Source organism: Micromonospora sp. NPDC004704, from assembly GCF_053601675.1.
Genome location: NZ_JBSGCD010000049.1, coordinates 1 through 44057, shown reverse-complemented (window position 1 = coordinate 44057; position 44057 = coordinate 1). Strand labels below are relative to the sequence as shown.

76 protein-coding genes and 1 tRNA gene are annotated in these 44057 nt (G+C 69.7%); 67 read left to right on the top strand and 10 right to left on the bottom strand.

Features of this window, described 5'->3' with window-relative positions; all coding sequences use genetic code 11:
• Nucleotides 1-27: 27 nt before the first annotated feature.
• The 3 genes from ACWEFB_RS35520 to ACWEFB_RS35510 form a co-directional block, all read right to left on the bottom strand.
• Nucleotides 28-1491, bottom strand: coding sequence for a recombinase family protein (locus tag ACWEFB_RS35520; RefSeq protein WP_452292596.1), 1464 nt, complete (start codon nucleotides 1489-1491; stop codon nucleotides 28-30).
• On the bottom strand, nucleotides 1488-1856 hold the full coding sequence (locus tag ACWEFB_RS35515; RefSeq protein ID WP_452292594.1) for a hypothetical protein: 369 nt from the start codon (nucleotides 1854-1856) through the stop codon (nucleotides 1488-1490). The genes ACWEFB_RS35520 and ACWEFB_RS35515 overlap by 4 nt, the downstream gene beginning before the upstream one ends.
• 149 nt (nucleotides 1857-2005) lie before the next feature.
• Entirely contained in the window at nucleotides 2006-2428 is a 423-nt protein-coding gene (locus tag ACWEFB_RS35510) for a helix-turn-helix domain-containing protein (protein WP_452292592.1), read from the bottom strand.
• Between the two features lie 201 nt (nucleotides 2429-2629).
• Here ACWEFB_RS35510 and ACWEFB_RS35505 point away from each other — a divergent pair, with 201 nt between their 5' ends.
• The 50 genes from ACWEFB_RS35505 (at nucleotide 2630) to ACWEFB_RS35260 (ending at nucleotide 33050) form a co-directional block, all read left to right on the top strand.
• Complete coding sequence (locus ACWEFB_RS35505) at nucleotides 2630-2884, top strand: hypothetical protein (RefSeq protein WP_452292590.1); 255 nt, start codon at nucleotides 2630-2632, stop codon at nucleotides 2882-2884.
• On the top strand, nucleotides 2884-3033 hold the full coding sequence (locus ACWEFB_RS35500; RefSeq protein WP_452292588.1) for a hypothetical protein: 150 nt from the start codon (nucleotides 2884-2886) through the stop codon (nucleotides 3031-3033). Before ACWEFB_RS35505 ends, ACWEFB_RS35500 begins: the two co-directional genes overlap by 1 nt.
• The gene (locus tag ACWEFB_RS35495; RefSeq protein ID WP_452292586.1) at nucleotides 3030-3455 is read left to right on the top strand and encodes an HNH endonuclease signature motif containing protein; all 426 of its coding nucleotides are present in this window, start codon (nucleotides 3030-3032) and stop codon (nucleotides 3453-3455) included. The genes ACWEFB_RS35500 and ACWEFB_RS35495 overlap by 4 nt, the downstream gene beginning before the upstream one ends.
• A gap of 78 nt (nucleotides 3456-3533) precedes the next feature.
• Nucleotides 3534-4124 (top strand): hypothetical protein, encoded by a 591-nt coding sequence (locus ACWEFB_RS35490; protein WP_452292585.1) that lies wholly within the window; start codon nucleotides 3534-3536, stop codon nucleotides 4122-4124.
• On the top strand, nucleotides 4124-4405 hold the full coding sequence (locus ACWEFB_RS35485) for a hypothetical protein (RefSeq protein WP_452292583.1): 282 nt from the start codon (nucleotides 4124-4126) through the stop codon (nucleotides 4403-4405). The genes ACWEFB_RS35490 and ACWEFB_RS35485 overlap by 1 nt, the downstream gene beginning before the upstream one ends.
• A complete protein-coding gene (locus ACWEFB_RS35480) occupies nucleotides 4402-4914 on the top strand; it encodes a hypothetical protein (protein ID WP_452292581.1) in 513 nt (170 codons plus the stop codon). The genes ACWEFB_RS35485 and ACWEFB_RS35480 overlap by 4 nt, the downstream gene beginning before the upstream one ends.
• On the top strand, nucleotides 4911-5432 hold the full coding sequence (locus ACWEFB_RS35475; protein ID WP_452292579.1) for a hypothetical protein: 522 nt from the start codon (nucleotides 4911-4913) through the stop codon (nucleotides 5430-5432). The genes ACWEFB_RS35480 and ACWEFB_RS35475 overlap by 4 nt, the downstream gene beginning before the upstream one ends.
• Nucleotides 5429-5788 carry a hypothetical protein gene (locus ACWEFB_RS35470; protein ID WP_452292577.1) on the top strand — a complete coding sequence of 120 codons (360 nt, stop codon included), beginning with the start codon at nucleotides 5429-5431 and terminating at the stop codon, nucleotides 5786-5788. The genes ACWEFB_RS35475 and ACWEFB_RS35470 overlap by 4 nt, the downstream gene beginning before the upstream one ends.
• Nucleotides 5785-6099 (top strand): DUF4031 domain-containing protein, encoded by a 315-nt coding sequence (locus ACWEFB_RS35465; RefSeq protein WP_452292575.1) that lies wholly within the window; start codon nucleotides 5785-5787, stop codon nucleotides 6097-6099. The genes ACWEFB_RS35470 and ACWEFB_RS35465 overlap by 4 nt, the downstream gene beginning before the upstream one ends.
• On the top strand, nucleotides 6096-6470 hold the full coding sequence (locus ACWEFB_RS35460; RefSeq protein WP_452292573.1) for a hypothetical protein: 375 nt from the start codon (nucleotides 6096-6098) through the stop codon (nucleotides 6468-6470). Before ACWEFB_RS35465 ends, ACWEFB_RS35460 begins: the two co-directional genes overlap by 4 nt.
• Nucleotides 6467-6733, top strand: a complete 267-nt coding sequence (locus ACWEFB_RS35455; protein ID WP_452292571.1) for a WhiB family transcriptional regulator — start codon at nucleotides 6467-6469, stop codon at nucleotides 6731-6733. Before ACWEFB_RS35460 ends, ACWEFB_RS35455 begins: the two co-directional genes overlap by 4 nt.
• A gap of 41 nt (nucleotides 6734-6774) precedes the next feature.
• Nucleotides 6775-7974 (top strand): ATP-binding protein, encoded by a 1200-nt coding sequence (locus ACWEFB_RS35450; RefSeq protein WP_452292569.1) that lies wholly within the window; start codon nucleotides 6775-6777, stop codon nucleotides 7972-7974.
• On the top strand, nucleotides 7971-8378 hold the full coding sequence (locus ACWEFB_RS35445) for a hypothetical protein (protein WP_452292567.1): 408 nt from the start codon (nucleotides 7971-7973) through the stop codon (nucleotides 8376-8378). The genes ACWEFB_RS35450 and ACWEFB_RS35445 overlap by 4 nt, the downstream gene beginning before the upstream one ends.
• Entirely contained in the window at nucleotides 8375-8908 is a 534-nt protein-coding gene (locus ACWEFB_RS35440) for a hypothetical protein (protein ID WP_452292565.1), read from the top strand. The genes ACWEFB_RS35445 and ACWEFB_RS35440 overlap by 4 nt, the downstream gene beginning before the upstream one ends.
• Nucleotides 8905-9300, top strand: a complete 396-nt coding sequence (locus tag ACWEFB_RS35435) for a hypothetical protein (RefSeq protein ID WP_452292563.1) — start codon at nucleotides 8905-8907, stop codon at nucleotides 9298-9300. The genes ACWEFB_RS35440 and ACWEFB_RS35435 overlap by 4 nt, the downstream gene beginning before the upstream one ends.
• Nucleotides 9290-9469, top strand: coding sequence for a hypothetical protein (locus tag ACWEFB_RS35430; protein ID WP_452292561.1), 180 nt, complete (start codon nucleotides 9290-9292; stop codon nucleotides 9467-9469). The genes ACWEFB_RS35435 and ACWEFB_RS35430 overlap by 11 nt, the downstream gene beginning before the upstream one ends.
• Before the next feature lie 44 nt (nucleotides 9470-9513).
• Entirely contained in the window at nucleotides 9514-9699 is a 186-nt protein-coding gene (locus tag ACWEFB_RS35425; RefSeq protein WP_452292559.1) for a hypothetical protein, read from the top strand.
• Nucleotides 9696-10079 carry a helix-turn-helix domain-containing protein gene (locus ACWEFB_RS35420; protein WP_452292557.1) on the top strand — a complete coding sequence of 128 codons (384 nt, stop codon included), beginning with the start codon at nucleotides 9696-9698 and terminating at the stop codon, nucleotides 10077-10079. Before ACWEFB_RS35425 ends, ACWEFB_RS35420 begins: the two co-directional genes overlap by 4 nt.
• A complete protein-coding gene (locus ACWEFB_RS35415) occupies nucleotides 10076-10390 on the top strand; it encodes a hypothetical protein (protein WP_452292555.1) in 315 nt (104 codons plus the stop codon). Before ACWEFB_RS35420 ends, ACWEFB_RS35415 begins: the two co-directional genes overlap by 4 nt.
• 160 nt (nucleotides 10391-10550) lie before the next feature.
• Complete coding sequence (locus ACWEFB_RS35410; RefSeq protein WP_452292553.1) at nucleotides 10551-11390, top strand: hypothetical protein; 840 nt, start codon at nucleotides 10551-10553, stop codon at nucleotides 11388-11390.
• Nucleotides 11387-11569: a hypothetical protein gene (locus tag ACWEFB_RS35405; protein ID WP_452292551.1), complete on the top strand. Its 183-nt coding sequence runs from the start codon at nucleotides 11387-11389 to the stop codon at nucleotides 11567-11569. Before ACWEFB_RS35410 ends, ACWEFB_RS35405 begins: the two co-directional genes overlap by 4 nt.
• On the top strand, nucleotides 11559-12092 hold the full coding sequence (locus ACWEFB_RS35400; protein WP_452292549.1) for a hypothetical protein: 534 nt from the start codon (nucleotides 11559-11561) through the stop codon (nucleotides 12090-12092). Before ACWEFB_RS35405 ends, ACWEFB_RS35400 begins: the two co-directional genes overlap by 11 nt.
• Before the next feature lie 14 nt (nucleotides 12093-12106).
• On the top strand, nucleotides 12107-13252 hold the full coding sequence (locus ACWEFB_RS35395) for a hypothetical protein (protein WP_452292547.1): 1146 nt from the start codon (nucleotides 12107-12109) through the stop codon (nucleotides 13250-13252).
• The gene (locus ACWEFB_RS35390) at nucleotides 13249-13464 is read left to right on the top strand and encodes a hypothetical protein (protein WP_452292545.1); all 216 of its coding nucleotides are present in this window, start codon (nucleotides 13249-13251) and stop codon (nucleotides 13462-13464) included. The genes ACWEFB_RS35395 and ACWEFB_RS35390 overlap by 4 nt, the downstream gene beginning before the upstream one ends.
• On the top strand, nucleotides 13461-13682 hold the full coding sequence (locus tag ACWEFB_RS35385) for a DUF6354 family protein (RefSeq protein ID WP_452292543.1): 222 nt from the start codon (nucleotides 13461-13463) through the stop codon (nucleotides 13680-13682). The genes ACWEFB_RS35390 and ACWEFB_RS35385 overlap by 4 nt, the downstream gene beginning before the upstream one ends.
• An 81-nt stretch (nucleotides 13683-13763) precedes the next feature.
• Entirely contained in the window at nucleotides 13764-14432 is a 669-nt protein-coding gene (locus tag ACWEFB_RS35380; protein WP_452292541.1) for a hypothetical protein, read from the top strand.
• 108 nt (nucleotides 14433-14540) lie between these two features.
• A complete protein-coding gene (locus ACWEFB_RS35375; protein WP_452292539.1) occupies nucleotides 14541-14822 on the top strand; it encodes a hypothetical protein in 282 nt (93 codons plus the stop codon).
• A 114-nt stretch (nucleotides 14823-14936) separates the two neighbouring features.
• Nucleotides 14937-15146: a hypothetical protein gene (locus ACWEFB_RS35370; RefSeq protein WP_452292537.1), complete on the top strand. Its 210-nt coding sequence runs from the start codon at nucleotides 14937-14939 to the stop codon at nucleotides 15144-15146.
• Nucleotides 15147-15271: 125 nt separating this feature from the next.
• Nucleotides 15272-15526: a hypothetical protein gene (locus tag ACWEFB_RS35365; protein WP_452292535.1), complete on the top strand. Its 255-nt coding sequence runs from the start codon at nucleotides 15272-15274 to the stop codon at nucleotides 15524-15526.
• 159 nt (nucleotides 15527-15685) lie between these two features.
• Nucleotides 15686-15758: transfer RNA gene (locus ACWEFB_RS35360), tRNA-Met, on the top strand.
• 51 nt (nucleotides 15759-15809) lie between these two features.
• Nucleotides 15810-16319: a helix-turn-helix domain-containing protein gene (locus ACWEFB_RS35355; protein ID WP_452292533.1), complete on the top strand. Its 510-nt coding sequence runs from the start codon at nucleotides 15810-15812 to the stop codon at nucleotides 16317-16319.
• The gene (locus ACWEFB_RS35350) at nucleotides 16316-17587 is read left to right on the top strand and encodes a PBSX family phage terminase large subunit (protein WP_452292531.1); all 1272 of its coding nucleotides are present in this window, start codon (nucleotides 16316-16318) and stop codon (nucleotides 17585-17587) included. The genes ACWEFB_RS35355 and ACWEFB_RS35350 overlap by 4 nt, the downstream gene beginning before the upstream one ends.
• Before the next feature lie 20 nt (nucleotides 17588-17607).
• Entirely contained in the window at nucleotides 17608-19182 is a 1575-nt protein-coding gene (locus ACWEFB_RS35345; RefSeq protein WP_452292529.1) for a phage capsid protein, read from the top strand.
• A gap of 6 nt (nucleotides 19183-19188) precedes the next feature.
• Complete coding sequence (locus ACWEFB_RS35340) at nucleotides 19189-20334, top strand: phage minor capsid protein (protein WP_452292527.1); 1146 nt, start codon at nucleotides 19189-19191, stop codon at nucleotides 20332-20334.
• A gap of 58 nt (nucleotides 20335-20392) precedes the next feature.
• Nucleotides 20393-21100, top strand: coding sequence for a hypothetical protein (locus tag ACWEFB_RS35335; protein WP_452292525.1), 708 nt, complete (start codon nucleotides 20393-20395; stop codon nucleotides 21098-21100).
• Between the two features lie 47 nt (nucleotides 21101-21147).
• Nucleotides 21148-22167, top strand: coding sequence for a major capsid protein (locus tag ACWEFB_RS35330; RefSeq protein WP_452292523.1), 1020 nt, complete (start codon nucleotides 21148-21150; stop codon nucleotides 22165-22167).
• An 8-nt stretch (nucleotides 22168-22175) separates the two neighbouring features.
• Nucleotides 22176-22559, top strand: coding sequence for a hypothetical protein (locus tag ACWEFB_RS35325; protein WP_452292521.1), 384 nt, complete (start codon nucleotides 22176-22178; stop codon nucleotides 22557-22559).
• Nucleotides 22559-23149: a hypothetical protein gene (locus ACWEFB_RS35320; protein ID WP_452292519.1), complete on the top strand. Its 591-nt coding sequence runs from the start codon at nucleotides 22559-22561 to the stop codon at nucleotides 23147-23149. The genes ACWEFB_RS35325 and ACWEFB_RS35320 overlap by 1 nt, the downstream gene beginning before the upstream one ends.
• 76 nt (nucleotides 23150-23225) lie before the next feature.
• Nucleotides 23226-23660 carry a hypothetical protein gene (locus ACWEFB_RS35315; RefSeq protein ID WP_452292517.1) on the top strand — a complete coding sequence of 145 codons (435 nt, stop codon included), beginning with the start codon at nucleotides 23226-23228 and terminating at the stop codon, nucleotides 23658-23660.
• 11 nt (nucleotides 23661-23671) lie between these two features.
• Complete coding sequence (locus ACWEFB_RS35310; protein ID WP_452292515.1) at nucleotides 23672-23983, top strand: hypothetical protein; 312 nt, start codon at nucleotides 23672-23674, stop codon at nucleotides 23981-23983.
• Between the two features lie 3 nt (nucleotides 23984-23986).
• Entirely contained in the window at nucleotides 23987-24985 is a 999-nt protein-coding gene (locus tag ACWEFB_RS35305) for a hypothetical protein (RefSeq protein WP_452292513.1), read from the top strand.
• The gene (locus tag ACWEFB_RS35300) at nucleotides 24982-25632 is read left to right on the top strand and encodes a hypothetical protein (protein WP_452292511.1); all 651 of its coding nucleotides are present in this window, start codon (nucleotides 24982-24984) and stop codon (nucleotides 25630-25632) included. The genes ACWEFB_RS35305 and ACWEFB_RS35300 overlap by 4 nt, the downstream gene beginning before the upstream one ends.
• A gap of 3 nt (nucleotides 25633-25635) precedes the next feature.
• On the top strand, nucleotides 25636-25977 hold the full coding sequence (locus tag ACWEFB_RS35295; RefSeq protein WP_452292509.1) for a hypothetical protein: 342 nt from the start codon (nucleotides 25636-25638) through the stop codon (nucleotides 25975-25977).
• A gap of 3 nt (nucleotides 25978-25980) precedes the next feature.
• Nucleotides 25981-26337 (top strand): minor capsid protein, encoded by a 357-nt coding sequence (locus ACWEFB_RS35290; RefSeq protein ID WP_452292507.1) that lies wholly within the window; start codon nucleotides 25981-25983, stop codon nucleotides 26335-26337.
• Between the two features lie 2 nt (nucleotides 26338-26339).
• Complete coding sequence (locus tag ACWEFB_RS35285) at nucleotides 26340-26792, top strand: minor capsid protein (RefSeq protein ID WP_452292505.1); 453 nt, start codon at nucleotides 26340-26342, stop codon at nucleotides 26790-26792.
• A 13-nt stretch (nucleotides 26793-26805) separates the two neighbouring features.
• Nucleotides 26806-27570: a phage tail tube protein gene (locus tag ACWEFB_RS35280; RefSeq protein WP_452292503.1), complete on the top strand. Its 765-nt coding sequence runs from the start codon at nucleotides 26806-26808 to the stop codon at nucleotides 27568-27570.
• On the top strand, nucleotides 27570-28121 hold the full coding sequence (locus tag ACWEFB_RS35275; protein WP_452292501.1) for a DUF7426 family protein: 552 nt from the start codon (nucleotides 27570-27572) through the stop codon (nucleotides 28119-28121). Before ACWEFB_RS35280 ends, ACWEFB_RS35275 begins: the two co-directional genes overlap by 1 nt.
• A gap of 191 nt (nucleotides 28122-28312) precedes the next feature.
• Nucleotides 28313-30424, top strand: coding sequence for a phage tail tape measure protein (locus ACWEFB_RS35270; protein ID WP_452292499.1), 2112 nt, complete (start codon nucleotides 28313-28315; stop codon nucleotides 30422-30424).
• Nucleotides 30424-32547: a hypothetical protein gene (locus ACWEFB_RS35265; protein WP_452292497.1), complete on the top strand. Its 2124-nt coding sequence runs from the start codon at nucleotides 30424-30426 to the stop codon at nucleotides 32545-32547. Before ACWEFB_RS35270 ends, ACWEFB_RS35265 begins: the two co-directional genes overlap by 1 nt.
• An 11-nt stretch (nucleotides 32548-32558) precedes the next feature.
• The gene (locus tag ACWEFB_RS35260; protein ID WP_452292495.1) at nucleotides 32559-33050 is read left to right on the top strand and encodes a hypothetical protein; all 492 of its coding nucleotides are present in this window, start codon (nucleotides 32559-32561) and stop codon (nucleotides 33048-33050) included.
• Here the strand turns inward: ACWEFB_RS35260 and ACWEFB_RS35255 are convergent.
• Nucleotides 33047-33535 (bottom strand): hypothetical protein, encoded by a 489-nt coding sequence (locus tag ACWEFB_RS35255; protein ID WP_452292493.1) that lies wholly within the window; start codon nucleotides 33533-33535, stop codon nucleotides 33047-33049. The genes ACWEFB_RS35260 and ACWEFB_RS35255 overlap by 4 nt on opposite strands.
• Before the next feature lie 224 nt (nucleotides 33536-33759).
• On the opposite strand from ACWEFB_RS35255, the gene ACWEFB_RS35250 reads away from it, so the two are divergent.
• From ACWEFB_RS35250 to ACWEFB_RS35240, 3 genes are read left to right on the top strand one after another with little or no spacing between them, the layout of a single operon-like run.
• Nucleotides 33760-34323 carry a hypothetical protein gene (locus tag ACWEFB_RS35250; protein ID WP_452292491.1) on the top strand — a complete coding sequence of 188 codons (564 nt, stop codon included), beginning with the start codon at nucleotides 33760-33762 and terminating at the stop codon, nucleotides 34321-34323.
• Between the two features lies 1 nt (nucleotide 34324).
• Nucleotides 34325-34591 (top strand): hypothetical protein, encoded by a 267-nt coding sequence (locus tag ACWEFB_RS35245; RefSeq protein WP_452292489.1) that lies wholly within the window; start codon nucleotides 34325-34327, stop codon nucleotides 34589-34591.
• 9 nt (nucleotides 34592-34600) lie between these two features.
• The gene (locus tag ACWEFB_RS35240; protein WP_452292487.1) at nucleotides 34601-34864 is read left to right on the top strand and encodes a holin; all 264 of its coding nucleotides are present in this window, start codon (nucleotides 34601-34603) and stop codon (nucleotides 34862-34864) included.
• Nucleotides 34865-34974: 110 nt separating this feature from the next.
• Here the strand turns inward: ACWEFB_RS35240 and ACWEFB_RS35235 are convergent, their stop codons facing one another.
• Both ACWEFB_RS35235 and ACWEFB_RS35230 read right to left on the bottom strand, forming a co-directional pair.
• Nucleotides 34975-35148 carry a hypothetical protein gene (locus ACWEFB_RS35235; protein WP_452292485.1) on the bottom strand — a complete coding sequence of 58 codons (174 nt, stop codon included), beginning with the start codon at nucleotides 35146-35148 and terminating at the stop codon, nucleotides 34975-34977.
• A 129-nt stretch (nucleotides 35149-35277) separates the two neighbouring features.
• Nucleotides 35278-35499 carry a hypothetical protein gene (locus ACWEFB_RS35230; protein ID WP_452292483.1) on the bottom strand — a complete coding sequence of 74 codons (222 nt, stop codon included), beginning with the start codon at nucleotides 35497-35499 and terminating at the stop codon, nucleotides 35278-35280.
• A gap of 154 nt (nucleotides 35500-35653) precedes the next feature.
• Here ACWEFB_RS35230 and ACWEFB_RS35225 point away from each other — a divergent pair, with 154 nt between their 5' ends.
• The 13 genes from ACWEFB_RS35225 (at nucleotide 35654) to ACWEFB_RS35165 (ending at nucleotide 42486) form a co-directional block, all read left to right on the top strand.
• Nucleotides 35654-35869: a hypothetical protein gene (locus ACWEFB_RS35225; protein ID WP_452292481.1), complete on the top strand. Its 216-nt coding sequence runs from the start codon at nucleotides 35654-35656 to the stop codon at nucleotides 35867-35869.
• Nucleotides 35869-36021, top strand: a complete 153-nt coding sequence (locus ACWEFB_RS35220) for a hypothetical protein (RefSeq protein WP_452292479.1) — start codon at nucleotides 35869-35871, stop codon at nucleotides 36019-36021. The genes ACWEFB_RS35225 and ACWEFB_RS35220 overlap by 1 nt, the downstream gene beginning before the upstream one ends.
• Entirely contained in the window at nucleotides 36018-36305 is a 288-nt protein-coding gene (locus ACWEFB_RS35215; RefSeq protein ID WP_452292477.1) for a hypothetical protein, read from the top strand. The genes ACWEFB_RS35220 and ACWEFB_RS35215 overlap by 4 nt, the downstream gene beginning before the upstream one ends.
• Nucleotides 36302-36502 carry a hypothetical protein gene (locus tag ACWEFB_RS35210; protein ID WP_452292475.1) on the top strand — a complete coding sequence of 67 codons (201 nt, stop codon included), beginning with the start codon at nucleotides 36302-36304 and terminating at the stop codon, nucleotides 36500-36502. Before ACWEFB_RS35215 ends, ACWEFB_RS35210 begins: the two co-directional genes overlap by 4 nt.
• On the top strand, nucleotides 36502-36825 hold the full coding sequence (locus tag ACWEFB_RS35205) for a hypothetical protein (RefSeq protein ID WP_452292473.1): 324 nt from the start codon (nucleotides 36502-36504) through the stop codon (nucleotides 36823-36825). The genes ACWEFB_RS35210 and ACWEFB_RS35205 overlap by 1 nt, the downstream gene beginning before the upstream one ends.
• On the top strand, nucleotides 36822-37097 hold the full coding sequence (locus tag ACWEFB_RS35200; RefSeq protein WP_452292471.1) for a hypothetical protein: 276 nt from the start codon (nucleotides 36822-36824) through the stop codon (nucleotides 37095-37097). Before ACWEFB_RS35205 ends, ACWEFB_RS35200 begins: the two co-directional genes overlap by 4 nt.
• On the top strand, nucleotides 37094-38320 hold the full coding sequence (locus ACWEFB_RS35195) for a hypothetical protein (RefSeq protein WP_452292469.1): 1227 nt from the start codon (nucleotides 37094-37096) through the stop codon (nucleotides 38318-38320). The genes ACWEFB_RS35200 and ACWEFB_RS35195 overlap by 4 nt, the downstream gene beginning before the upstream one ends.
• Nucleotides 38320-38763, top strand: a complete 444-nt coding sequence (locus ACWEFB_RS35190; protein WP_452292467.1) for a DUF3307 domain-containing protein — start codon at nucleotides 38320-38322, stop codon at nucleotides 38761-38763. The genes ACWEFB_RS35195 and ACWEFB_RS35190 overlap by 1 nt, the downstream gene beginning before the upstream one ends.
• 2 nt (nucleotides 38764-38765) lie before the next feature.
• Nucleotides 38766-38921 carry a hypothetical protein gene (locus ACWEFB_RS35185; RefSeq protein ID WP_452292465.1) on the top strand — a complete coding sequence of 52 codons (156 nt, stop codon included), beginning with the start codon at nucleotides 38766-38768 and terminating at the stop codon, nucleotides 38919-38921.
• A gap of 87 nt (nucleotides 38922-39008) precedes the next feature.
• Nucleotides 39009-39686, top strand: a complete 678-nt coding sequence (locus tag ACWEFB_RS35180; RefSeq protein ID WP_452292463.1) for an NUDIX hydrolase — start codon at nucleotides 39009-39011, stop codon at nucleotides 39684-39686.
• Between the two features lie 10 nt (nucleotides 39687-39696).
• On the top strand, nucleotides 39697-39921 hold the full coding sequence (locus tag ACWEFB_RS35175) for a hypothetical protein (protein ID WP_452292461.1): 225 nt from the start codon (nucleotides 39697-39699) through the stop codon (nucleotides 39919-39921).
• 81 nt (nucleotides 39922-40002) lie between these two features.
• Entirely contained in the window at nucleotides 40003-42084 is a 2082-nt protein-coding gene (locus ACWEFB_RS35170) for a cell division protein FtsK (protein ID WP_452292459.1), read from the top strand.
• A gap of 126 nt (nucleotides 42085-42210) precedes the next feature.
• Nucleotides 42211-42486 carry a hypothetical protein gene (locus ACWEFB_RS35165; protein ID WP_452292457.1) on the top strand — a complete coding sequence of 92 codons (276 nt, stop codon included), beginning with the start codon at nucleotides 42211-42213 and terminating at the stop codon, nucleotides 42484-42486.
• Nucleotides 42487-42534: 48 nt separating this feature from the next.
• Here ACWEFB_RS35165 and ACWEFB_RS35160 read toward each other — a convergent pair whose 3' ends face one another.
• The 4 genes from ACWEFB_RS35160 to ACWEFB_RS35145 are packed head-to-tail and all read right to left on the bottom strand — an operon-like array spanning nucleotide 42535 to nucleotide 43532.
• A complete protein-coding gene (locus ACWEFB_RS35160) occupies nucleotides 42535-42705 on the bottom strand; it encodes a hypothetical protein (RefSeq protein ID WP_452292455.1) in 171 nt (56 codons plus the stop codon).
• Nucleotides 42705-43088, bottom strand: coding sequence for a ParB/Srx family N-terminal domain-containing protein (locus tag ACWEFB_RS35155; protein ID WP_452292453.1), 384 nt, complete (start codon nucleotides 43086-43088; stop codon nucleotides 42705-42707). Before ACWEFB_RS35155 ends, ACWEFB_RS35160 begins: the two co-directional genes overlap by 1 nt.
• A gap of 44 nt (nucleotides 43089-43132) precedes the next feature.
• On the bottom strand, nucleotides 43133-43378 hold the full coding sequence (locus ACWEFB_RS35150; protein WP_452292451.1) for a hypothetical protein: 246 nt from the start codon (nucleotides 43376-43378) through the stop codon (nucleotides 43133-43135).
• Nucleotides 43371-43532 carry a hypothetical protein gene (locus ACWEFB_RS35145; protein ID WP_452292449.1) on the bottom strand — a complete coding sequence of 54 codons (162 nt, stop codon included), beginning with the start codon at nucleotides 43530-43532 and terminating at the stop codon, nucleotides 43371-43373. Before ACWEFB_RS35145 ends, ACWEFB_RS35150 begins: the two co-directional genes overlap by 8 nt.
• 224 nt (nucleotides 43533-43756) lie before the next feature.
• Here ACWEFB_RS35145 and ACWEFB_RS35140 point away from each other — a divergent pair, with 224 nt between their 5' ends.
• On the top strand, nucleotides 43757-43987 hold the full coding sequence (locus ACWEFB_RS35140) for a GntR family transcriptional regulator (protein ID WP_452292447.1): 231 nt from the start codon (nucleotides 43757-43759) through the stop codon (nucleotides 43985-43987).
• Nucleotides 43988-44057 lie beyond the last annotated feature (70 nt).

Below are 44057 nucleotides of genomic sequence, written 5' to 3'. Positions count from 1 at the left end.
ACGATCGTCAGGTAGGGCTAAGGCGCACTACAGCCACTCGGTGACAGTAACCCGATCGGCTTCCGGCTCCCGCCACCGGTCAGCCCGGCGCACCTCAATCCGCTTGATGACCGCGCGCAGGGCAAGGGATCGGTCGCCCTCATCCATGTCCGGCCACAGCGCCAGCATCGCCTCAGCGGCCGTAGCCGCCTGCTCCGGCGTCTGACGTACCTCGACGTCTCCCAGTTCACTGAGGCGCGCCCTGAGCGTGTCCGCTTCGGTAGCCAACTCCGCCCTGGCCGGTCGGTACTCAGCGTCGGGCACGTCGCCGAGGGCCCACGCCTTGGTCAACTTCGTACCGGCGTCTTGAAGCTGGGTGAGTCTGCGCCGAAGCGTCGCCGCGTCGGCGCGAGCGGTGTGCCGGCGGGCTAGTTGCTCCGATCGGGCGGCATCGTCGGTGCGGAGCAGACGGGTGTAGGCGGCAACCTGGCGAAGCACCTCGGCCTCGACTCGAGCAAGCACCGGGAAGCCAATGCCCCTGCATGGTTCGGCAACACCCCGGTTGGAGCCCGCGCCGCAGCACAGCCGCTGCACCTCCACGCCCTTCGCCGAACGGCCCGGTTGGCGCTGTAGCCGAGAGCCACAGATCGCGCAGTGGATGATGCCGACCAGCGCCCAGGTGACCTCCAATGCCCGCGGCGGGGTGGTGCGGTCCCGTGCCAACCGGAGTTGCACCAGGTCCCAGGTGCGTTGGTCTACGAGCGGGAGGTGGGTGTCCCGTTTGACGATCTCGCCGTTTGACACGGTGTGGCCGAGATACACGGCTCGGCGGAACCACACCTTCAGGTTGGCGGTGGTGATGCTCTTGCCCTGTCCGTCGGCGACGTCCCGCGCAATCCGGGAGATCTTCACTCCGGCTGCATAGTCGAGCCACGCCTTGGTCACCACCGGGCCCAGCAGGGGGTCGGGAACGAGTCGGCCGTCGACGTTCAAGTAGCCGATCCGGCGGCCGTGCTGTTTGCCCTGCCCGGCCCGTCGAGCGATGGTGGCTGCCCAGTTGCGGCCGATCTCGTCGGAGCGGTACTCGGCGATCGCGAGCATGTTGGTCAGCATCAGTCGGCCGGCCGGGGTGGAGGTGTCGACCTGCTCGCAGGCGGACAGGATCGTGACGCCCTGCTCGGCGAGCCACGCCAGGAAGACGAGGGACTCGCGGACGTTGCGACCGAACCGGCTGACGTCGTAGATGGCAACCGCGTCGATCTCGCGGCGCTCGGCCATCCGCCGGATTCGGTCGATGCCGGCACGTTCGAAATCCCGGCCGGTCTCACCAATGTCCTTGATCTCCCCTACCTCGCGGAGGCCGGCGGTGACTCGCCTCATCGCCGAGAGTTGCACGTCGGGACTGTGGAAATCCTCGCCGCCGCGGCCGAAGAGGGCGCTGACGCGGACGTAGAGAACGACGCGGGCCGGGTTGTCGGGGACGGCGGTGAGACGGCGGCGTGCGGTAGTCATCGGCGGTTGGGCATCCGGACGACAACGCCGCCAGTGTCGGCGCGGCGCAGCTCGGCGAGGTGTGCGGCGACTTGCGCCTCATCGTGCACATAGTGACCGATGATGGTGGCTAGATGATCAACCTGTTGGGTGACCTCGTGCACGATCCGCTCCTCTGACTCCACGATCTCCGTGCCCACGTCGGCGGTGACCCGGCTGCCGGCTATGGCGGCGAGCACCGCGACGAAGGTGCTGGCAATGCATGGCAGGACGGCCCAGAGGAGTAGGTGGGACCATGCTCCGGCGAATACGGCGGTGGCGATGATGGCGGCGATGAACAGTTCGATAATGGCGGTGGCTGCGCTGACCTTGACCAATGTGGACACGGCGAATCCCCCGATACGCATGGGCGACAGGACCCTGTGTCGATCGTGGAAGTTCCACGGGACGAGGTACCGACAGTAACGCTGATCACTGTTCTACACACGGAACGGGCAGCCAGAGACACTGGTACGAACGTACGAGTCACGGAGAGTTAGGCCAATCGGCGGCGACGCATGAAGCGGCGGTAAGGATCGATCAGCCTCGTGGTCATATCCACAATGTACTTTCGATCCTCCTCGGAAATTGGTGAGTCGGACGCCAACATCTGGTCCAACTCGACCGCCAGCGCGTGGAACTGAATTGGCGCTTTCGTGCCCGGGGGCGTGCCGAATCCGGCTTGGGCGGACACATCGGCGTATGTCAGCTCAAGCGCCTCGGCGAGTTGCTCGATGGTCGCGTTGTCTGGTTGCACGTCTTCGTAGATGAGTCGGTTGATGGTCGAGTTGCTCAGGGTTGCTCGTCTCGCCAACTCGCGCTGTGACCTGATCCCTGCGGCGTTCATCGCCCGCATCAGATACACCCCGAACTCAGTCGGTCGCTTCTCGTCACCCTGACCCGATGCACTGTTCGCCACGCGGAACGATGTTACGGCACGTAACGGTGGCCGCGTGGGCGCATCGCTGTGCCGTTGACGTGCGGAAACGCGGGAACGATTCACGTCTATGAGTTCCATATGCCGAACGATAGCAGCGATGTTCGGTCTACGGAACTTCACCCGAACGGGTGACCCCGCCGGTGTTGCCCTCGATCGCACGGTCGGCGTACTGTTCGGTCCATGGAACGCACAAGAGCAACAGTGGCCCGTGAACAGAACGGGTACATCCAGCTCAAGGGCGACGAACTCGACTCGATCCTCGAACCGATGGGCCACGAAAGCCTCCGTGAGAAGGCGGCCTTCCTCGGCGTCGGGCTCGCCACCATCCAGAGCGCCTACAAGGGCAACCCGGTCGGCTACGCGCTGATCTACGGCTGCCGCACCAACCTCCCGCAGGTCGCCTACGAGCGCCTCTTCGCTGAGGTGCAGCACTGATGGCCACCACCGAGATCACCCCGCTCGACCCGACCAGCCCCAAGGGCGTCGAGGTCGCCGAACGGCTCACCGAAGTCTTCGCGCAGATCCGGCTCCGGATCGCCGAGCGGAAGCGCCGCGAAGCTCAGCAGTCCGGAGCAGCGGCATGAGCGCCCGGAGCCTGGCCGCCTTCTTCCGGGGCGTCGCGTCGGCACCGTCGATGACCGCCTGCTGGATCTGGGGCGGGCAGGCCGACCGGCATGGCTACGGCCGGTTCGGTAAGGGCGGGAAGCTCGCGCACCGCCGGGCCTACGAGCTGGCGATCGGCCCGATCCCGGCCGGGCTGGTCATCGACCACCTGTGCGAGGTCCGGCTGTGCGTCAACCCCTCGCACCTGAAGGCAACCACGCAGCGGGAGAACATCCTCCGCTCGGTCCGGACCATGCCGAACATCAACGCAGCGAAGACCCGCTGCAAGCGGGGCCACCCGTACGACGAGGTCAACACGTACCGGAAGCCCGGCGGTGGGCGGGATTGCCGCGCCTGCACCCAGATCTACAAGGGTCGCCGCCGGCTGGCTACTGCCGCCTGACACGACTTCGGGTCCCCGCCTGCCAGCAGGGACCCGACGACACCACACCCACCCGACCAGCCTGATCTAGGAGGCACAGTGCCACCGACCAGCATCTCACCCACCCCGCCACCCGGCGAGCCCGGCCCGCACTACCGCGTCACCTTCGACGACACCGGCACGGCCACCGAGTCCCACGGGCCGCTGACCCTGCCGGCGCCGGCCGACCGCGCGGCCCTCCGGGACGCCATCGCGGCACATGTCATCCAGGGTCTGCCGGACGCCCTGGTCGACGAGTACGGCGACACGCTCATGGTCGTGATGGTGGGGGACCCGCCGGTCTCGGCCGACATCACCGCCGCCACTGCGTACCTCGGATCTGCCTCCATCACTCTGGTCGAGCCGGCCCCGGAGTACGTGGCCTTCACCGTCACCGGGTCGGTGCTGCGCACGAAGGCGGACCGGTACCGCCCGGTGGTTGACGCCGTGGCCGCCGCTCTCGGCATCGGGCCGGCGAAGGCGATGCGGGCGGGCAGCCTCTGGTACCACCAGGCGGACGGGCAACAGGGTGCGCTGCACCTGAGTACGTACACCGGGCTCCCCGCGCCGAAGGACACGGAGTTGGAGGTCGCGCGGTTGCGGGCCGAACTCGCCGCCCTCCGCGCCGAGCGCACCGGGTCGGACGCCTGATGGGCGCCGCCGTGTCCCGTCCGACCCGCACCCTCACCGGCCACAACCACGGCCGCACCGTCGACTGCCACACCCGGTGTCCCGGCTTCGGCCGCCCGGCCCCGGCCAGCGGAGGGTGCCCGGAGCCCGCCGCCGTATCTCGTCCCGCCGGCCCGTGCCGCCACTGCGGCGAGCAGGTCTACCGGGCCAGCGTCGGCGACCAGCTCCGTACCGCTGACGGCTCCGGGGTGTGCACCGGCGGGTTCTACCACCAGCTCCCCAAGGGTGGTGGTCAGCGGTGAGCCGGCCGACAACGACCACCCCGCCGACGCAGCCGACCACCACCCCGGCGCCACCACCCCGGCCGACATCCCCGTGGCAGGACCCGCCGGGCACCCCGCCCCGTGGCCCCCGCTACATCCCCACCCAGCGCACCAGCAGCACCGGTGACGCGTTCGCCCTCCCGGCGCCGATCCGGACCACCGCCACCACGGAGCACGCGGTCGGCGTCAGCTCCTGGACCCGCATCACCATCACCGAGTCGCCGGAGCCGGCCGCCGGTGACCGGTGCGCGTACTGCACCCGCCCGACCACCGCCACCGGACTGGTCGTCGAGGCCCGCCTGCCGTACTGCGACCGGGTGTGCCTCGACCTGGCCGTGCACACCTGCGCGGACTGCGGCGACGACACCCGCACCCCGATCACCTCCGGCCCGCTCCCCGGCTGCCACACCGCCGGCACCGGGTGGACCGCGTCGACCGCCCCCCTGGAGCCCGTCCACCTGCGCAGCCACTGGGAGACCGCAGCATGAGCCTCATCCAGCCGTGGCGGCGGTCGAACCGGGCCGACAAGCGTGCCCTGCCGCTCGCCGACCGGCACTACAACCGGCAGAAGCCCGGCTCCCCGCAGTTCGTCCCACCGGGCTCCTGCGTCGTCTTCCTCACCGACCAGGCCGACGCGGTGTGGGTCACCTCGAACCCGATCGCCCAGTACGTCAAGCACGCCTGGGCTGGGGCGTGGATGAACAGCCTGTTCCGCAACGAGGGCGACCACCTGTCGTCCGACCTGATCGTCGCCGCCGTCGCCGCCGTCGCGGCCACCCGGGCGCACTGGCCGGAGGTCCCGGCCCTGGGGATGGTCACGTTCGTTGACGCGGCCAAGACCCGCCGGAAGCGGGACCCGGGGCGCTGTTACCGGCGGGCCGGCTTCCGCCATGTCGGGTTCACGAAGGCGGGCCTGTGGGTGCTGCAAATGCTGCCCGCCGACATGCCTAACCCGGTCCCGGCGCCGCTGCCCACCAACCTCGCACCCGTCCGGAGGGCCGCATGACCCGCCACCTCGCCACCTACGACTGGGGCATGACCGCCGGGCTGAACTCCGAAGCCGGGGTGTACCTGGCCCTGCTCGCCATCCTTGCCGTCGCCCTCATCGGCGCCCTGTACGTCATCGGCCACCTCAACCGGCTCCTCGACGACCAGGCCACCGAGCACACCGCAGTCGCGGAGCAGTTGCAGTGCCAGGCCGCGGTCATCACCGAGCAGCGCGGGCAACTCACCCGCCAGCAGGTCGAGATCCGCCGCCTGACCGCGCAGGCAGCGCTCACCCCGGACGCGGACCCGCTCGACGACCTGTACGACGTGCCGGCCGTAGCCGACAACGCCCGGAACACCCGGAGGACCCGATGACCGTCTACGTCGACAACGCCCGCATCCCCGCCACCGTCGGCAAGATTCGGGCCCGCTGGTCCCACCTCACCGCAGATACCCCCGACGAGATGCACCAGTTCGCCGACCGGATCGGCCTGCGGCGGCAGTGGGCGCAGACCTGCAAGCGCCAGTGCCACAAGACCCTCCCGTGCGTCCACTGGCACTACGACGTCACCGACACCAAGCGGGCCGAGGCCATCGCAGCCGGCGCGCGGTCGATCGACATCCGCGAGATGGGCGCAATCACCGTCGGCCGGAAGACGGCACTGCTCAACGGTGGCCCGCGATGACGTACCTGATCGCCACCGTCCTCGCCGGGGCCGCACTCATCCCCGGCGCCCGGATCCTCGCCGACATCCGCCGCACCAGCGAGCAGACACCCGAGCACACCGGGGCCGACGAGTCCTACGCCGACGTCCTCCACAACCTCGCTGACGTACCCGCCCGCGACATCACCGCCACCGGCCGGCACCGCGCACCCGGTATCGACCTCGGCTACCTGGAGTCGTACCAAACCTGGTCCGACCAGCAACAGGCCGTTGACCCCGACCGGCTCGCCGCCGAGCTGTACGCCGACTGGCGGGCCGCGTGGCGCCGACAGCAAGCCGCCACCACCGACACCGCCCTCATGCCCGCCGTAACCGACGAGGTGACCCGGTGAGCTACCTGTCCCGCCTCATCGACCAACCCGAGTGGCAGCAGGACGCCCTGTGCGCGCAAACCGACCCGGAGGCGTTCTACCCCGACAAGGGCGGCAACCCGTCGCCGGCGAAGCAGGTCTGCGCCGGATGCCAGGTCCGGGGCGAATGCCTGGAGTACGCCCTCACCCGCGGGGAGCGGTTCGGCGTCTGGGGTGGCCTCTCCGAACGGGAACGCCGCGAACTCCAACGCCGCACGAAGACGCCCACGACGGCAGCCGCATGACCGCCGCCAACCCCACCCTGACTCAGCAAGGACCCCACCTGATGACCATGCCCAACTTCTCCTTCGCCAAGGCCACCAAGAAGGAAGCCAAGGCCCGGATCGCCCTCGAAGGCATCTCGGGTAGCGGCAAGACCTACACCGCACTGACCATCGCCTCCGCGCTTGGCCAACGGATCGCCGTCATCGACACCGAACACCGGTCGGCCAGCAAGTACGCCGGCATCTTCAACTTCGACACCCTGCCCCTCGACACCTACGACCCCCGGATCCTGATCGGCGCCCTCGCCGCCGCCGGTGACGCCGCCTACGAGGTGACTGTCATCGACAGCATGTCGCACTTCTGGATGGGGTCCGGCGGCATGTTGGAGGCCGTTGACCACGCCGCGAAGCGGGCCGGCGGGCACGGCATGTCCGGGTGGAAAGAGATGCGGCCGGTCGAACGGCAGATGATCGAAGCCATCCTGGCCTACCCGGGGCACGTCATCGTCACGATGCGGGTCAAGAACGACTGGGTTGAGCAGGAGGTACGCGGCCGGAAGTCCATGGTCAAGGTCGGCACCAAGGCCGAGCAGCGCGAGGGCCTGGAGTACGAGTTCGACATCGTCGGCAGCATGTCCGGCGACAACGAGTTGGTCATCGCCAAGTCGCGGTGCCCGCAGTTGTCCGGTGCCGTCATCTCGAAGCCGGGCCTCGACCTCGGGCACACGATCCGGGATTGGCTGGCCGACGGTGAGGCCGGCGCACCGACGGTGGCCGACTTCCGGGCCCGCGCCCTCGCCTCCGCCGGTGACTTGAACGCGTTGCGGCCGATCCTGGCCGAAGTGCGGACCGCTGGGCTGCTCGCGGCCCCCGTCCTCGATCCCTCCGGTGTGGCGGTTTCCCTCGGTGACCTGATCGTTCAACTCGGCCGGGTGACAACACCGGCTGCTGCCGCTCCGGCTGACCCGCCGCCGGCTCGTCCCGCGCCGGCCGCACGGCCGATCCCCGCTCAGCGGGAGGCGGACCCGTACGAACCGAACCCGGACGAGCAGGTCGGACAGGACCAGCACCGCCACATGCACGCCCTGTGGCGCGAACTGGGCTACTCCGGCGAGGACAACCGGGTCACCCGGCTCCAGATCACGGCCAAAATCCTTGGCCTTCCGGATCTCGACAGCAGCGCCACGCTCACCCGAGGTCAGGCCGACATCGTCATCAACGCACTCCGTGCCCGCAAGAACGAGATGGGGGCGGCGGCATGAGCCCGCGATCGCTGGTCGCCTTCCCCGACCACTACGCCGGCCACCTCAAGGTGTGGCGAGACGCTGTGACCCTGATCCACGTTGCCCACCCGGGGCGGCCGGGCCGCCCGCAGCTGTCCGGGCTGGGTGACCCGGCCGGGCCGCGCCAGTGGTTCGACAACGGCGCGACTGCGTGGCGTCTCTCTCTGGTCAAGTTCCTGCCGGTCGACGGCCGGGAGTTGAACCACGGTGTCGGGGTGGACCTCCCGGCCCGTACCGACGGCGGAGTCCTCATTCGAGCGTGGTCCCACGCCGGGGAGAACATCGAGCACCGAATCACTCGGTGTACCTCGGAGCGTCTGGCCGAACTGCTGGTGCGGTACGCCCAGACCATCGGCCTCCTCCCGACTGGGGCGTCGGCGTGACCCGGGTGGAGCGGGTGCAGGAGATCCTGCGCCTGGAGGGCCTCGCCGACGCGGCCACGAAGCGGGCCAAGGAGGTCCGGGCCGCCCTCGACACCGAGGCCCGCGCCGAACTGGAGGAGCAGGGGACCGCCCCGTCGTGGCGAATGCGCGACATCGGCACCGTCGCCCTCCCGCTGTCTAAGGAGGCGCCGGTCATCTCCGACATCGACGCCCTCCTCGCCTGGTGCAAGGAGCGGTACCCGACGGAGGTGGAGGCCAGGGAGCAGATCCGGGCTGCGTTCCAGACTGCGTTGCTGACCCGGGTGGCGTGCGCCGGCGACGTGGTCGTGGACCCGGAGACGGGGGAGGTGGTCCCCGGCATGGCGGTCCGGGCCGGTGGGATGCCCCGGACCCTGACGATCACCGCCAGCCGCGACGCCAAGGCCGTGTTCGCCGCCGCCGGACAGCAAATGCTCGAGGAACTGCTGGCGCTCGCCGGTGAGGTGCCGGGGCATCTGGACCCGTCCGATGTGCCGGACGGCGACCGGTGACCCGCAAGGATCCGGGTGCCGCGACCGGCACCATCCCTGTCGAGCCGGGCCGGTGCGCGTGCAAGCACCTGGAGGTATTCCACAACCTCGGCCGGCGCGGCCGGACCGGGTGCGACTCACACGGGTGCGGCTGCCTGGCGTACGACGAGATGCCGACCAGCAACGTTGTTCCGTTCCCGGGGGCCAGCCGCGAGTTAGCCCTCGGGCCCCCGGTAGTCGTGGACCTCGACGGTGTCGGGGACCGGTACACGGAGCTGTGCGAGGCGCGCGCCGCCGGTAACACCACCAAGGCAGCGCTGCTCGCCGCCGCATGCGCCGACGACATCCCCGCACTCCAAGCCCTGATCAGCCGACTTCAGCGGGCGCTGCGGGGTGAGTCCGATGGGTCTTAGGCCACCGTCCCGGCTCGGTGCCCGCGGCAACCTGACCGACGCGATCCGCACCCGGTGCAAGGTCTGCCGGGCGTCGATCCTCCACACCGACGACACCGCGGTGTGGTCCCGGCGCCCGCTGGGCCTGGTCCACGGGGCGTGCGCCTCGGCGCCGGTCGGGGCCCGGTGATGGGCCGCCCACGGCCGCGCCCGCGTCGCCGCGGCAAGCAGCCGGTGAAGTCGAGGCTGGCGGCGTGCACGTACACCGCGGATCCGACGCTGCCGGACCCGCGTGACCCGGACCGGCCGCTGTGCCGGTGCGGGGTCGCCGCCACCCACCCCCGGCACACCCCGGCCGAACTGCCGGAGGTGCCGGAGCAGGCGGAGCACCGGCGCCGGTACGACGGAGGCGACGCATGATCCTCTCCGTCTGCCACGCCCCCCGCCACGGGGCCCGGTACGCCTACGGCATCAGCCGATGCGACTGCCTCGACGCCGTTGAGGTTCGCCGGGAGCGGCAGCGCCGGCAGTCCGCCCGCCGCCCTCGGGTACGCGGCCGGGCCGCCAACCGTCGCGGTGGGTGGCGCGGGCTCGACGAAATCGCCGTCGAGCGGGCTGTTGGCGGGGACCGGTCCCTGGTCCTCACCGCCGAGGAGCGCCGGGCCGCGATCGACGCTCTCGACGCCCTGGGCCTGAACGCCACCGAGGTTGCGATCCGCCTCGGGATCACCACTCGCACTGTCACCCGGCAGCGGGCACGTCGCCGCGCCAACCAGCCAGCAGAAGGAGCAGCAGCATGACCATGACCACGTTCGGACGCATCGACACCAAGACCGGCTCCGGGGCGTACCCGGTCATCACCGACGGGCCGCTGAAGGACGGGGCGGTCGCGCACCGGCCCGAAAACGCGATCAGCAAGGTCCCCGCCGGACACACCCTGCTCGACGGCACCCAGGTGATGCGGGACGTCCACATCACCCGACCGCGCTGCTACGCCGACGACCAGGGCGAGCAGGTCGACGCCCGGGCGCCCCGGTACTCGGCCGTGTCCGCCGCGTGGGCCGACTTGCAGGGCGCGGTGGCCTGCCTCACCTGCTTCCCCGAGGCGTAGCCGCCGTGGAGCACGCCGCTGCGGTCCGGGCCGCGAAGGGCTGGCCGATGTGCGCCGCCCGGTGCGGGTGGCCCTTGGACCCGGCCGCAGCGGCAGGCGGCCACACCCGCCACCCGATGTGCAACACCACCACGACCAGCACAACCCGCAGGGAGCACCGGTGAGCTACCAAGCCGTGCAGTGGGCCCTCGACGAGGCGCCCATGCTCCGGATGCCCAAGACCGGGCTTCCGGACACCACCGCACGCGGTGTCCTGGTAGCCCGCGCTGAACGCGCCGACGAGTTCGGCCGCGACACCCACGCCGCGATCACAGACGTCATCTGGCGCACCGGCTACGACGCACGCACCATCCAACGCGCCCAGGAACGCCTCGAAGCCGCCGGCCTACTGATTCCGGACGGCACCACCAAGTGGGGCACCCCCCGCTGGAACCTCAACATGACCAAGCGGCGAGACGAAGCAGAACGGGCTCAGCTTGAGGCCGGGATCGAGTCGAAGAAGGCGTCCGAGGCGACCCGGGTGCGGGAGTACCGACGCAAGCAGAAGCAGGAGCGTACGGACGCAGAGTACGTACGTACGGATCCTCCGTACGTACGTACCGACACACAGTCCGTACGTACGGATCCTGACGACGTACGTACGGACGCAGCGCCGCCCGAACCACCCACGAACCTCCCGGGAACCCCCCAGCAACCGTCCGGTGAACCTCCCACTGGGGGCACGCTCCCCCCAGACCCCCTGCGACCCCAAGATCCCAAAACCGGGGATCTTGGGACTGGGATTGAAAGCTCACCCTCCCCGGTGGCACAGGAACCACCTCGGCCTGACACCGCAACTCACGACCGCGCACGCGCGAGCGCCCCAGTCGACGCCGACACCCCACGCGGATTCGGATTCTGCCTCCCATGCCACGCCGAGGGACAGATCACGCTTGCCGCAGACACCGTCAACGGCGCCGCCTGCTTCGCCCACCTCCGCGCCACCGCGAGTGCCTCATGACCCTGCCCCGGCACCGGACCGCCCGCGAACGCCAAGCCGCCGCCAGTGCCGCACAAGCCCACATCACCCCACCGCCCGCCGAGGACGACGACACCCGCCTCGGTGCGCTCTACCCCTACGTGACCGCAGCCCGAGCCCGCGCCATCCGACACGAACTGGAGACCCGCCGTGACCACTGAACGACTCATCAGCCTCGACGCCGAAACCAACGGCCTCGCTGGCCAAGCATTCGCCGTTGCCATGATCCTCACCGACCCCACCGGCGAACTCGAACACGTCGTCTACCGCTGCCCCATCACCAAGCCCGTCAACGGCTGGGTGTCGCTGAACGTCCTTCCCGTCATCGAAGACATCGAGATCAACTGCAACGACTACGCCGGACTCCTCTACAACCTCCGCGACGCATACACCCGATGGTCCGAAGAGGGCACCCCACTCATCGCCCACGTCGCCTGGCCCGTCGAAGCACGCCTACTCCTCGACCTGCTCCCCGGCGAAGACATCTGGTCCGGCCCGTACCCGCTCATCGACGTCGCTTCGGTCCTCCTCGCCCACGGGCACAACCCGCTGTCCGTCGACGACTACCTCCGCGCCCACAACATCCCCACCCCGGACGGGTCGCCGCACCACCCGCTGTACGACGCCCGCGCCGCCGAACGCTGCCTCCGCCACCTGCTCGCCGCCACCCCGCAGACCGCCTGAGGAGACCGCCAGCCATGAGCCGCACCCACGACCACAAGGCATGCACCCCCGCCGACTGCAACCCCGACCAGCCCGACGACATCAACGACGACACCCGCGACCTCCCCACCACCGACAGGGACAGCGCCCGCGTCGACGCGTACATCCGGGCCACCGGCGACGGCCGCTACCACATCAGCGACGGCCACCCGCTCTACGCCCGCGACCTCGAAGCCATCACCCGCGCCGCCGGCAAGCTCGCCGAGGTCACCCACCAGCGCAACCGCCTTGACGCCAAACTCACCCAGGCGTACGACCACGACGCCGAGGTGCAGGACGAGTTGGCTGAGGTCAGCGCCGACCGCGACCGGTACCGCCTCGCCCACCAACAAGCCGCCGAACGCGCCCAACACGTCGCTGACACCGCCGAAACCCTGCTCGCCAAGGCCAAGACCGACCGCCGCGACGACACCGCCGAGCTGACCGCACTCACCCGCACCATCGGACGCCAACAACACCGCATCGACGACCTCGTGGCCGACCGGGACAACCTCCGACAGCAGATCCACGCCTACCGCCCCGTCCTCGCCGAACTCACCGAAGTCATAGACGACCGCAACCGCCTCGCGGAACAGATCGCCGACCTCGACGGGATCATCGCCAAACTCGCCGACGCCGACGACACCGCCCACCGCCAACTCCGAGCCATCCGCGAAGCCCGAACCCACGCCTGCAACCGCCACTGCACCGAAGGCGGCTGCGACTTCGACACCAGCGCCTTCATTAACCGCCTCGACGAGATCCTCGTCGGCACCGACGACCAGGTCGCGCCGGCCGCCTCGGTTCCTCTCGCCCGCGCGCAGGAGCAGGCGATCCGGCAGGACCAGGACGCCCTCAACGCCGCCGGGTTCCGCACCCTCGCTGCCGACCCGGACCTGTTCGCGGACTGGCTCACGACCTGCACGCCGCCGCCGGTGGACATGCCGGGGCTGCTCCGGGCGCTGGCTGACAAGCTGGGGCGCCCAGCGCTGGACGGTCCGCCGGTGCCGCCGCCGGGTGAGTGGGAGGACGGCCCCGACCGCTGCCCCACCGACTGCGGTGGCTGCGGCGGCGCCAACCCGGACGAGCCGCCCGCCCGACCCACGGAGACCGTCGAGCTGCCCGCCGAGGACCAGGCATGAGCGCCGACCCCGGTAGCCCACGTGGACCGCACTGCCAGATCCGTGACGAGGCCACCGGACTTACCTGCGGCTGGCACGCCACCGCCCGCATCGCCTTCGCCGGCTGGACCGGGTACGCCTGCAAGGGCCATGCCGAAGCGGTCGGCGAACGCGGGTGGCTGGTCACGCCGATCACGCCCGTCGCTGAGGTGTCCACCGGAGAGCCGGCATGAACGTGCCGGCAGTGGCGGTCGGGCAGGTCTGGGCCGACAACGACCGACGCAGCGCGGGCCGGAAGGTGCGGATCATCCACGTGACCGAGTCGCACGCAGTCGTTGGCCCCGCTGACCCGAAGGCGCGTGGTCGGGCAACCCGGATCCGCCTCGACCGATTCCGGCCTACGACCACCGGCTACCGGCTGCTGACGAACGCCGACGGAACCCCTGCCTGACCCCTCCCGGTGGCCCGGTCCTCGCCCACCCGGGCCACCACGCACCACCGCCCCACCCGCACCGACCCGAAGGACGCCGCCGTGACCCACCCGTACCGCCTGCACGCCACCGCTGCCGCCCACTCCCTCCACAACGCCCTCACCGCGCTCGCCCCCCTCGCCCGCGCCGAACGGGCCGCCGACCGCGAACCACGCGACGGGCTCAAGTCCTGGGCCCCGGGGATCGGCGGTGGCGGCGGCAGTGGGCACGGTGACCCCAGCGGCACCCTCGCCGTCGCCACGCAACGCCGCAGCCCATGCGCTCGCCTGGAGGCCGACGTGGCCAACACGCTGCACTGGCTGGCAACCCAGCTCAACCTCGACGGCACGGGTGAGCTGCTGTCCCGGATCACCGCCGCCATCCCCGACCTGCGCCCGGTCCTGGCCGGCCGCGCCTACCAGTGGCTTCACGAGGCTGACACTGCCGTCCGCGAGCAGCTCGGGATGATGCCGGACGAGTGGCCGCTCCCCGTCGCGCAGGCCTGCCCCGCATGCTCGGCGTACCTCCTGCGGGTCCAGGTCGCCGCGCCGGACTCGGCCGCGTGGACGGTGGTGTGCACCCGGGACTGCGTGTGCCTCGGTGACGGGTGCCCGTGCGGGATGCCGGTGCGGGTGGTCGGGGTGCGGCACATCTGGGATCGGTCCAGTGCCCTGGTGGCGGAGCAGTTGGCGCGGATGCCACGCCGGCGGATCCGACCCGGCCGGAGGTAGGAAAGCGCGTTCCTGGGAAGTTTTTCCGGAGATGCCCCTTCCCGGACTTGCTTATCACTCTGATAACCCGCTATCATAGTGATAACAACGAGGGGCAGGGGAGCAACGATGAGGGCGATGACCGCCGAACGGGCCGCGAACGAGATCCGCCGGGCCTACGGGACCTTCAACACCCAGCACGGCCAGGGCGCCTGGATGAGCATCCGGAGCATCGCCGAGCGGACCGACCTCACCGCCCAGGAGATCGCCGAGGGGTGCCGCCACCTGATCAGCACCGACCCCAGCTTCAACCTCATCCCCGAGTCGAACCAGAAAATGCTCACCGCCATCGACCACGAGCTGGCGGTCTGGTCCGGCAACCAGCGGAAGCACCTCATCTCCTGGGACTGACCCCCACCGGGGCCGGGCAACCGGCCCTCCCGGGTCACCCCCAGGAAAGGCCTTTCCTCGCTCCCGCCCTCACCGGAGACCGCCGCCATGACTTATCACCCCGATAATGGCCCGATGGACACGACCGCCGCCCGGCAAGCCCTCGCCGACGCTCACGCCGCCCGCCTCGCCGCCGAGGCCGCCGAACTCGTCGCCGTCGCCCAGGCCCGCGCGGCCGGGGTGACGTGGGACGAGATCGGCGAGGCGACCGGCATGGCCGGATCGAACGCGCACCGGAAGTACGCGAAGCTGCTCACCGTCACCGTCGAGCCCACCACCGCCTGAGCCACCCCGAGGCCGGCACGCGAATCTCCCCTCGCGTGCCGGCCTTTTCGTGTCCGAATTGGGCGCACCATAATGACACTTATGGTGTCGTCATGGCGTGGCGTGGCCGGCGCTACCCTCGACACATGATCTGGCACGAGGGTGAGCACTGGGGCACCGCCGCCGAGCTGGCCGCGCAGCCCGGCTGGTCCGCCATCACCCCCGCCATGCTCCGCAACTGGGCCGCCCGCGATGGCCTCCGCCGGGCGAAGCTGAAGGACGAGAACGGCCGGTGGGAGATCCGGTACCCACGCGACCAGGCCGGCCGGATCGACGCCCTGAAGCGCCGGTCGGGTAAGGGTCGGGGACGGCGACTTGACACGGTGGCCCTGGTGGCCTGACCCTATTGATCACACCGACCCCCTAGGCGGGGTCTGTCCGCAGCCCAGTTGAGCCGCTCAGGCTCCTGGGCTGTTGTCGTACCCGGGGGAAGCCTGGTGCGACACGGCGGGGGTGGCGCGGCTGTACTGCGGCGGTCCGGCCGCGCCACCACCCCACGACGCGCTGTAGAGCAGTTGGTAGCTCGCCGGGCCCATAACCCGGAGGTCGCCAGTTCGAGTCTGGCCAGCGCCACTAATCCCCACCACCATGCGGCCAAGGGTCGCCCGGTGAACGAGGTGACCCATGCCCCGACCCACCCCAGTGACTCAGGCCGACTACGACCGTGTCCAGGAGCTCCACCGCGAAGGCGTGAGCCGCAACGGCATCGCCACCGCGACCGGGCGATCCGGGCGCACCGTGTCCCGCATCGCCGCCGAGTTGGGCCTGTCGTTCGAGCGCTCCGGGGCCACCGCTGCCGCCACCGAGGCGAAGAAGGCCGACGGGGCCGCCCGGCGCGCCCAACTCCAGATCGACGCCCTCGCGGGCGCGCTCAAGCTGATGGGCCAGATGTTCGAACCCGCCCTGGTCTACAACTTCGGCGGCAAGGAGAACGACTACAACTCGACCACCCTGGAGCAGCCGCCGTTCCGGGACAAGCAGTCGATCGCACTCGCGATCCAGGCGCTGGCCGGCACAGCGTTGAAGCTGGCCGAGTACGACAAGGCGACCGGCAGCGAGGACGAGAAGGGCATGCTCGGTGAGTTGCGCGACCAGCTCCGCGCCGCACGAGACGCTGCAAGGGGCGCCGGGTGACGGCCATCGACATCCGCGGCTTGCCCCTCAGTGAGAAGCAGATCGACTACGTGGTCGACTCCGATGCGTTCGTCAACCTCGCCGAGGGGGCGATCCGCTCCGGGAAGACCGCGTCCGGGCTGCTCAGGTGGCTGATGAAGGTAGCCGACGCACCTACCTCCGGTGACCTGGTGGTGTGCGCGAAGACGTACGACACCGCCGTCCGGAACATCTTCAACCCGCTCCGCGACAGCAGGCTGTTCGGCTCGTACGCGAAGGCCACCAGCTACACCCGGGGCGCGTCGACCGCGAAGATCCTCGGTCGGACGATCGAGGTCGTCACGTTCAACGACGAGAGGTCGGAGAGCCGACTTCGGGGCATGACCTGCGCGTCCGGGTATGTGGACGAGTGGTCGCTCATGCCGGAGTCGTTTCACGAGCAGCTCATCGGCCGGTGCAGTCTCGACGGAGCCCAGTTGTTCGGGAATACCAACCCCGACAACCCCCGCCACTGGCTCAAGCTCAACCACCTCGACGAGGCCAAGCCCGGCGGCCGGCTCCACGGCGACTGGTACGTCTCCAAGTTCGTCCTCGACGACAACCCATTCCTGTCCGAGAAGGTCAAGGAGCGGTACCGCCGGCAGTACAAGGGCCTGTGGTACCGGCGCATGATCCTCGGCGAATGGTGCATGGCCGAAGGCGCCGTGTACGAGGGCTGGGACCCGGCGCGCCACGTTGTCAAGGACCTGCCGCACATCACCCGCTGGATCTCCCTCGGCATCGACTACGGCGACGTGAACCCGTTTGCCGCTCTCCTCCTGGGCGTCGGCGCCGACGGACTGCTGTACCTGGTGCGGGAGTGGCGCTGGGACTCGAAGAAGCGGATGCAGCAGCTCACCCAGTCCGACTACTCGGCCCGGCTACGCGCATGGCTCGACGAAATCGGCGTCCGGCCGGAGTGGGTGTGCGTCGACCCGTCCGCGGCAGGCTTCCGCAACCAACTCTTCCGCGATGGGCTCCTGCCGGCCAACGCCGACAACGATGTGCTCGACGGCATCCGACTCGTCGCCGCACTGCTCGCCGAGGGCCTACTCAAGGTGCACGAATCCTGCGAAGGCTGGATCGAAGAGGCCCCCGGCTACATGTGGGATGACAAGGCTGCGCTGCTCGGCGAGGACAAGCCGATCAAGGTCGGTGACCACTCGCTCGACGGCGGCCGGTATGCGATCAAGACCCCCGAGGTTGTGTGGCGTTCCCTGATCCGGGGAGGGCTCGACCTCGCCGCCTGACCCATTGGAGGGCACCGATCATGCCGATGCCCACCGACGGGCCCTGGCCACCACCCGCGTACACCCCCGCGTATCAGGCATACCGGGACTGGAACGCCTGGTACGTCGGCGACCCCGCCCTGCTCCAGGACGCCTACCAGTACCGCAGCAGCACCCAAAGTCTGCCGCCGTCCCAGCGCGTCCGGGCCGGCCAGTACGCCGGTGGGCTCGTCGGCACCCTGTCCCGCTGGCTGTGGGGCGCACCGCCGTCCACGACCCAGCGCGACGGGCGTGTGCATGTGCCGCTGCCCGCCGACCTGGCCGCGACCGCCGCGAACCTGCTCTTCGCCGAACCGCCCGCGTTGACGCACGAGTCACCCGAGGTGCAGGCCCGCCTCGACCAACTCGTTGAGGACGGCTTCGACACCGCCCTCCTCCACAGCGCCGAGGCGAACAGCATCCTCGGCGACGTGTACCTCCGCCCGGTCATCGACCCCGACGTGTTTCCCGATCGGGCGTTCCCCAGTGCGGTCCACGCCGACGGCGCCCTCCCGGTCCTCCGGCACGGCAAGCTGATCGAGGTCACGTTCTGGAGTGAGCTGGCCCGCGACGGGCAGGAAGTCATCCGTCTCCTGGAGCACCACGAACCTGGCGCGATCACGTACGCGGTGCACATCGGCACCCCCGACCGGCTCGGCGACCAGGTGCCCCTGTCCCGGTTCGCCGCCACCGCCGACTGGGCCGACCTCGACAACGGAGTCCAGCCCACCGGCCTGACCACCCTCGACGTCGTCCGCATCCCCAACGCCGGCCCGCAACGCCGCTGGCGATCCACACCCGGCCTCCGGTACCTCGGCCGCTCCGACATGGACGGCAACGAGGTCTGGTTCGACCGGCTCGACGAGGTGTGGACGTCCTGGATGCGGGACCTTCGACTGGCACGCGGTCGGATCCTCGTCCCGGAATACATGCTCCAGTCCCACGGGCCGGGCATGGGCGCCTCATTCGACGCCGAGCGGGAGGTCTTCACCACCCTGACCTCCCTGCCGCCCAAGAACGGCGAGGGTGGCGGCGCGATCACGACCAACCAATTCGAAATCAGACACGTCGAGCACAAGGCCACCGCTGACGCCGTGGTCGAACTGGCCCTGCGGCACGCAGGCCTGTCCAGCCAGACCCTGGGCGAGGAGGGCGAGGTCGCCCTCACGGCCACGGAGGTGCAGGCCAGGGAACGGCAGTCGTTCACTACCCGGGGCGTCCGGATCGCGACGTGGGGCCCGGCGCTGGCGGAGTACGTCGAGCTGCACATGGCCGTCGAGCGGGTCGCCTTCGGCCGGGGCCCGGAGCCGGTTCGGCCGAGCGTCGAGTTCGGCGACAGCGTGTCCGAGGCGCCGGAGACGGTGGCCCGGACGCTCCAGTTGCTGCACGCCGCTGAGGCCGTGTCGGTAGACACCAAGGTCCGCATGGTGCACCCGGACTGGGACGACGACCAGGTGAAGGCCGAAGTCGACCTGATCAAGGGCGACATGTCTGCACCGGTGGAAGTCGGCCCGGCCCTGGGCGCCCTCGCAGGCAACGAGCCCACGACCGAGGGCGACGGCCCGCCGGAGGAGTAACCCGCGATGGCCCTCACCGGCGACCAGATCGAGGCCATCACCCGCAACACCGTCGACCTGTACCGCGAGGCTGAACAGGCGATCCTGCGTACTGTCACCCGGTACCTGGCTGCCGACATGGACGTCCCGGACTGGGCGGTCACTCGGCTTGCCGCGGCTGCCGCGCTCCGGCGCAGCGTCGAGAAGACCCTGGCCCTGGTCGCCGCCGAGGGCGCTGACCGGATCCGCGACACCCTCGCTGAGGCGTACCGCACCGGCCAAGGGCTCGCCACCACCGGTATCCCCGCGCAGCTCCTACCGCGTGACCCGGACACGGTCGGCGCCGCGTCGGCCGCTCGGGTCATCCCCCGGGTGGCCGCGATGGAGTCCCTCGCTGCGGCGTTGGTCGCCGACGTCGGCCAGCGGCACAGCAACGTACTGAGGCACGTGATGGACGTGTTCCGGTCGGTTATCCAGGCGGCGACCGGGGTCAGTATCGCCGGGGGGATGACCCGCAGGCAGGCCAGCCAGCATGCGTACCAGCGGCTCGTAGACCAGGGCGTCACCTCGTTCACCGACGTCTCCGGTCGGCAGTGGCGGTTGTCCAGTTACGTCGAAATGGCGGTCCGAACCGTCACCCAGCGGGCCGCCGTCCAAGGCCAGACCGACCGGCTCACCACCCTCGGTGTGGACCTGGTCGTTGTCTCCGACTCCCCGCGCGAGTGCCCCCGGTGCCGGCCGTGGGAAGGCCAGGTGCTCCGGATCGGGGCCGGTCCGATCGGCTCGGTGCAGGTGGAGTCAGCGGTCGCCGCCGGCATGGTCGCCGTGGACATCGCCGGCACGGTCGATCAGGCCAGGGCCGCGGGGTTGCAGCACCCGAACTGCACGCATTCGCTGCGTGCGTACCTGCCCGGCGCGACGAAGCGGCCGGCCACTCCGACGCCGAATCCCAAGGGGTACGAGGCCAAGGAACGGCAGCGGGCTATTGAGCGCCAGATCCGCCGGTGGAAAGAGCGCGAAACCGCTGCTCTCGACCCAGGCGCTGCGGCGACCGCGAAGGCCAAGATCAAGCAGTGGCAGGCCAGCATGCGTGACCACCTCGCCGCGAACCCGCAGCTCAAGCGCCTGCCGTACCGCGAGGCCATCGGCGCCGGCAACACGCCGCCGCGCTGACCCAGACCACCGGGCAAGGCCCGGACAGCACCACCCGACCGCCTCAAGGAGGCCGTTCATGCACCGAACCCGACGCCGTTTCCTGCTCGCCCTCGGCCCCGCCTACCGGGGCCCGGCCCGACGTGACAACGGTGAGGGAGCCGGCTCCGGTTCCGCCGATGGCGGTGGCGGCTCTGGCAGCACCGATGGTGGCGACGCCCAGGGCGCCGACGGCGGCCAAGGCAACGACACCAAGGCCCCGAAAATCGACGGCGAGTTCGACCCCGAGCGGGCCAAGCGATCCCTCGCGGCATCCCGCGAGGCGGAACGGGCCGCGAAGCAGCGGGCGACCGCCGCCGAGAAGGGCGTTCAGGACCTCAAGGACAGCCTCGCCGTTGCCCTCGGCCTCAAGCCCGACCCGAAGTCCGACCCGACCGCCCTCGCCGCGCAGGCAGCCAAGGAGTTGACCGACACCCGCGCCGAGATGGTGGAACTGAAGACGGAGAACGCCCTGATGCGCCTCGCCGGCAAGGCCGGCGGTGATGTGGACGCCCTCCGCGATAGCCGCACCTTCATGCGGTCCCTCGCCGAAATCGACCCATCGGCGTCCGGGTACGACCAGCTCATCACGGACGCCATCAAGGCCGCGGTGAAGGCAAACCCGAAGCTCGCCACCACCCCGGTCAAGACTCCGGGCAGGCAGGGCGCCGACCACTCCGGCGGTGCCGCCGGCACCGAACGGCCGAAATCCCTCCGCGAGGCGTTCGCCCGCAAGAACCAGACCTGACGACCAGCGCCAGCTTCGGCCAGCGCACCCCGATACGGGAGATGCCAGTGACCATCACCCTCGCGGACGCGATGCGCAACGCCGCGTCGGACACCCAGTACGCGGTGATCGACGAGACGCGACGCAACTCGTGGCTGCTCGACCAGTTCGTCTTCGACGACGTCGCAACCCCCGGTGTGGGCGGTGGCTCCCTGAGCTACACCTACAGCCGGCTCACCCAGACCCGTGGTGGCCAGTTCCGTGCGTACAACACGGAGTACACGCCGGCCGAAGCGAAGCGCACCCAGATCACCAGCAGCCTGTACCCGTTCGGCGGGGCGTACAACCTGGACCGGGCCCTCGCCCACCTCGGCCCGCGACTGACCGACGAGATGGCGTTCCAAACCTCCGAGCTGATCAAGGGTGTCCGGAACACCTTTTCGGAGCAGCTCATCGTCGGCGACCACGCGTCGAACGTCCTCGGCTTCGACGGCCTAGACGTCGCCCTGACCGGCTCGGTGACGGAGTTCTTCCCGAACGCCTCCACGTTCTACGCCGACTGGTCCCCGGCCACCCTCGACACCGTGGAAGAGGCGGTCACCGCGACCGACCTGCTCGACGAGTTCCTGTCGCTGCTGAACGGGGAGCCGGACGCGATCCTCGGCAACCGGCTGTCCCTCAACCGGGTCAAGGCCATCGCGAAGCGGGCCGGGCTCTACACCGCGACGCGGGACGACCTGGGCCGCCGGATCGAGCGGTACGGCAACGCCGTACTGGTTGACCTCGGCACCACGAACGACGACCTGACCGGGAACACGTCGTACGTGATCCCGGTCGAAACCCGCGACCCGGACGGTGGGGGCGGTGGCGGCAACATCACCAACCTCACCGACCTGTACGGGGTCCGGTTCGGCCTCGACGCCCTCCACGGCGCCTCGGTGGCCGGAAAGCCGCTGATGGACCAGTGGGACCCGGACTTCAACACGACCGGCGCGGTCAAGACCGGTGAGGTCGAGATGGGCCCCGCAACCATGGTGTTGAAGAACACCCGCTCCTGCGGTGTCATCCGCAACATCAAGGTCAAGTGAGGGGCGCCGTGAAGATCCGATACTTCGAGATCAGGTCCCCGCGGCCCGACTTCACCGGCCGCATCGGCGGGGTGTCCTTCGCCGACGGGGTGGCACGGGTCAGCTTCGACGACGAGCGCGACGGCGGCCTGGCGGTCGCCGACGAGCACCGCGTACAGGTTGGCCGGTCCGCCGTCCTCTTCGCCCAGCGGCGCCCCGGCTACACCGTCACGGAGGTCGACCAGGCAGGCAACCCGCTCCCCACGGAGGACACCCCGGCGAAGCCGTCGCGGTCCGCGTCCAAGGCCGACTGGCGCGCGTACGCGATCGAGCAGGGCATGCCTGAAGCCGACGCCGAGGCCACCACCCGCGACGACCTGGCCGTGAAGTACCTCGGCCCGAAGGAGTCCTGATGAGCGAGCAGCTCGGCGGCTACACCCGCAACGTGCGTGACCTCCTGGCACACGCCAACGCCTCCGACCCGCTGTCGCCGGACACCTTCCACCGGCGCAACATCCCCAGGGTTGGCCTGTACGACTCGGCCAGCGACACCGGACAGGTTGCGCTGGCCACCGGTGTGATGACCTCCGTGCCGATCTACCTCCGGCAGGGCGACGTCATCACCAGCATCTCGCTGCGGTCCGGTGCGACCGCGGCGGGTACCCCGACGAACTACTGGGTGGCGTTGTACTCCGACGCGGCCACCCCGGCGCTCCTGGCCCAGTCCGCCGATCAGACCAGCACGGCCTGGGCGGCGAATACGACGAAGACGCTCGCCTTGTCGGCGCCGTACACGGTGCCCCGGACCGGCATCTACTGGGTGGGGATCATGGTCACCGCGACCACCCCGCCGACTCTGCTGGGCACGGTGGCTGCCCCGGCGATCGTGACCGGTGAGCGGAACCTCAGCCAGTCGTCCGGCACCACGCTGACGACCACGGCCCCGGGCACGATCGCGACACCCACGGCGAAGCAGTTCGTCCCGTACGTCGTCCTCACGTAGGCCGCATGAGCTGGTGTCCGGTCGGTTTGAGCGCCCCCGGCCGACCGGACACCACCACCCCCTGACGGAGGTAGGCATGGCAACTCGAGTTAACGCCGCCGCCCGGACGGCCCAGGCCGATGGTGTCGTGGACCTGGTCGACGGCGGCAGCGGCGCGGGTGTGCTGCGCATCTACACCGGCGCCCAACCGGCCGGGCCAGGCAGCGCCCCGACCGGCACCCTGCTGGTCGAGCTACCGCTCAGCGATCCGGCGTTCAGCGCGGCCGGCGCCGGCGTGGCCACCCTCGACATCACCCCGCCGGTGTCCGCAGTTGCGGTCGGCACCGGGACGGCCGGGTGGTGGCGATTCTGCGACTCGACCGAGGCGGCCGGCGCCGGGCTCGGTGTGATCGACGGGTTGGTCACTGCCTCCGGCGGCGGAGGCGAACTGATCCTGCCGACCACCGCGATCACGACCGGGCTGGTCGTGACGATCGGGTCCGGCACCGTCACCGCCCCCGCGAGCACCTGATGGAGGCCGCCGTGGACGACGACATGTGCTGGTACGGCACGGCCGGGTTCACCACCGAACAGCAGCGCGACGAGGTGTTCGCGGCGTTCGCCGTGAAGGCTGGCGAGCACCTCGACGCCCTGGTCGCGTCGACCACGTCGCAGTTTCCGGGGGTTCCGGCCGGGTTGACCAGCGGCGTCGAGGCGGATGGCCTGCCCGGCTTCTGGTTCCTGTACCGAATGGACCGGGCCTGGGGCCAGACGGATGACTGGATCGCACTCTCGGACCTGGCCAGCCAGCACGCTGAGGGCGGCGGGCAGCACCTCGGCCCATGGCAGGAGTAACCGGTGGTCGCGTACGCAGGCGCCGGACCGATCGCGGCGATCGCGGCGCAGACCATCTCCCCGACCTACCCCGTCGGCATCGGTACCGGTGACGGGCTGATCCTGACCCGCACCGCCAAGCCCGAGACCGCCGCATTCGTTGCGCCCGCCGGCTGGACGCTGCTCGACGAGCAGATCGGCGGCGTCGGCGCCCTCGCCAACGACACAGGCCTGCTCCGGATCGCCCGCTACTGGCGGGAGGCGGCCGGCACCGAGACCGGCACGCAGTTGTGCGACAGCACACCGGCGACCGTGGACGTGCAGCAGGCGATCATCACCAGGTACACGAAGTCGGCCAGCGCGACCTGGTCGGTAGCGGCGGCTGGCGGGGCGGACAACGCGACCGGCGTCGACTGGTCGGTGACCGCCGACGAGAACCCCGGCATCACGGCCGGAGACCTGGTCGAAGTGGCGCTGTGCTGGCCAACCGACGCTGCGCGCACCTGGTCCAACGAGGTCCTCGCCGCCGCCGGTGCCACGATCGGCACGCTGAACGTGCCGATGGCGTCGACGACCACGACGCTGGGCGCGGACATGGCCACCAGGGTCCACAACTACGCCTGCTCGGCGGGCGCCAGCGGTGCGGCGCCGGTCTACTCAGCGACGGTGAACTCCGGCACGAACATCGCCGGCCCGACCTCGATGGTCCGGCTCCGCGAGGTGCTGACGGAGATCGTCGGCACGTTGGCGATCGTCCTGCCCCCGCTCGGTGTTGCCGCTGCCGGGTCGGCGGAGGCAGTCGGTCAACTCGCCGTGGTATTGCCGCCGCTGGCCGCCGAACTGGCCGGCGCCGTGGAGGTGACCGGGACGCTCGACGTGGTCCTGCCGGCACTCACCGCCGCCCTGGTCGGTATGGCGGACACGGGGCCGATCGTGCCGGGCCAGCTCACTGCCGGTGGAACCGGACCGACTCTGACCGTTGGCGGAACCGCCCCGATTCTGGCCGCAGGAGGCCGCCCGTGAGCACATACGACGCCGGGGACTGGCGGGTCCCAACCCTGACCGTCGACCCCGCCGACGACACCACGATGGCCGCCCTGGAGATCGAGGCACCGGACGGCACTACCACCACCCTCACGCCGGTTCCGGGCGACAGCCGCGCCACCTGGTCCGCCCCCGCCTACCAGTTGACCGCCGGTCGCTGGATCGAGCGGTGGATCGTGGCTGGTACCGGCGCTGGCACGGAGCGGTGCATCGTCCAGGTGGCCGCAGACCCGGCCGCCCCGATACCGGGCGCGTACGCCACGGTGGTTGACCTGACCGGGTGGATCGGATCCACACCCAGCAACGCGGCCATGCTCCTGATCCGGGCCAGCCGCGACGTTGATCACGCCCTGCTCTGCGCGGTCTATGACACCACCAACGTGGACGTGGTCGAAGCTCTGCGTACCGCCACCCTGGAGCAGGTCGCGGCCGGGCTCGACGGCGGCGACAAGACCGGCAACGGGGCTGTCCGATCGGGCGGCTTCCAGCTCGGCAAGCTCGCGGTGCAGGCTCCGGCGGTTACTCCCGCTGAGGGTGGGCCGTCGAAGGTTGGCCGGCTGTGGACACAGGCGTGGCTGGTGCTTCAGCAGGCCGGGCTAACCGGGCACGGACCGCAGACGTGGTGACCCATGGACTGGGCTGAGTTCCTCGCCGACAACATCCCGGAGCCGGTCACGGTCGGCGTCGAACCGTACGAGGGCACCGGCGCGTTCGGCGCTGTGTTCGGCGACCTGGTGCAGGTGCCCGGCTGCGTGGTGGAGGACACCCGCCGCCTGATCCGGGTGCAGACCCAGGACGCGGCCGGCGCCGAGCAGGTATCAAGCACCACGGTGTTCGGGCCGCCGGACCTGGTCGCCCCGCCCGGCTCCCGGATCACCCTCCCCGGCCGCACATCCCGCGTGCTCGCCGCAGGCCTTCAACGGGCGCACGGCCTCCCCCTACCTGAGCACTGGGAACTATCCCTGGAGTGAGCTGTGGCTAACGAGGGTTTCGAGCTGACCTGGGACGACGACAAGGTCTTGGCCGCGTTGTCCGAGGCGACCATGGACGGTCTTGAGTTGGCCGCCGAGCACCTGCTTCAAGTCTCCTCCGGGCTCGTGCCGCACGAGGAGGGCGACCTGGAACGGTCCGGCGAGGTGTCCCGGGACGACTCCCAGGACGCCGTTGCCGTGTCGTACGACCGGCCCTACGCCGTGCGCCAGCACGAGGACATGACCCTCCGGCACGACGACGGTCGCAGGGCGAAATACCTCGAAGAGCCGATGACGACCGAGCGCGACACCATGCTGGCCCTGATCGCCAAGGCCGCAGGCAAACCCTTGGGAGGCTGAGCATGGCGACTGGTGACGGGTGGAGCAGCCGACTGCTGACCGGGCTCGCTGAGCGGCTTGATGCGGCGGGCGTGGGGGTGTGGCGCCCGGACGGCACCCCGTACGCGGCCGACGAGATCGCCATCGTGCTCCGGGATGTACCAACCCAACCTGACCGGGTCATCACCCTCACGACGTACCCGTTGGCCGGCGATTTACAGGGCATGGCGGATCACCTGACCGGGGTGCAGATCCGGGTGCGAGGGACCGAGGACACGCGCGTGTGCGACGACCTGGCCGATGACGTCTTCACCGAGCTGGACTCCGCTGCCCGGTTCGAGGTTGGCGGGATCCCGGTGAAGCAGATGTGGCGGCAGTCCTACACCTCGCTGGGCAAGGACACCAACCGCAGGTGGGAACGCAGCGAGAACTACTACGTCGAGGCAATGCGCCCGACGCAGCACCGTACCGACTGAGGAGAGGCGCCCCATGGCGACGACACCGACCCCCCGGGTGACCGACCTGACCCGGTCGCACCGACTCGACATCGACACCGCCACGTTCCCGGCGTCCGCATACGAGCAGCTCATCGGCATCGAAGACCTCAAGTTGGTGGAGGAACTTCGCACCGAGGAAGACGAGATGTACGACGACGAGGGTGCGCTGCGAGAGACGAACACGGGCTATTCGTGGCGGATCGAGGCGAAGCTTGCCTACTCGACGAACCTGCTCGGCACCGTCGTCAACGCCGTCCACGCGTTCCTCCGGGGCCGTTTCAAGCAGCACCGGCAGGGCCGGGTGGAGGCCGCCGAGTTCGGCGTTCGGTTCTACCACCGGGACGGTCTCGATGACGGCCACTCGCACGAGGGCCGGGTGTACGTCAAGCAGTGGACGATGCCGGGCGGTAAGGGCGGTCAGCGGCTGGACATCGTGCTCCAGGGTCAAGGCCAACTCGGCGACATCGCGAACCCGAACGCGAACATGGACCCGGTCGTCACGGGCTTGTCCCCGGCGACGGGTACGGACGACGGCGGCACCATGGTCAACGTCTACGGCACACACCTCGGCACTGCGACGGGGGCGACCGGCGTCAAGTTCGGCGCGACCAACGCCACCAGTTACGTCGTGGTGTCGGACTCGCACCTCGTGGCGGTCGCCCCGGCCGGGACCGCTGGCACCGTTGCGGTCACCGTGACCACGCCGGAGGGGACCAGCGCCAACACCGCCGCCGACGACTACGTGTACACCGCCTGATGCCCACCCTGCTCGCTGACCTTGATGAGTACTTCGACCCTGGACTGACGCTGACGGTCCAGGGTCGGCAGTACACCGTCCCCCTCGCCTCCGGCGAATTGGGTTTGTGGTGCCGGCGGATGGCGGTAGCCACCGGGGAAATCCGGGGTGCGTCCACCGATGAGGAGATCCAGGCAGCCGTTGACCGGGTCAACGCGATCCCACAACTTCCTGGCGACTTGACCCTGCCGGAGCGGGTGTTGGGCACGGCGTACGCCGAGATGACCTCGCACGGCGTACCGGACGCCAAGATCCAGTATTGCGCGATCACTGCATACATCTGGATCGTCGCCGACGAGGAAACCGCCACCCGCTGGTGGGAGTCAGGTGGCCGCCCGGAAGCGATGCGCCCGGCCAACCGGGCGCAGAGACGAGCAGAGCAGAACGGCAAGCACCGTACGGCCGTGGCCGCCGGGACCCCGTCAGCGGGCTCTACGAGTGGTACGAGATCCCGGAGGAGGTCCGGGCGCGGGACCCGGCAGACGGGGCGGTCACCTGGCTCGACATCCTGACCCGCTGGCGACTCGTCGTAGCTGACCTGCACTCGGAGTACGGCATCGAACTCGACGGCCCGGACCGCGACCTATTCCGGCGCCGGTCCTGGCGGTGGCTCGAAACCCGCATCCAAGGACTGCTCGCTGCCGACACCCGGCTCGCCCGGGCGCTGCAACCAGACCCGGCAACGAAGTAGAAGGAGGGTGACGTGGGGCTCAAACTCGGCGAACTCGACGTCATCCTGAAGGCCCGGCGGGACCAGTTCCGCAAGGACCTGGCCGACGCGCGCCAGGACTTTGCCCAGCACGGCGACATGCTGACCGGTGCTGCCGGAGCGCTCGGTATCGCCGCCGCTGGTGCGATCGCGGTCGGTCTGTCCGGGGCGATGGACCTGTCGGCGGCCCGCGCAAAGCTGGAGGCGCAGGTCGGGGACCCGGCCCTGGCGGCGAAGCTCGGCGAGGTGGCCGGGGCCGTGTATGGCCGCGGCTTCGGCGACAGTGTGGGGGAGGCATTCGAGGCGGTCCGCGCGGTCACCTCATCCGGCCTGGTCCCAGACGGTGATGTCGGGAAGATCGAAGACCTGACGGTCAAGGCGCAGGCGTACGCAAAGGCGTGGGACACGGACGTTGCCCAGGCCACCCAGTACGCCAGCACCCTTATCGGCTCCGGGCTGGTCGACAACGCCACAGAGGCGTTCGACCTGATCACGGTGGCGTCGCGGAAGGTGCCGGCGGCGATGCGGGAGGACGTGCTGGAGGCCGGTAACGAGTACGGCCAGTTCTTCAACAGCTTGGGCTTCAACGGCAGCCAGGCGTTTGCCCTGCTCACCGAGGCCAGCCAGAAGGGCACCTACGGGATCGACAAGGCCGGGGATGCCCTGAAGGAGTTCACGATCCGGTCGACGGACATGTCGACCGCGAGCGTGGATGCCTACAAGGCGATCGGCTTGGACGCGGGCAAGATGTCCAACCAGCTCTTGAAGGGTGGCGACACCGCGCAAGCCGCGTTCCAGAAGATCGTCTCAGGGCTGCTCAGCATCAAGGACCCGACGAAGCGAGCCAACACCGCCATCGCCCTATTCGGCACCCCACTCGAAGACCTCAACGTCAACGACATCCCCGACTTCCTCCGCAACCTGAAGGCTGCCGGCGACGGGCTCGGTGACGTGTCCGGCGAGGCCGCGAAGACCGGTGAGGCACTGGAGAAGTCGGCGTCTCAGAAGTTCGAGGTTTTCAAGCGGCAGATTCAGTCGGCGCTGGTGGAGAAGGTCGGTGAGGCCCTGCCGATGCTGGAGCGGATGGGCAAGTGGGCCATGGAAAACAGCGACAAGATCATGGTCGTGGCTGGCGTCCTCGGCGGACTCGCGGTCACGATCTGGCTGGTCCAGGGAGCAATCGCAGCCTGGAACGCCATCACCATGATCTGGAGCGGCATCACCGTCGCCGCCACCGCCGTTCAGTGGGCATGGAACGCCGCCCTGGCCGCGAACCCCATCGGCGTGGTCATCATCGCCATCATCGCCCTGGTCGCCGCGTTCATCTGGCTGTGGAACAACAGCTCGACCTTCCGGGACTTCTGGATCGGCACCTGGGAAGTGATCAAGACTGCCGCTGTGTGGACCTGGGAGAACGGGCTCAAGCCTGCCTTCGACGCCATCTGGGCTGCGCTGAAGGCGGTCGGTGCTGCCGGAGTCTGGCTCTGGCAGGAAGCCCTCGTGCCGGCCTGGAACGGGACCGTCGCCGCAGCGAAGTGGCTGTGGGACGCCCTCGTCGCCACATTCAACGGGATCAAGGCCGCCTTCACCTGGGTCGGCGACGCGGCCGGCGCCACGAAGGACTGGATCGTCGGCCGGTGGGACAGCCTGGTCGGCTTCTTCCGCAGCATGCCCGGCAAGATCAGGAGTGCGGCGACCGGCATGTGGGACGGCCTGGTCTCCAGCTTCCGAGGCGCCGTCAACACCATCATCAGCAAGTGGAACGGGTTCTCGTTGACCCTTGGCGGCGGATCGGTGCTCGGCATGGGCATCCCGAGCGTCACCCTCAATACCCCCAACGTGCCCTACCTGGCCAAGGGTGGGGACATCCTCCGCGCCGGCGCGGCCGTCGTCGGCGAAGCCGGCCCGGAACTGCTGCACCTGCCCGTAGGCGCACGCGTGCAGCCACTCCCGAAGCAGGGGGGCAGCGGGCACGCCGAGGCGAAGGAACTACGGCTCGCCGGTGAGTTCCGGATCCGCGGCGAAGACCTCGTCCTCGTCATCCGCGAACGAGTCGACATCGACGGCGGCGGCAACGTCGACTACCTCAGCGGAAGGCGGACGTGATGGCCTGGCCCGACACGCCGATGCTGGCCCGCCTGGAAATCGCCTGGGGGGCCGACCTCGCCACCGACCCGGTGACCTGGCCATGGGTGGACGAAACCGAGTACTGGCACATGCCGGAACCGGTCAAGATCAAGCGGGGGTGGTCGTACCGGGGCACCCAGGTCGAGACGAGCACCTTCACCATTGCCGTCAAGAACGTCACCGGGCGGTTCACCCGCGGCGATGTCCGGTCGCCACTGTGGCCGAACGTCCGCAAAGACACCCCCATCCGCTGGTCTGTGTCCTTCGACGACGGGGCCACCTGGCGGATCCCCTTCGGCGGCTACATCCGGAAACTGCCTACCCGCTGGCCAGGTAACTCCGCCAAGCAGGCCCTCGCCACGATCACCGCCAACGGGGTCCTCTACCGGCTCGACCGCGGTACCCCACCGGCACTCTCCGCCCCCATCCGCTACCTCGCCAGGGTCACGCCCGTACCGGCAGCCTGCTGGCCCCTGGAAGACGGGCAACTGGTCACGGCAGCGTCCCCCCTCCACGGCGGGACCTGGTTGCAGCCGTACACCGGCACCCACCCCTCCGGGGCGGTGGTGACCTACCCGCAGTGGGGACGCGGCGACCTGGCGCCCTGGCTGCCCCCCGTGGTGTCCCGTACCGGATCCGCCGACCTCACTATCCTGTGGGCGCCGGTGGCGATGACCGGGGCGACCAGTTGGACGGTCGACTGGATGTGGCGCAGCGGCACCGACGCCGCTGACGCCACGATCGACATCAACCCGTCGTACCTACCCGGTGGTGCCCTCGGCTGGCCGCAACTGTTGCTGCTGCCGGGCTTCGCCGAGCTACAGGTAGCGGTCAACGGCGAGCCGGAAACCACCACCACGCTGCCGGGCCTGTTCGACAGCCGGGCGCATCACCTGCGCTGGACCGTCAGCCAAGCCGGCGGCAACGTGACGTGGTCCGTGTACATGGACGGTGTCCTCGTGCAGTCGGACACCACCGCCGGTGCGATGACGCTGCCGAACATCAGCACGATCGGACTGACAACCGGCGGATCCGGCGGAGACGCGGTGCTCGGCTACGTCACCATCTGGGCCGGGACTCCTGCCACGTTGGCCAACGCGGTAGCCGCCGCACACGGCCACACCGGCGAGCCTGCCTCAACCCGTATCGCCCGTATCGCCGCCGAAGAGGATGTGCTGGTCGTCATCGAGTCGGGCGACTCGGTACCGATGGGCCCTCAGCACCCGGACCCGCCGCTGGTCACCATTCGAGCGTGCGAGGCCGCCGACCTCGGCATGCTCATGGAGGACGACGTCGGGCTCCGCTGGCGCCCCCGCGCGAGCCTCTACAACCAGGACATCGCCCTTACCATCGACGGCGCGAACCGCGAACTCGGTGCGCCGTTTGAGGGACCGGACGAGGAACCGGACCTCATCTCGGAATTGACGGTCAGTCGCTTGGATGGCGGGGCAGTCACCGTTGCCCGCCCGTCGCCGGTTCGCCTGCCGGTGGCCGTGCCACCGATCAACATCGCCGCCGACGAGGAACTGCCCGACCAGGCCGGTTGGCGGATGCGTGTCGCCGCAGACGAGACTGGCTATCCAGCGGTCCGTGTCCGGTTGGACACATCCCCGCACTTGCTGCCCGACTGGCTCAACGTGCAACAAGGATCGCGGATCCAGGTCGTCAACCCGCCAGAGCAGCACACCCAGGCCCCAATTGACCAACTCGTCATCGGCGGGACGGAGACGTACCGAGGACGTCGGCTGTTGTCGGCGGAGATGGTGTGCGTGCCCGCCGCACCCTGGATGGTGGCCGAGGTCGACGGTGAAGCCCCTGTCGCCGCCGATGGCAGCACCTTGGCCGCCGACCTGGACCCCGGCGACAGCACCCTGTCTCTCGCCAGTACGACAGCGAACGGGACCTGGGTGACGGGCGACACGGTAAGCAATCCCGTGGACTTCCCGCTGAGTTTGCGAATCGGGGGAGACCTGGTCGTGGTGTCCGGCATCAGCGGTAACACCAGCCCGCAGACCGCCGATATCTCCTACTGGGCCGCGTTCCGGTCCTGGCCGGCCGGCACCCCGGTCGACGTCTACCTACCCGCGATCGTGCCCCTGTAGGGAGTGGTGACGTGATCTACCAGAGCGGCATGCGTCTGACCCCGGATCGCCTGAACAAGACCCGCACGAAGGTGAAACTGGCCACTCAGATTTATCAGTCGCAGACGACGCTCCAGGACGACAACTCCCTCGTGTTCACCAATCTCCCGCCGGACTCGATTTGGGCGATGGATTGCGCACTCTTTTACGCCACCGCTGACAACGCGGATTTAAAGGTCGGTTGGTCCGGCACAAACGCTTCCATGTCGTGGACACCTACCGGTCTCGATTCCACCGCCACTTCCGCAACGGGCAGCGTCAACCTGTCCTGGATCTCCAGCATCAGCAGCACGGTGGTGCTAGGTGGTGGCGGGGGCTTCGCGTCGTCCGGCCTTCGTGGTGTGCTGTTAATCGGCGCCACCACACCGGGCAGCCTGCAATTCCGTTGGGCGCAGAACGTGTCGCAGGCAAGCAATACGCAAATCGCGCCGCCGTCATGGATTCGACTGGAGCGCATTTCTTAGCCGATGGTCAGTTCCAGCATGTCTCGCAGGTCGGCCTCGACGTAGACGAGTTGGGCCCATCCGGGCACGTCAACGCCGTACGTACCAGCCCCGACCGGGATATCGAGCAGGAACGGCAGTTCGCAGGTGCTGCCGACAGCAGTGCCAGCGGCGATGGTGGAGTACGTGACCGCCGTGCCGGCCAGGTCGGTGACGACAATCTGCGCGCCCGGTTGCGTCGGGGCGTACTCACCGACGCCGGAGCATGCCGCCCCCTGCGTGGCGTACTGGCCAGCAACCAGCCGAACCCGGCCGGGGATCTCGTATGACGGGCCAGCGGGCGGGGTCGCGGGTGGCGTGGCCGCCGGGGTCGTGACAACGGCGGGGGTGACGGTCGTGTCGACGGCCGGTGCGCCGCGTGTGGCGAACATGGCTCCGGCAATGAGTACGAGGCCGGCAGCGTAGGGCCAGGCCGAGCGCAGGCGGCGGGTCGTCGTCGTGGTCATCGCCGCACCGTACTGGCACCGATCAATCCGCGACCGAAGCAAGTCGCCCACCTGACACGAGAGAGGTACGGATGGCGTATCACCTCGCCCCGACGTTGGTTGTGCTGCGCGATGAGGTTGACGACCGTTGGCCGCATCGCGACCGAGGGTCGGACGGCTGGATCGGCGACGCCGCTCACCAGGGCACCGGATCCGACCATGAACCGGATTCCGATGACCGGTCGGTGAACGCGCTGGACATCGACAAGGACGGCATCGACCCGATGGCCGTGGTCCAGGCGGCAATCAAGCATCCATCCACCGCGTACGTGATCTTCAACCGGCAGATCTGGTCCCGGTCCAGCGGCTGGGTCCCGCGTCGGTACACGGGGCCGAACCCGCACGACAAGCACATTCACGTCAGCGTGCTGCACACGGCCGCTGAGGACTCAACCACTTCGTGGGGCATAGCCAACCAGGAGGACGACATGAGCTGGTCCGAGAAGCTGAAGAACCGGGACGGCAAGTCCGCTGCTGCGGGATTGGTGCTGACCGACACCGCTGACCGGGTGTACACGATCACCACCGTGCAGGTGCCGGCGCTGATGGCCACCATGCAGGCGGTGGCGAAGTCGGCCGGCATCGACCAGGCCGAGCTGGCCGCGATCCAGGAGGCGTCCCGGCGAGGTGCCCTGGAGGCTCTGCGGGATCTGCCGGTGGCCGAGATCGCCGACCAGCTCGCGCAGGTGTGGCCGGCCGAGTTGGCCGGGCAGGTGGCCAACGAGATCCACGCCCGCCTCGCGGCCTGACATGACCACCATCCCCGACCCGCCCCCGTCGCACAGCCGGCTGTTCGTCGTGGAGATCGGGCCAAAGGAGATCTACGACCAGCTCGTGGCTCTGACAACGGAGGTACGCGTGCTGGTCGGGGACATGACGGACACCTCGAAGAAGGTCGACGACCACGAGGCCCGGATCCGGGCGGTTGAGAAACGGCAGTGGCCGCTGCCGGTCGTGTCGGTCCTCGTCGCTATCGCGGCGGTCATCCTGGCCGCCTTTCCGCAGGTCATCAAGTAGAGGAGCACCATGTTCACCTCGAAGTTCTGGAAGCAGGCTGCCGAGCGGGCGGGCAAGACGTTCGCGCAGGCGTTCGGCGCGGCTGCGCTGCTCGGCGAGCCTGCGACGTCGGTGTTCAACATCGACTGGCAGGGCGCGGCCGGTATCGCTGCCGCTGCGGCGCTGGCGTCGCTGGCCACCTCGCTGGTGTCGGCGCCGGTCGGTGAGCCGAACTCGCCGTCGCTGACTTCAACCACGCCGGACACCACCACGGCGGGACCGTTCCGCCGCTGACCGGTATCATCACCTCGCGGTCACCGGCGGCAGTACACCGGCGGGGCCGACCAAACGACGAAGCGCCCCACTCTCCTCCGGGAGGGTGGGGCGCTTCTGTGCGTCCAGGGTCAGGCGAGCGGGTCGTAGCCGAGCTTCGCGGTGAGGTTCTCGTACATGCCCAGGAGGCGCCGGCCGCGCTCGGAGTCGGTGTCCGGCAGCGTCCGGTAGACGGCGCCGATCCGGCGGGCCAGTTTCTCCGTACGGGCGGTGTCCTGGTCGGTGGTCTTCGTCGTGACCTGCATCTTCGTCTCCCTCGTCGCCGTTCTTCATGTCTCTACTGAGACATTAACTCCTTAGACTCCGTGTGTCAACTGAGACACGAAACGGCCCGGTCCCCGCGTGGGGGTCGGGCCGTTTCGTCGTGTCCGAAGTCAGTCGGGGCGAGGTCCGTACTTCCGGTTGAGGGTGGCCCGACTGCGGCCCGTCTGCTCACACAGGACGGTATCCAGTACGCCGGCCTGCCGCGCCTCGACGATCGCCTCCCACGCCTTCTCTTCGGCCTCATCTGCGGCTCGTGCTGCGGCGACGGCCTTGGCGAGCAGTGCTCGCTGATCTTCGGTGTGGACGATCTTCGGGCGGATCACGTCGGTCACGATATCACTCCCTGTCTCAGTTGACACACGCTTCGGCAGGGGTTAGCGTCTCATCGGAGACGTAAACAAGCAAGCCCGCAGACGCAGGCGGCCCCGGGCAGCGATGCAACCGCTGACCGGGGCCTGGTGACCCGACTACCCAAGGAGTCGAGCCGTGCTCATCTTCGCATCCCCGACGAAGCCCCGGACCGCCGTCCAGTGGCACCGGATCCGTATCCACGACGCCTCCGGCCAGCCCGTCACGACCACGTACTTCCAGGCCGCCAAGAACTTCGTGGTGACCTCGGCCCAGACGCTGATCAACGAGCACTGCGGCGCGTACGGGCACGTCACCACCGCCGACGGTGAGTACGACCTGGTCGGCGCCTGATGGCCGGCCGCCTGGACCGGTTCGTGGCCCGGACCGTCCTGGTCTGCGCCGGGCTGGCCGTACTGGCCTTCGGCGTCAACCACGTCCAGCACCCGTGCGAGGTCGGCATGGGCGGGCTGTGCGTCGTGACCGCGAGCGAGGTGTCGCGGTGAAGACCCTGACCCGCATCCGTCTCGTCTGGCACCTCACCCGCGAACTGCGTGCGTACCGTGCCGAGTTCCTCGTCGACATCCGCCTCGGCGAGCGGCTCAGCGCGGCGGTCGTGACCAATCTGGCCGCGCAGGCACTCTCGGACCGCGCCTGGCACCTGGACCGGTCCCGGGTCGCCCGGGTCGTGGCCTGGTCCACCCCCGGTCGAGACCGGCAGGCCGCTGACCAGTGCGCCCGGGAAGCGCGGCGGCTGCGGGCGTGCTCCGGACTGGGTGGTCAGCGGTGAGCGTCTTCCGCCTCGACCTCTACGCGCCGGGTGACCGGCTCACCGGGGTCCGCCTGATCACGGCGCCGACCGGTATCGCTGCCGCTGAAACCGCACGCAAGGCGGTCTGGACCACCGGATCCGACCGCGCCGACGTCTACTGGCTCTCGACCGCGTCGGGTGACTGGTACTACGACACCGTCCGGGCGGCCCGCTGATGTGCCGCCCCGTCGCACGGGGCAGCTTCCTGTCCGCCGTGCTGGTCAGCATCCCCGTCGTCCTCATCCAGGGCACCTGGCGGGTAGTTGTGATCCTCGCCCCCTGGGCGCTGGCCGGCACCGTCATCACCACCCGGGCACTGCTCGCCGACGTCCGGGCCCTAACCCACCTGACCCGCATCGCCATCCCGGCCGCCCGTACCTGGTACGCGGCCCGTACCGCCGTGCCCGCCCCGCCACCGGTCAACCGCGGCCTCGCCATCACCGCCGAGCCCCACCACCTGCTCTGGTCCGACGTCCTCGCCAAGGAGTCCTCCCGATGAACCTGACCTACACGACCAAGCTGGTCGCCGGCCACGCCGCCGGTGCCGGCGCCGCGTCCACCGTCTTCCTCGGCGGCGTGTCCCTGGCGCCCGGCGCCATCCCGCTGAGCCTCGGCATCCTCGGGGTCCTCGGCCCGCTCGCGGTCGCCACCGTGTCCGTCTTGCTGCACCACCACAACCACGCGTTGGTCACCGCGACCGCCCAGCGGGGCGCCGGGGTGCAGTGCGGTCGCGTCGGTGCCCCGGCCCGGACGGAGGTCACCGCCCGATGAGCACCTTCCGCCGCCGGCCGGCCGTTCCCGCCTCGGAGCTGCGCAGCCAGCTCATCGCCAACCGGGACCTGACCTCCGTGCAGCGCGAGGACGCACGGAAGCGACGCGCCCAGAGGGCCGAGCACCGTGACGCCCTCGCGGCTGTCGACGAGATGGCCTCAGCCGCCGACCGGGCCCGCCGGGAGCGGATCCGCGACGAGGTGGAGGAGGTAGCCCTGGCCGACCTTTACCGCCGGGCCACCCGGTCCGGTGCCCGCGCCCGAATCCGGGTCGAGATGCAGGGGTCCGCCGAGATGCGGGCGCTGCGCCTGGCCAAGGTCCGGTCCGTCACCCTCGGGGCCGGCATCCCCGTCCTGCTCGCGTTCGGCGCCTGGTCCACCACCGGAGCCCAGGCCGGCGCGGCGCGACTGCTCAACCTCGAACCGGGGTCGGCCGCCTGGGTGGCATCGTGGGCGGTCGAGCCCGCGCTCATCGCCGTCGTCGCGCTCATCATCATCGGCAAGTCGGTCCTCGCTGCGTCCGGTGGCCGGGTCGACTGGCGTGCCGGAGCGGCCGAGTGGATCGCGCTCGGCATGTCGCTGGCGCTGAACATCATCGGTGGGTGGCACGGCGGGTGGAGCGGACTCGCCACCGTTTTGCCGCACGCAATCGGCCCGGCCGGGTGCGCCGGTACCGCCTTCCTCGTCGGCCTGTTCATCGGCTACGTCGCCGACGCGGAGCCGTGGAAGGACGCGCCCCGGCTCGCCGACCTGAACCTGATGCCGGCCGCAAAAATTAGCCCGAGGAAGCCGGTCGATGCGCCGGAGGAGACCCCGACTGACACCCTGACCGCCATCGTGCACGCGACCGCGCCGACCATCGGGGAGACCGTCCATGCGGAGGTGGCCCGGCAACTCGCTACCGGACCGGCGTCGCAGGTCGGGCCCCGGATGCCGGTGCAGAAACTCCGGGGTTTTCGCACCCCACGGCCGCGCCGGTTGGGCGGAAGAAACCAGCCGAACATCACGGTGATTCTTCCGCCCCCCGCGCACCGTCCGGCGGCGAAGAAAGTCGCCCCCGCCGAGCCGCGTACCGGGCGCCCATCGGAGGCGCAGAAAGTCCTCAACGCGGCGAAGGCACTCCCCGCCACTGCGCCCGCCACCGAGGTGGCAAAAAGGGCCGGGGTTTCTGCCCGGACTGCCCGCAAGCACCTCGCCACCGTCAACGGTACGGCGGTGTCCTGATGGCCACCATCGCCGCCGTCTTCGCCGCTCTGTACGCCGCACACATGGTCGCCGACCACTGGGTTCAAACCGACTGGCAGGCCTGCACCAAGGGCCTCCCGGGGTGGTCCGGGCGGATTGCCTGCATCGCCCACGTCACCGGGTACACCTTGACCAGCATCGTCGCGTTGGCCCTGCTCGGTGCGGTCACGGGGTGGGTGCCGAACGGCTACGCCCTGCTGGTTGGGCTGCTGGTCAGCGCAGTCACGCACTACATCGCCGACCGCCGCACCCCGCTGCGTCGCCTCGCTGTCCTGGTCGGCGCCGTCAAGTTCCACGACCTCGGCCGACCACGTCCCGGTCGCGACGACAACCCGTCACTCGGTACCGGGGCGTACGCCCTGGACCAGTCCTGGCACATCGGGTGGCTGTACGTGGCCGCACTGATCATCGGAGGTAGCTGACCATGGCCAAGACCTACTACCACGGCTTCTGCCACGAGTGCCGCACCGGATCGCAGAAGGCCGACGAACGCGCAGCTCAGCAGTGGTCCGACAACCACAACCGGGTCAAGCACCAGGGCCAGCGCGTGGCCGCCCCGGCGATCTACACGCTGCGCTGACGTCCTGCGTACGCCGCCCGGCCCACGCCGCGGTCCGGGCGGCCAGCGGAGGCCGCCAACGTGGCGACCAAGAAAGGGGGAAACAACATGACGCAGACCATCGCCGACCTGGAGCGTCGGCTGATCGCGACGCAGGGCTACCCGCGCCGGCACGCCGAGGTCCGGGAGGAGATCCGGGCCGCCGGGTTCCCGCACCTGGCCGACGAGCTGGACCGGATCGCGGCCACCACCGCGGTTCACCTCACCAGTCGGCACTTCACCGCCAGCGCGGCCGTGTTCGACGTGGCGCGCGGCCTGGTGCTGCTGGTCGACCACAAGCTGACCGGCCGCCGGCAGTTCCCCGGCGGGCACGTGGACGCCGACGAAACCGGCGCCGAGGCGGCAATCCGGGAGGTGCTCGAGGAGACCGGTGTACGGGCCCTGCTGTGGAGCCCGGACGCGCTCACCGTTCCTGGCGGGGAGTGGCACACCAGCCCGTTCATGACGGTGGAGTTCCCGGCCCCGGCAGACCTCGAGTGGGGTGAGCCGGCACACCACCACATCGACCTGCTGTTCCTGGCGACCGCCGACAGCACCGCACCGGTCACGGCCCAGCTCGACGAGGTCGACGGTGTGGCGTGGCTGCCCGTCGACACCTTGCCGGCTGCCAACGTCCGGGCCGATGTCCCACCGGTCGCCGCTGCTGCGTGGCGGGCACTGACCAAGCCCCACACGGTACGAGCCGAGCACGTCAACTTCGGCATCACCAACTACCACAGCAACTGAGGAGATCGAGATGGGTTTGTTCAGCAGCAAGAAGCCTGCCGCCGTCGAGCCGGTTCGGCCGGAGCAGGTCAAGAAACTCGTCAAGGCCGCGAGGAACGAGGACACCCAGGCCGCGAAGGACGTCACCAGCGCGGCGTCGGCACGGGCGTCGGCGGTACGGAACCGGGCGTACTCCGCCGCGAGCGCTGCCGAGCGGGACGCCGCAGACGCGTACATCCGCAAGTACGGCCTCTGAAGTAGCACGGGGCCCGGCCGACGCCTCCTACAGCCCGGCCGGGCCCACGCCCCCTCACCAGCAACGGAGGAGATCGACAGCATGGCAGACGACGTCGAGCCGCAGGCCTACGACACCCACTACGAGGTCGCCCTCGACGACGAGCCCGACACCCGCAGCCCGGTGTACGTGGACGTCGTCACCAAGGACCACGACCGGCAGCCCATCATCCCCGCCCAGTACCGCGGTAAGGACAACCTCCGGGCCACCGTCCGACGGCAAGCGCAGGTCACCGCCCACCGAGCCGCGTACCACGCCGTACGCACCCCCGTCCGGTACGTTCCCCTTGCCCTGCTCTGGGCCGTCGTCGGCGTCGGACGCCTCGTCGGCCGGCTGATCCGGTGGTGGTGGGTCACCGAGCAGCACCAGTTGCGTCAGGAAGCAGCCAACCGCAACGACCCCGGCACCTGGTCACAGCTCAACCGGGAAGTCCGGGCGATGCGTCTCTACCGCGGCCTGGTCCTCGGCGGGGTCCTGCTCGCCCTGCTGATCCTGGTCGCGGTGCTGGCACTGGCCACCCCCGCCTGGGTACTGCCCCTCGTCGGGGTGCTCGCGGTACCAGGCCTGGCGCACGTCGGCCGGCCGGTGACCATGCCGATCATCACCGCGGCCGTCGTCGCCCCGCGGTACCGGGTCATCAACTCCGACGTGGTGCTGCGCGCCTACTACGCGGCCGGACTAGGCGACCCGGTCAAGCACCCCGTCCGGTTCAACACCCGAATGTCCCGAGACGCCAAGCAAACCGGTTCCGAGGTAGGCGTCGACCTGGACTACGGCTACACCTTCGCCGCCGCCGTCAAGGCCAAAGAAGCCCTGGCCAGCGGCCTTGACGTGTCGGTCAACCAGGTGTTCCTCACCCGTGACCGCCGGTCGAACCGCTCGCATCACCTGTTCATCGCCGACCAGGACCCGCTGGCTCTGTCCGCCGGCCGTACCCCCCTGCTGCGGCTCAAGCCCACCGACATCTGGCAGCCGGCACCGTTCGGCAAGGACGAGCGCGACCGCGCCGTCACGCTGCTGCTCATGTGGATCTCGGTCCTGGTCGGCGCCCAGCCACGTAAGGGCAAGACGTTCAGCGCCCGGCTGCTCGCCTTGTACGCCGCTTGCGATCCCTACGTTCGGGTCATCGTCGCCGACGGGAAGAACTCGCCCGACTGGGGTGCGTTCCGCCTCATCGCGTACATGGCGATCTTCGGCACCGTACCGAACAGCCGCGACCGCGACCCCGTGGAGCACCTGCTCACCGCTCTGCGGTACCTGAAGCGACACATCGAGCAAGCCAACGATTTCCTAGCGAAACTCCCCGTCACCGAATGCCCCGAGGGCAAGCTCACCCGCGATCTGTCCCGGAAGTACGAGCAGCTCAGAGTGCATCTGCTGGCAGTGGAAGAGTTCCAGGTCTACTACGAACTCGACGACAAGGACGCCGCCGAGGAGATCGCCAGCCTGCTGTCGTTCATCATGGCGGTTGGCCCGTCGGTCGGGGTCATCATCCTGTCGTCGTCGCAGAAGCCGTCTGGTGTCGGCGCGAGCCAGAACATCCAACGCCTGTTCACCCGGTACCGCGACAACCACGCCGTCAGGTTCGCCCTGAAGTGCGGAAGCATGGACGTCAGCAAGTCGGTTCTCGGTGGCGACGCCTACTCCGAGGGGTTCGACGCCTCGACGCTCCCGGTCGGCCCGGAGTACCGGGGGGTTGGCTACCTGTACGGAGCCAGCGACGACACCCCCACCGTCCGGACCTACCTCGCGGACGCAGCCGACGCTGACAGGATCCTCCGGGCAGCACGCACGTTCCGTGAAGGGCAGAACTTGCTCGTCGGGGAGGCTGCTGGGGAGGAGATGGCCCGGGAAGCCCGCGACGTGCTGGCCGACGTGCTGAACGTGTTCTACGCAGGCAAGGCCACGATCTCCTGGCCGGCGCTCGCCGCCCGGCTGGCCGAGGTCTACCCCGACGCGTACGCCGACATCACCCCGGCGGCGATCAGCGCCATGGTCCGCAAGCACGGGGTGCCCGGCAAGAACGTGAAGGACGCCGAGCACTTCGAGTCCGGGGTCGGTCAGGGCTGCGACCGGTCCGCGATCAAGGCCGCCATCGACCGCCGCGCGATCAGCACCGGGTAGCACGCCAGCCGCTACCCGGTAGCAGCAACGCTACCTCCGTACGCTACCGCTGACCTGCGGAAACGTGCCGAGGTAGCGGTAGCACGAGCCTCGCTCAGACCCCCGAAACCAGCCCCTGGAGGCCCCATGACCCCCTACCTGGCCGCTACCGCTACCCCCGATGACGGGGTGCCGTGGTGGCTGCTCGCCCTCGTCATCCTGGCCGCTGGTGCGGCGTACATCGCGTCCTGCGCCTGGTGGCCGTTCGCGCGCTGCTGGCGCTGCGACGGCGCCGGGAAGCGCGCCCGGAAGGACGGCAAGGTGTGGCGCACCTGCCGCCGGTGCCGAGGTTCCGGTCGGCGGCTCCGGATCGGACGCCGGCTGTGGAACAAGCTGCGCTCCGTCCAGGAAGCCGCACACTGATCGGCAATGCCCTCGGCCATGGCGGTCGGGGGCATCGTGCTGTCCGGGTCAGCGCGCGGCGTCCTCGGCCAGCAGGCGCTCGACGTAGGCCGCGAAAGGTTCGCCGCGCTGCTTGGCCTTAGCCCTGGCCGCGTCCTGAACCGTCTGGGCGACGCGCACGTTCAGGGCCGGCTTCACGCCGGTGGCGGGGCGACCGGGGCCGCGCTTCTCGTCAGCCATCAGTGGGCGTCCAGGCCGTACTGGTCCAGCACGTCGGCCGGCAGCAGTTCGGGCAGGCGGACGACGACCCCGTACCAGGGCAGGTCGAACCCAGCGGCCGTGAACTCCGCGATCAGCGCGGGGAGGTCGTGGCCGTGGGCGGCGAGCAGGTCGGCGACGTTCACGGTGGGGACGTCGATGCCGGCTTCGCGGGCGGCGGCGAGGCGGTGGGAGCCGGTGATGGCCTGCGGGTCGCCGTCCTCGGTGGTGATAACGACGATCGGGGCGCCGACCCAGCCGTGCTCGGTCATCGACTCGGTGAGCGCGGTGAGCTTGTCCTCGTCCTCGGCGTCGTGCAGCGGGGCGATCCGGCTCGGGTCGGTGGTGGTCTCCGTCAGCGTCATGCAATTAGTGTACGACAGAAACCCGAATTTGTGTAGTACAGAAATCAGCCCATGGCGGCGCGGCACCAGCCGAGGAACCGCCCGTACACCTCCACAGGGGTGACCGTCCGACCGAGCTCCGGCCCGGCAACCGCCCACAACTCCGACATGTACGCCGTCAACGTCACCAGGTCCCACCCCGGCAACCCGGCGAGCTGCTCGCGGGCGGTGTCGCACGGCCAGGCGGTCCCGTCCGGGCAGCCGGTGCAGTCCCACGACGGGCGGGCCGGCTGGTGGGTGAGGTCATCCACGGCCGGCAGCCTCTGTGCGGTGCTCGGCGGCGAGGGTGTGCAGTCGCCGGCACGCCCGGATGTGCTCGGCGTAGGCGGCGTACCGGGCCCGGGCGGCATCACGGCGCAGGCGGGCACGGGTCCATGGCAGGCGGTACCAGAGGCTGATGAGCACGGGAATCTCCCTGAGGGTAGGGAGGGGTGGTGGCTCGGCAAGGGGGCGCCGGGGCGGCCGTCGCGGGGGACAACCGCACCCGACGCAGGTGCCCATCCAAGCGCCAGCCAGGGCGGGGACCTGCCGGGGAGCATAGGTCACGATGTGCACACAGTCGAGAGTGCGCTTGAGGTGACCTATGCAGGCGTGATCGAATCGGCCTCGCCAGCCAGGGAGTCACCCATATGCCCATACCTCTGTCGTCGCGCGGGATCGCCGACGACTTGGACGCACGTATCCGCGCCGGGGAGTACCCGCCGGGCTCGAAGCTGCCCTCGCTCCGGGAGCTTGCCGACCTCTACTCCGTGTCGGTGTCGACCGTGCAGCGCGCCCTGGAGCTGATCAAGGACCGCCGTCTGATCGAGGGATCGCAGGGCCGCGGCGTTTACGTAGTCGATGAGCTGCCCAAACGGTGATCCTAGTTAGCCCTATGTAACTGTCGTGAGTTAGGCCCAACGATCATCATGGTTGGGCATGCCTGACGAT

Bases quoted from the DNA above. Each gene is read 5' to 3' on its own strand.
- ACWEFB_RS35255 (WP_452292493.1), bottom strand. From the start codon at position 33,535: ATGACCACGACGACGACCCGCCGCCTGCGCTCGGCCTGGCCCTACGCT.
- ACWEFB_RS35265 (WP_452292497.1), top strand. From the start codon at position 30,424: ATGGCCTGGCCCGACACGCCGATGCTGGCCCGCCTGGAAATCGCCTGG.
- ACWEFB_RS35320 (WP_452292519.1), top strand. From the start codon at position 22,559: ATGAGCGAGCAGCTCGGCGGCTACACCCGCAACGTGCGTGACCTCCTG.
- ACWEFB_RS35390 (WP_452292545.1), top strand. From the start codon at position 13,249: ATGAGCGCCGACCCCGGTAGCCCACGTGGACCGCACTGCCAGATCCGT.
- ACWEFB_RS35445 (WP_452292567.1), top strand. From the start codon at position 7,971: ATGAGCCCGCGATCGCTGGTCGCCTTCCCCGACCACTACGCCGGCCAC.
- ACWEFB_RS35200 (WP_452292471.1), top strand. From the start codon at position 36,822: ATGAACCTGACCTACACGACCAAGCTGGTCGCCGGCCACGCCGCCGGT.
- ACWEFB_RS35315 (WP_452292517.1), top strand. From the start codon at position 23,226: ATGGCAACTCGAGTTAACGCCGCCGCCCGGACGGCCCAGGCCGATGGT.
- ACWEFB_RS35285 (WP_452292505.1), top strand. From the start codon at position 26,340: ATGGCGACTGGTGACGGGTGGAGCAGCCGACTGCTGACCGGGCTCGCT.
- ACWEFB_RS35280 (WP_452292503.1), top strand. From the start codon at position 26,806: ATGGCGACGACACCGACCCCCCGGGTGACCGACCTGACCCGGTCGCAC.
- ACWEFB_RS35420 (WP_452292557.1), top strand. From the start codon at position 9,696: ATGATCCTCTCCGTCTGCCACGCCCCCCGCCACGGGGCCCGGTACGCC.
- ACWEFB_RS35190 (WP_452292467.1), top strand. From the start codon at position 38,320: ATGGCCACCATCGCCGCCGTCTTCGCCGCTCTGTACGCCGCACACATG.
- ACWEFB_RS35485 (WP_452292583.1), top strand. From the start codon at position 4,124: ATGGGCGCCGCCGTGTCCCGTCCGACCCGCACCCTCACCGGCCACAAC.
- ACWEFB_RS35495 (WP_452292586.1), top strand. From the start codon at position 3,030: ATGAGCGCCCGGAGCCTGGCCGCCTTCTTCCGGGGCGTCGCGTCGGCA.
- ACWEFB_RS35180 (WP_452292463.1), top strand. From the start codon at position 39,009: ATGACGCAGACCATCGCCGACCTGGAGCGTCGGCTGATCGCGACGCAG.
- ACWEFB_RS35430 (WP_452292561.1), top strand. From the start codon at position 9,290: ATGGGTCTTAGGCCACCGTCCCGGCTCGGTGCCCGCGGCAACCTGACC.
- ACWEFB_RS35345 (WP_452292529.1), top strand. From the start codon at position 17,608: ATGCCGATGCCCACCGACGGGCCCTGGCCACCACCCGCGTACACCCCC.
- ACWEFB_RS35460 (WP_452292573.1), top strand. From the start codon at position 6,096: ATGACGTACCTGATCGCCACCGTCCTCGCCGGGGCCGCACTCATCCCC.
- ACWEFB_RS35415 (WP_452292555.1), top strand. From the start codon at position 10,076: ATGACCATGACCACGTTCGGACGCATCGACACCAAGACCGGCTCCGGG.
- ACWEFB_RS35185 (WP_452292465.1), top strand. From the start codon at position 38,766: ATGGCCAAGACCTACTACCACGGCTTCTGCCACGAGTGCCGCACCGGA.
- ACWEFB_RS35470 (WP_452292577.1), top strand. From the start codon at position 5,429: ATGACCCGCCACCTCGCCACCTACGACTGGGGCATGACCGCCGGGCTG.
- ACWEFB_RS35500 (WP_452292588.1), top strand. From the start codon at position 2,884: ATGGCCACCACCGAGATCACCCCGCTCGACCCGACCAGCCCCAAGGGC.
- ACWEFB_RS35275 (WP_452292501.1), top strand. From the start codon at position 27,570: ATGCCCACCCTGCTCGCTGACCTTGATGAGTACTTCGACCCTGGACTG.
- ACWEFB_RS35465 (WP_452292575.1), top strand. From the start codon at position 5,785: ATGACCGTCTACGTCGACAACGCCCGCATCCCCGCCACCGTCGGCAAG.
- ACWEFB_RS35520 (WP_452292596.1), bottom strand. From the start codon at position 1,491: ATGACTACCGCACGCCGCCGTCTCACCGCCGTCCCCGACAACCCGGCC.
- ACWEFB_RS35140 (WP_452292447.1), top strand. From the start codon at position 43,757: ATGCCCATACCTCTGTCGTCGCGCGGGATCGCCGACGACTTGGACGCA.
- ACWEFB_RS35235 (WP_452292485.1), bottom strand. From the start codon at position 35,148: ATGCAGGTCACGACGAAGACCACCGACCAGGACACCGCCCGTACGGAG.
- ACWEFB_RS35365 (WP_452292535.1), top strand. From the start codon at position 15,272: ATGATCTGGCACGAGGGTGAGCACTGGGGCACCGCCGCCGAGCTGGCC.
- ACWEFB_RS35475 (WP_452292579.1), top strand. From the start codon at position 4,911: ATGAGCCTCATCCAGCCGTGGCGGCGGTCGAACCGGGCCGACAAGCGT.
- ACWEFB_RS35295 (WP_452292509.1), top strand. From the start codon at position 25,636: ATGGACTGGGCTGAGTTCCTCGCCGACAACATCCCGGAGCCGGTCACG.
- ACWEFB_RS35165 (WP_452292457.1), top strand. From the start codon at position 42,211: ATGACCCCCTACCTGGCCGCTACCGCTACCCCCGATGACGGGGTGCCG.
- ACWEFB_RS35195 (WP_452292469.1), top strand. From the start codon at position 37,094: ATGAGCACCTTCCGCCGCCGGCCGGCCGTTCCCGCCTCGGAGCTGCGC.
- ACWEFB_RS35375 (WP_452292539.1), top strand. From the start codon at position 14,541: ATGAGGGCGATGACCGCCGAACGGGCCGCGAACGAGATCCGCCGGGCC.
- ACWEFB_RS35370 (WP_452292537.1), top strand. From the start codon at position 14,937: ATGGACACGACCGCCGCCCGGCAAGCCCTCGCCGACGCTCACGCCGCC.
- ACWEFB_RS35175 (WP_452292461.1), top strand. From the start codon at position 39,697: ATGGGTTTGTTCAGCAGCAAGAAGCCTGCCGCCGTCGAGCCGGTTCGG.
- ACWEFB_RS35160 (WP_452292455.1), bottom strand. From the start codon at position 42,705: ATGGCTGACGAGAAGCGCGGCCCCGGTCGCCCCGCCACCGGCGTGAAG.
- ACWEFB_RS35450 (WP_452292569.1), top strand. From the start codon at position 6,775: ATGACCATGCCCAACTTCTCCTTCGCCAAGGCCACCAAGAAGGAAGCC.
- ACWEFB_RS35505 (WP_452292590.1), top strand. From the start codon at position 2,630: ATGGAACGCACAAGAGCAACAGTGGCCCGTGAACAGAACGGGTACATC.
- ACWEFB_RS35245 (WP_452292489.1), top strand. From the start codon at position 34,325: ATGACCACCATCCCCGACCCGCCCCCGTCGCACAGCCGGCTGTTCGTC.
- ACWEFB_RS35395 (WP_452292547.1), top strand. From the start codon at position 12,107: ATGAGCCGCACCCACGACCACAAGGCATGCACCCCCGCCGACTGCAAC.
- ACWEFB_RS35170 (WP_452292459.1), top strand. From the start codon at position 40,003: ATGGCAGACGACGTCGAGCCGCAGGCCTACGACACCCACTACGAGGTC.
- ACWEFB_RS35205 (WP_452292473.1), top strand. From the start codon at position 36,502: ATGTGCCGCCCCGTCGCACGGGGCAGCTTCCTGTCCGCCGTGCTGGTC.
- ACWEFB_RS35340 (WP_452292527.1), top strand. From the start codon at position 19,189: ATGGCCCTCACCGGCGACCAGATCGAGGCCATCACCCGCAACACCGTC.
- ACWEFB_RS35335 (WP_452292525.1), top strand. From the start codon at position 20,393: ATGCACCGAACCCGACGCCGTTTCCTGCTCGCCCTCGGCCCCGCCTAC.
- ACWEFB_RS35155 (WP_452292453.1), bottom strand. From the start codon at position 43,088: ATGACGCTGACGGAGACCACCACCGACCCGAGCCGGATCGCCCCGCTG.
- ACWEFB_RS35355 (WP_452292533.1), top strand. From the start codon at position 15,810: ATGCCCCGACCCACCCCAGTGACTCAGGCCGACTACGACCGTGTCCAG.
- ACWEFB_RS35220 (WP_452292479.1), top strand. From the start codon at position 35,869: ATGGCCGGCCGCCTGGACCGGTTCGTGGCCCGGACCGTCCTGGTCTGC.
- ACWEFB_RS35240 (WP_452292487.1), top strand. From the start codon at position 34,601: ATGTTCACCTCGAAGTTCTGGAAGCAGGCTGCCGAGCGGGCGGGCAAG.
- ACWEFB_RS35405 (WP_452292551.1), top strand. From the start codon at position 11,387: ATGACCCTGCCCCGGCACCGGACCGCCCGCGAACGCCAAGCCGCCGCC.
- ACWEFB_RS35385 (WP_452292543.1), top strand. From the start codon at position 13,461: ATGAACGTGCCGGCAGTGGCGGTCGGGCAGGTCTGGGCCGACAACGAC.